Origin of the sequence: Bradyrhizobium sp. cf659, assembly GCF_900113725.1 — a bacterium.
Classification (GTDB): Bacteria; Pseudomonadota; Alphaproteobacteria; order Rhizobiales; family Xanthobacteraceae; genus Bradyrhizobium.
On record NZ_FOQJ01000010.1, the window covers coordinates 1 to 55066 of the forward strand.

Below are 55066 nucleotides of genomic sequence, written 5' to 3' on the forward strand. Positions count from 1 at the left end.
ACCCGTGTCGCGCCAAGCGTAAAAATAGCCCTGAACCGTCGAGTATGGCGGGAACTCCTTCGGCAAGGCTCGCCACTGGCAGCCGCTCGACAGAATATAGAAGATCGCCTGCACGATCTCGCGCAGATTAACCTCCCGCGGCCGGCCCAATCGCCGTCGCGGCGGCATCTTCCGGGAGATCAACGCCCACTCTGCATCGGTCAGATCACTTGTGTAACGCAGTCCACTGCGCTGATACTTGATACGAGCGGCTTTGGTCCACGGCATGGTGTCCTCCCTCGAATCTTTGCAAATCCGAAGGAATCACAGGCCAGCTAAAGCCGCTCACCTTTTTCGGTCAGGCTCTCAGGATGAGGGTCTGGCAGTCGTTCGAGTCGACTACGCGCCGACCGCGATATCCGCAGACTGAATCCGCTTCACGCCGGCTTTGGCCATGTCGGCCCAGGCTTTTGCCAGCGAGCCCTGCGTGTCGATGCCGCGGCAGGCGTCTTCCACGACATAGACCTCAAAGCCCGCCTTGCGCGCGTCGAGCGCGGTCCAGGCGACGCAGAAATCCGTCGCGAGGCCAGCGACGAAGACGCGCTTGATCTTGCGGCCCTTCAAATAGCCGGCGAGGCCGGTCGACGTCTTGCCGTCGGCTTCGAGGAAGGCCGAATAGCTGTCGACGTCCTTGTGAAAACCCTTGCGGATGATGAGCTCGGCATGCGGGATCGAAAGGTCCTTCGACAGCGAGGCGCCGTCGGTGCCCTGCACGCAATGGTCGGGCCACAGCACCTGCTTGCCGTAAGGCAGATCGATGGTCTCGAACGGCTTCTTGCCGGAATGCACCGAGGCGAACGAGACATGGCCGGGCGTGTGCCAGTCCTGCGTCATCACCACGTTCGAAAACGCTTTCGAGATCTTGTTGATGACGGGCACCACCTGCTCGCCTTCCTTCACCGCGAGGCTGCCGCCCGGCAGGAAGCAGTTCTGCACGTCGATCACGAGCAGCGCGGATGCGTCGTCCGGCTTGATCGACGCGGCTGCCAGAAGTGCGGTTGGCGCAAGGGTCGCCAGCGCCGTCGTTCCCAGCGCCGCCAACAAGATATGTCGCCGATCCAGCATCGTTCGCCTCCCTCCAGGATGATCCAATGGAGGGAAGCCTAGTTCCGTTCGTATACGAACAGAAGCCCGAAAATGCAGCCGGTTCTGTCCAGCGCTTGGGCGTGCTATCTCCTCGTCGTCCCGGCGAAGGCCGGGACCCATACGCCGCAGCAATAGTTTTGCGAGGACTCGGAGTTACCAGCGCGCCCCGTAACCACTCCCTGTGGTTATGGGTCCCGGCCCCCCGCGCGCAATTGCGTGCTAGGCCGGGACGACACCGAGGTTGTTGGACGAGCGTTCTTACCCCTTCGGCTGGATGCCGTCCCGCACGGCGCGGAAGCGGGTGAAGGCGGCGGGCCACTGGTCGCGCGGGGCACTGGCGATGATGCGCAGCGAGGCGCCGCCGCTTGAGAAGCGGATCCACTGCACCACGGTCACGGGGGTCTTGTCCTTGCCGCTGACGCCGTCGATCCGGGTTTCGAAACCCTGCTGGCCGTTGATGCGGATCGGCTCGGACATGGTGACGCGCGACTCGCGCACGCCGGGGATCTGGAGCGCCGCCTCCTGGGCAAAGCGGGCGCGGTCGTCGGGCTGCTGCGGGGTGGCGCCGATCAGGCCGAGGATCATGAACGGCTTCGATTCATAGCCCGTGCTCTCGTCGCCGTCGGCCAGGATGATGCTGGAGCCCGGCGCCAGCGTGCGGATGTCCTTGAAATTGGCGAGATCGGTGATCTTGAACGGCATCAGCGCGATCTGCTCTTCGGCCGAGACCTGCTTGCGGGTGACGGCGCTCGCAAACATCTGCCGCACCGCCTCGTCGGTGTAGATCTTGGTCGCGTTCTCCGGGATCTGCACCGCGACATAGCCGGAGAAGCCGGCGCCTGGCACGATCATCGAATAGCGCTTCACCGGGGTCTCGCCGGCCTTGCCGCTTTCGGTGGTGAAATAGGCAAGGCCCGCGGGGGTCTCGATCTTGTCCTGCTTGACGCCGCTGGCGCCGGCCGGATTGGAATTGAAGGCGCTCGCGACCTCGCCATAGGCGGCCGGCGGCAGCTCGGTGATCAGCACCTTGACGGTGCCGTCCTCGCTCTCGAAGCCCGGAAAGGTCTTGGCCGTGCTGAGGCCGATCAGCGGCACCATGCCGAGGCGCAAGCCAGGGGGGAAAACGACGTCGGCCGCAAAGGCCGGAAGCGCGGAGGCAATGAGCAGGGCGAGCGCGGCGAGGGGGCGGGTCAGCTTCATGGGCACTCTGATTGGTTCATATTGAGGCCGTTCGATGGTCGGACACCGGGCCGCTTTGTCGCGCGAAGCAGCCTGGGTGCGCCGCTCCGGCCGGTCCGCCTTTTAGCGGGTTTGGCCTTGCCGCAACAGGGCAGGGCGGATTGCGGTAACCGGGGCTTGCCGAAGCCCGAACCTGTTAATAATTCCTCACCCGCAAGGGCGGTTGGGCCCGGATATGATCCTCCAAAACCCAATGTTTTCACGGCCGAAACGTTGCTTCGGTCCTTGCGGGCCCCTCCCCCCCTCCTATATGAGCCTCAACCATCGCAATATCGCGAATGTTTGATCTTAGGGGGTTTCGGTTCGGGTGCCTTCTGGGCCCAACCAACCTGCCGCAAAAAGAAGGATATCAGGACCATGGGAAAGGTCATTGGGATCGACCTCGGCACCACGAATTCGTGCGTCGCCGTAATGGATGGCAAGAACGCCAAAGTCATCGAGAATTCCGAGGGCATGCGCACGACGCCTTCGATCGTCGCCGTCACTGATGACGGTGAGCGCCTCGTCGGCCAGCCGGCCAAGCGCCAGGCCGTCACCAATCCCGAGCGCACCTTCTTCGCAGTGAAGCGCCTCATCGGCCGCCGCTACGACGACCCGATGGTCGAGAAGGACAAGAAGCTCGTTCCGTACAAGATCGTGAAGGCTTCCAACGGCGACGCTTGGGTCGAGGCCGACGGCCAGACCTACTCGCCCTCGCAGGTCTCGGCGTTCATCTTGCAGAAGATGAAGGAGACCGCGGAAGCCCATCTCGGCCAGAAGGTCGACCAGGCCGTCATCACCGTTCCCGCCTACTTCAACGACGCCCAGCGCCAGGCGACCAAGGACGCCGGCAAGATCGCGGGCCTTGAAGTGCTGCGCATCATCAACGAGCCGACCGCGGCCGCGCTCGCCTATGGTCTGGACAAGACCAAGACCGGCACGATCGCCGTGTACGATCTCGGCGGCGGCACGTTCGATATCTCCATTCTCGAAATCGGCGACGGCGTGTTCGAGGTGAAGTCGACCAACGGCGACACCTTCCTCGGCGGCGAAGACTTCGACATGCGCCTGGTCGGCTATCTCGCCGACGAGTTCCAGAAGGAGCAGGGCATCAACCTGCGCAACGACAAGCTCGCGTTGCAGCGCCTGAAGGAAGCCGCTGAAAAGGCCAAGATCGAGCTGTCGTCGACGACGCAGACCGAGATCAACCTGCCCTTCATCACCGCGGACCAGACCGGCCCGAAGCATCTGACGATGAAGCTCACCCGCGCCAAGTTCGAGGCGCTGGTCGACGACCTCATCCAGAAGACCGTCGAGCCCTGCCGCAAGGCGCTGAAGGACGCCGGCGTCACCGCCGGTGAGATCGGCGAAGTCGTTCTGGTCGGCGGCATGTCGCGCATGCCGAAGGTCCAGGAAGTCGTGAAGCAGCTGTTCGGCAAGGAGCCGCACAAGGGCGTCAACCCGGACGAAGTCGTGGCGATCGGTGCCGCGATCCAGGCCGGCGTGCTCCAGGGCGACGTCAAGGACGTGCTGCTGCTCGACGTGACCCCGCTGTCGCTGGGCATCGAGACGCTGGGCGGCGTGTTCACCCGCATCATCGACCGCAACACCACGATCCCGACCAAGAAGAGCCAGGTGTTCTCGACCGCCGAGGACAATCAGAACGCGGTCACCATCCGCGTCTTCCAGGGCGAGCGTGAAATGGCGGCCGACAACAAGATGCTCGGCCAGTTCGACCTGATGGGCATTCCGCCGGCCCCGCGCGGCATGCCGCAGATCGAGGTGACCTTCGACATCGACGCCAACGGCATCGTCAACGTCTCGGCCAAGGACAAGGCCACCGGCAAGGAGCAGCAGATTCGCATCCAGGCCTCCGGCGGTCTGTCGGAAGCCGACATCGAGAAGATGGTCAAGGACGCCGAGGCCAATGCCGAAGCGGACAAGAAGCGCCGCGAGGCCGTGATGGCCAAGAACGAGGCGGACGGACTGGTGCATTCGACCGAGAAGGCGCTGGCCGAGCACGGTTCGAAGGTCGCCGAGACCGAGCGCCGCGCCATCGAGGATGCCGTCAGCGACCTCAAGGAAGCGCTGAAGGGCGACGATGCCGAGGCGATCAAGGCCAAGACCCAGACGCTGGCCCAGGCTTCGATGAAGCTCGGCGAGGCCATGTACAAGCAGCAGGCCGAGGCCGACGCCAAGAAGGACGCGGCCAAGGACGACGTCGTCGACGCGGAATTCACCGAAGTCGACGACGACAAGAACAACAAGAAGTCCGCCTGAACCCCAAGAGGGTGATGATGCGGACGGCTTGGACCCCATACACCTCTCCAGCCTCCCCCTTCGCGGGGGAGGCTTCCGTGTCGAGGTCGACGGGCGCCGCTCCCGTTACGATCGATCAATTTCCAGCCGTTATTCTCAACGCTGCCATGCTGCCCTCTGCCGCGAAGCGGAGGGGCGCCTATATCGTTGCGTGGCAACGTTGTTTCGCCCCGGTTTGAATCGCGATTGGATAGACCGAGTTCAACATGTCCACGTCCACCAAGCGCTGCTACTACGAGACCCTCGAAGTCGAACGTGACGCCGACGAATCCAAGTTGAAGTCGTCGTTCCGCAAGCTCGCGATGAAGTTCCACCCCGACCGCAATCCCGGGGACGACACCAGCGAGGTCAAGTTCAAGGAAATCAACGAGGCCTACGAGGTCCTGAAGGACAAGGACAAGCGCGCGGCCTATGACCGTTTCGGCCATGCGGCCTTCGAGCAGGGCGGTCCCGGCGGCGGTGCCGGTTTCGGCGCGGGCTTCGCCTCCTCCTTCTCCGATATTTTCGAGGACCTGTTCGGCATGGCCGGACAGCGCGGCCGTGGCGGCCGCGAGCGCGGCGCCGACCTGCGCTACAACATGGAAATCACGCTCGAGGAAGCCTTCGGCGGCAAGACCGCGCAGATCGAGATCCCGGTCTCGGTCACCTGCGAGGCCTGCTCGGGCATCGGCGCCAAGGCCGGCACCAAGCCGAAGACCTGCTCGAGCTGCGGCGGCGCCGGCCGCGTGCGGCAGTCGCAGGGCTTCTTCACGTTGGAGCGGACCTGTCCGGGCTGCCAGGGCCGCGGCCAGATGATCGAGGACGCCTGCCCGTCCTGCTCGGGTCAGGGCCGTGTGACCCGCGAGCGGACGCTGTCAGTCAACATTCCCCAGGGCGTCGAGGACGGCACGCGGATCAGGCTCGCCGGCGAAGGCGAGGCCGGTGTCCGGGGCGGTCCGCCCGGCGACCTCTACATCTTCCTGTCGCTGGCCCAGCACCAGTTCTTCCAGCGCGACGGCGCCGATCTGCATTGCCGGGTGCCGATCTCGATGGTGACGGCCGCCCTTGGCGGCGAATTCGAGGTGCCGACCATCGAGAAGGGCAAGGCCAAGGTGAAAGTGCCCGCCGGGACCCAGTCCAACCGTCGATTCCGCATTGCATCAAAAGGCATGCCGATACTGCGCTCGCGCCAGACGGGCGACATGTACGTTCAGGTCGTGGTCGAAACCCCGCAGAATCTCACCAAAAAGCAGCAGGAATTGCTGGCCGAGTTCGAAAAGCTCTCCTCCGGCAACACCCAGCCGGAATCCGAGGGCTTCTTCGCCAAGGTCAAGGATTTCTTCGGTAATCGGGCGAATTGACTCGTCTTGACCGTACCGCCTTCGGCCTATACGTCTTTATGACCATTTTCTGACACGCCGCGGTCGCGCGGTCCCGTCCGGTCCAGACATGCCATTGCCATCGTCCGCGCGTGCGTTGAAGAAGCCCCGTCTTGATGACGAGGTGCGCTTTCTCAGATCGTGGATCGAAAAGCCCCTCCACATGGGCGCAGTGATGCCGTCGGGCAAGCTGCTGGCCCGGACCATGGCGCATTACGTCGACGTCAACTCGGACGCACCTGTGGTCGAGCTCGGCCCCGGTACTGGCGCGATCACCTCGGCCCTGGTCGAACGTGGCGTCGACCAGAAGCGTCTCGTCCTCGTCGAGTACAATCCCGGCTTCTGCGCACTGCTGCGCGACCGCTATCCGCAGGCCAAGGTCGTGCAGGGTGATGCCTATCGCCTGCGCGACACGCTCTGGAACGTGCTGAGCGCGCCGGCATCCGCGGTCGTCTCCGGCCTGCCGCTCGTCACCAAACCGATGCTGACGCGGCTGCGGCTCGTTCGCGACGCTTTTACGGCGCTCGCGCCCGGCGCGCCCTTCGTCCAGTTCACCTATGCGGTGGTGCCGCCGATTCCGAAATCGCTGCCCGGCGTATCCACAGAGGCCTCGGAACGGATCTGGATGAACCTTCCGCCGGCCCGCGTCTGGGTGTATCGCAAGGATTAATTCCGTCGGCATTCGTCTTTGCGCGGCGGGCTCGTTTCGCCGAAGCATTGGATCGGATGTCCGCACCGAAAATCCTGATCATTCCCGGCTCGCTGCGCACCGGCTCGCACAATGCGAAGCTGGCCGCGGTCGCCGCCTATGAATTCGCCCAGGCCGGCGTCGACGTCACCCGCATCTCGCTCGCCGATTTTCCGCTGCCGATCTACGACGGCGATCTCCAGGCCAAGTCAGGCGTGCCCAAGCACGCGATCAACCTCAAGCGCATGATCGGCGCGCATCATGGCGTGCTGATCGTTTCGCCCGAATACAATGCCTCGGTGCCGCCGCTGCTGAAGAACGCGATCGACTGGGTCAGCCGCGTGCATGAGCTGCACGAGGCGCGCGGCGAGGTGTTCCGCAACCGCCCCTTCGCGCTCGCCGGCGCCTCGCAGAGCCGGCTCGGCACGGCCCGCGCGCTCCAGGCGTTGCGGCTGATCCTGACCTCCTGCCACGCCAATGTGATTGCCAGCCAGCTCACGCTCGCCTTTGCGGGAGAGGCCTATGACGATATGGACAGGCTCAAGAACGAGGGCGATATCGCCGCGTTGAAGGAGCTGGTAGCGCAGTTGATCGACATTTCCCAACGCATGATGTGAGGTGACATGACGCCAGCCGAGATCGCCCCGAAAGACCGCCTGATCGTTGCGCTCGATCTGCCGAGCGTTGATGTCGCGGAGGCGATGATCGCAAGGCTCGGCGACAGCGTCACGTTCTACAAGATCGGCTATCGCCTCGCTTATGCCGGCGGCTTGCCGCTCGTTGCCAGGCTCGCCGACAAGGGCAAGAAGGTCTTTCTCGATCTCAAGCTGCACGACATCGGCAACACCGTGGCGCAAGGCGTCGAGAGCATCACCAGGCTGGGCGCGACCTTCCTCACCGTGCACGCTTATCCGCAGACCATGAAGGGCGCCGTCGAAGGCCGCGGCAGCTCGAACCTGAAGATCCTCGCCGTCACTGTGCTGACCTCCTACAACGACGACGATCTGCACGCGGCAGGTTTCCGGCTCGGCGTCTCCGAGCTCGTCGAAGCGCGCGCGCAGCAGGCGCAGGTGCTTGGCATCGACGGGCTGGTGTCGTCGCCCGAGGAAGTGGGCGCTTTGCGCAAGATTGTCGGCCACCAGATGAGCCTCGTCACGCCCGGCATCCGGCCGGCGGGCTCGGCAAGTGGCGATCAGAAACGCATCATGACGCCGGGCCGTGCGATCACCGCGGGCGCCGATTATCTCGTCGTCGGGCGCCCGGTGGTGGAAGCCACCGATCCCAAGGCGATCGCAGATGTCATCCAGGCCGAGATTGCGCAGGCGCTGGGAGCATGATCCGGAGCCGGAAGGCCGCGTTAGCGCAAAGTGTGCAGCGGTTTTCCGATCAAATCATGCTCAAATAGAGACAACAACACAGGGAGAAGAACAATGGCAAAAGGCTACTGGATCGGGCGCGTCGATGTGAACAATGACGAGGGCTACAAGCCTTATGTCGTCGCCAACGGTACGATCTTCAAGAAATGGGGTGGCCGCTTCGTCGTCCGCGGCGGCAAGTTCACCACCGTCGAAGGCGCCAGCCGCACCCGCAACGTCGTGATCGAATTCCCGGACTACGAGACCGCGATCGCCTGCTACAACTCGCCGGAATACCAGGCCAACATCAAGGTGCGCCAGCCGCACTCGGTCGCCGACCTCATCATCATCGAGGGCTATGACGGCCCGCAGCCGTCGGACGGCTGAGCCGCACCGTCATTCCGGGGCGCCGAAGGCGAACCCGGAATCTCGAGATTCCGGGTTCGGCTCTGCGAGCCGCCCCGGAATGACGGTGAACGTGGCGTCACCGCCGCCTGCTCCCCCTCGGTTGCCGGAACTGCATCCCCCCGCTACAACGGCCCCGAAGAGGATCACACCATGTCCGACATGCGCTTGATTGTTGCTGGAGCCGGCGGCCGGATGGGCCGGGCGCTGACGCGGGCGATTGCGGAGAGCAAAGGCGCGGTGCTGGCCGGCGCGCTGGAGGCGCCGGGTTCCGAGCTGCTCGGCAAGGATGCCGGCGTGCTCGCGGGCCTGCCGGCCAATGGCATCAAGGTCTCGGCCGATCTCTGGGCGATGTCGAAGGAGGCCGACGGCATCCTCGATTTCACCGTGCCGGCCGCGACCATCGCCAACGTCGCGATCGCCGCCGAACGCGGCATCGTGCATGTCGTCGGCACCACCGGGCTTTCGAGTTCCGACAACGCCGTGATCAAGAGCGTCACCAATCGCGCGGTCGTGGTGCAATCAGGCAATATGAGCCTCGGCGTCAACCTGCTCGCCGCGGTGGTCAAGCGCGTCGCCATGGCGCTCGACGAGAGCTTCGATATCGAGATCGTCGAAACCCACCACCGCATGAAGATTGACGCGCCCTCGGGCACCGCGCTGATGCTGGGGCAGGCGGCGGCGGCCGGCCGCGGCATCTCGCTCGACGATCACGCGGCGCGCGGCCGCGACGGCATCACCGGCGCGCGCCGGCCGGGCGACATCGGCTTCGCCTCCTTGCGCGGCGGCACCGCGGCCGGCGACCACAGCGTCAGCTTCCTCGGCCCGTTCGAGCGCCTGACGCTGTCGCATCAGGCCGAGGACCGCATGCTGTTCGCGCACGGCGCGCTGAAGGCGGCGCTGTGGGCGCATGGCAAGAAGCCGGGGCACTACTCCATGGCCGACGTGCTCGGCCTCGCCGATATCTGAACGAAAATAACGGAAAGTCATCAATGAGCGAACGTCTTCTCGTGCTCGTCCGCCACGGCCAGAGCGAATGGAATCTGAAGAACCTGTTCACGGGGTGGAAGGATCCTGATCTCACCGAGCTCGGCGTCACCGAGGCCAGGGAAGCCGGCCGCAAGCTGAAGGCGCAGGGGCTGGTGTTCGACGTCGCCTACACCTCGGTGCTGACGCGCGCGCAGCACACGCTCGACCTCATCCTCGGCGAGCTCGGCCAGGAGGGGCTGCCCACGGAGAAGAACCTCGCGCTGAACGAGCGCGACTATGGCGATCTCTCCGGCCTCAACAAGGACGACGCCCGCAAGAAATGGGGCGAGGACCAGGTGCTGATCTGGCGCCGCTCCTACGACGTGCCGCCGCCCGGCGGCGAAAGCCTGAAGGACACGCTGGCGCGCGCGCTGCCCTATTACGTGCAGGAGATCTTGCCCGCCGTGCTCAACGGCAAGCGCACGCTGGTCGCCGCCCACGGCAACTCGCTGCGCGCCCTGATCATGGTGCTGGAGAAGCTGTCGCCGGAGGGCATCCTGAAGCGCGAGCTCGCCACGGGTGTGCCGATCATCTACCGGCTCAACGCGGATTCGACGGTGGCCTCGAAGCTGGATCTGGCGGGGTAAAGACGATTCGCTTGAGACGCGACGGAGCCGGCCAAACAATCAGTGTCGTCCTGGCGAAAGCCAGGACCCATAGCCACCGTCATCAGTTTTGCGATGACTGGTGGTCGGCAGTCGATGCCGCAACATCTCCCTGGGGTAATGGGTCCTGGCTTTCGCCAGGACGACCATGCGGGGGCGGCATGGCGAATGCCTACTGCACCCCAAGCTTTCCCGCCTCCCAGCCCAGCATCGCCTGCTTGCGGGTGATGCCCCAGTGATAGCCGGTGAGCGTGCCGCTCTTGCCGAGCGCGCGGTGGCAGGGCACGACGAAGGAAACCGGGTTCTTGCCGACGGCCGCGCCGACGGCGCGCGAGGCCTTCGGGCTGTTGATGTTGCAGGCGATGTCGGAATAGGACACCGCGCGTCCCATTGGGATCTTCAGCAGCGTTTCCCAGACCCGCACCTCGAAATCGGTGCCGATCATCACCACGCGCAGCGGCTGGTCCGGCCGCCACAGCTTCGTGTCGAAGATGCGCTGGGCGAGCGGGGCGGTGCCTTCGTGATCCTCGACGTAAGTTGCATTCCGCCAGCGCCGCATCATGTCGGCAAGCGCTGCGTTTTCCTCGCCGGGATCGGCGAAGGCAAGTCCCGACAATCCACGATCGGTCGCGATCACGATGGCGGTGCCGAACGGCGAGGGATGAAAGCCGTAGCGCAGGATGAGGCCCGCGCCGCCGTTCTTCCATTCACCCGGCGACATCGCCTCATGGGTGACGAAGAGATCGTGCAGCCGGCCCGGCCCCGACAGGCCGGAGTCGAGCGCGGCGTCGAGCACGCTCGCGGAATCCCGCAGCAGGCCCTTGGCGTGGTCGAGCGTCAGCGCCTGCATGAAAGCCTTCGGCGTGATCGAGGCCCAGCGGCGGAACAGATGGTGCAGCTCATCGGGTGTGACGCCGGCCGCATCCGCCATCGCCTCGATGGTCGGCTGCGTGCGCCAGTTCTCCGAGATGAAGGCGATCGCCCGGCGCACCGAGTCATAGTCGCGCAGCGCGGCGTTCTGGGAGCCCGGCTTGGTCAGGCGCTGATCATGTATCGCGAGTGTCATCATGACCGGAAATGTAGGAGAGGGGGCAGCTCGAAACCACCCGATTTCCGACGTGACGTCAGCGAATGGGGTTGAAGGTCGGTCCCCGCTTGGCGGCGTTCAGCGCCTCAACCAAGCCATTGTAAAAGCTCGTTTTTTCTTCAGGCCCCAAAAATCCGGCGAGCTGGAGCCGGCGGCCGCGCGAGATCAGGTAGAGGTGTTCGAGGCCAAAATCCTCGTCGACCTCCAGGTCGAGCCGGACCCAAAGCGGATTGAACGTCCATTCGGCGACCTGGCCGCGATGGCTGATGCGCCGCACCCGCAGTTCCGAGGGCGTGACCACGATCTCCTCGCTGGCCCGCGCCGCGCGGAAATTAACCTTGAAGGCCCACCAGATCACCAGCACGTCGAGGCCGAAAAAGCCGAGCACCGGCCACGCGCCCATCATCAGGAAGACGAGGCCGGTGACGAAGCTGACGGCGCTCAGGAACAGCATCACGGCGAGGAAGCCGGTGCGGTTCAGCGAGCGGTGCGGCGTCAGCAGCGCCGAGAAGATTTGAGCTTCGCTCTGATCTTCACAGTCCCTGCGCTCAATTTCGTTGCCTGTGCTCATCGTCCCTCAGTATATCCCGATCATGGCGAAAATCACCCGCAAGCCGGTCCCGCGCAAAGCAGCCGTGCCGAAGAAAAAAGCAAAGGCGGCTGTGGCGAAGCCGAGGGCCCCTGCGAAGAAATCGCTCAAGGCCGTCAAACCCTGGACGCCGGCCGAGATCCACGAGGTCTTCAGCCGTTTCCGCAAGGCCAATCCGGAGCCGAAGGGGGAGCTCGAGCACGTCAATCCGTTCACGCTGCTGGTCGCCGTGGTGCTGTCGGCGCAGGCCACCGACGCCGGCGTCAACAAGGCGACGCGCGCGTTGTTCGAGGTCGCCGACACGCCGCAGAAGATGCTCGACCTCGGCGAGGAGCGCCTGCGCGACTACATCAAGACCATCGGCCTCTATCGCACCAAGGCCAGGAACGTGATCGCGCTGTCAGCCAAGGTGCTCAGCGAATTCGGCGGCGAGGTGCCGCGCACGCGGGCCGAGATCGAGTCGCTGCCCGGCGCCGGGCGCAAGACCGCCAACGTCGTGCTCAACATGGCCTTTGGCGAGCACACCATGGCGGTGGACACGCATGTCTTCCGTGTCGGCAACCGCACCGGGCTCGCGCCCGGCAAGACGCCGCTGGAAGTCGAGCTTGGTCTCGAAAAGGTGATCCCGGCCGAGTTCATGCTGCATGCCCATCATTGGCTGATCCTGCACGGCCGCTATACGTGCCTCGCACGCAAGCCGCGCTGCGAGGTGTGCCTGATCAACGATCTTTGCCGGTGGCCGGAGAAGACGGTCTGAGGCAAATGCGGAGTGCCGGTGACGTCGTCGCCGTCACCGCATCTGCCGCGCCGGCTCGATCAGCTCGGGGCGCGGGCCGGACAGCCGCTTGTGCATGTGGACCATGAAGGCCATGCCGAAGATCGGCGTCGCCAAATTCACGATCGGGATCGAGACGAAGGCCGCGATGATCAGGCCGGCGGCGAAGATGGTCGCGGCATTGTCGCGCCGCATCGCCTTGGCTTCCTCCGGCGAGCGGAAGCGCATCGCAGCGAGCTCGAAATATTCGCGTCCCAGCAGCCAGGCCGTGGCGAGGAAGAAGATCAGGAAACCGGCGCCGGCCAGCAACACGAAGGGCAGCGCGATCAGATAGACCAGGATGGTCAGCGACGCGGTCTTGACGCCCTCGTAGATCGCCTGGCTGAAAGGCAGCGCCACGCCCGGCCGTTCGGCGGGATAGTGTTCGCGCTCGACATGGTCGGCGACGTCGTCGACGAACAGGCTCGCCACCAGCGAAGTGATCGCCGGCATCAGGAACACCGCCCCGAACACGACGCCCAGGCCCGCCGCGATCGAGACGATCCAGGCCAGGACCTCGAGCGAAGTATGCCAGCCGGGACCGAGCAGGCCCTCGAGCCAGACTTCGCCATAGGTCGCAAACCAGCTGAGCAGCCGCTGCAACCCGATCGCCAGCACGGTGATCAGCACGAGCGCAAGCCCGATCGATCGCCACAGGATCGAGCGCATCGGCGGCGAGATCATTTGCGACAGCGCCTTCACGGCGGCATCCAGCATGGGGGGACCCTCTCACGAAACCACCCGCGAGAGGTAGACATGCCGGGTCGCTTCGGCAAGTCCGTCCGCCTCTCCCCGCCCTTCGCGGGGGGGGGGCGCGACGAGCTTCGCTCGCGCTGGGAGGGTTGGGGTGAGGGCCATCTCCGCGATCACGGTGAGAGCCATATTCGCCGAAATCGCCTCCCCTCCGTCATTGCTTCGTCGCAAGGGCTCCTCGCAATGACGACCGAGCTACATCGCATCCAGCGGCTTGCCGCGCACGTTCGGACCAAACAGCGCCATCGCGATCACCACGATCAGCATGGCCGCGGTGATCAGGCCGAACACGCCGGTGGCGCCGGCCTCCCTCAGCATGTAGGCGACGATGAAGCCCGAGAACGTCGCGCTCAGCCGGCTCATCGAATAGACGAGGCCGGAAGCCCGCGCCCGGATCTGGGTCGGAAACACTTCGGTCTGATAGGCGTGGTAGGCGTAGGACATCGTGGTGTTGGAGGCCGTCAGCAGCACGCCGCAGGCGATCAGCAGCGCGGGCTCGGTCAATTGCGCGAACCCCATGCCGAAGATGATGATGGCGACGCAGGCGCCGGCGATGATCCAGCGCCGCTCGAATTTGTCGGCGAAGCTCGAGGCGAGCAGCGGCGCGATCGGATAGGCAACAGCGACGATGAAGGAATATTGCAGGCTCTTGGTGACGTTGATGCCCTTCTCGACCAGCAGCGTCGGCACCCAATTGGCAAAGCCGTAGAAGCCGAAGGCCTGGCAGAGGTTGAAAACCATGAACAGGACCACGAGCGAGAGATAGGGCGGCCGGAACAAATCGGCGAAGCCGACATTCGTGGTCGATCGCACCGCCTGGCGCGCAGGCGACGTAGGGGGCCGTGAGCCGACGCCGCCGCTGGCGGCCTCCAGCATCGTCAGGATGCGCAGCGCCTCTTCGTTACGGCCGTGCCGCGCCAGCCAGAGCGGGCTTTCGGGCAGGAACAGCCTGAGCACCCAGATGATCATGCTGGCGGCGGCGCCGACCAGCACCACCCAGCGCCAGCCCTCGACGCCGTAAGGCGCGAGCGGCACCAGCCACCAGGCGAGGAAGGCGACGACGGGAACGGCGACGAACATGATGGACTGGTTCACCGCGAAGGCGCGCCCGCGCATCCGGCTCGGCACTAGCTCGGTGATGTAGGCGTCGATGGTGATGACCTCGACGCCGATGCCGATGCCGGCGAGGAAACGCCAGAGCAGAAGACCTTCCGGAGAGGTCTGGCAGGCCATGATCACGGAGGCCGCGGTGTAGCCGAGCAGCGCATAGGTGAAGATCGCGCGCCGGCCGAAGCGGTCGGCGAGGAAGCCGAGGAAGAAGGTGCCGACGAACAGGCCGGCAAAGGTCGCGGCGACGAAGGCGCCGATGCCCGCGAAGCCGAAGAACGCCTGCGTCGTCGTGCTCAGGAGTCCGCTGCGGCTCAGGCCCGGCGCGATATAGCCGGTGAGGAACAGATCGTATATCTCGAAGCAGCCGCCGAGCGAGAGCAGGATGACGAGGCGCCAGACATAGGACGTCCCCGGCATGGCCTCGAGCCGCCGCGAGATCTCGTCGGGCACGGATGGCGCGGTGCCGAGCTCAAAGCCTGTGTCGATGCCGACAACGCTCATGATGTCCTCCCCGTGGCGCGCAGGTCGCGCGCGTTTCCCGGCGGTTCATCTGTGTTGCGTGTCGTGAACTCTGCCGGATCGCGCCATGTTGGCCGGTCGAGGGCGGAAATCCAGAAGAACATATCGATGGAAGCGTTCGAGAATTTCGAACTCGTGTTTTTTGCCTCTCCCCGCGTGCGGGGAGACGCCGGAATTTGCGTCAGCAAATTCCGGGTGAGGGGGAATCTCCGCGAGTCCAATTCTCACCGTTTACGCGGAGGCAGCCCCTCACCCCAACCCTCTCCCCGTAAGAACGGGGCGAGGGAGCGCACCGTCGCCGCGGCGTCTATCTCGTGTCCCTTACCCCACCAGCTCCGCCTGCCAGCCGCCGCTGCGCACCTGCTCGGCGATCAATGCGAGCATCAGGCGGCGCATCTCTTCCATGGCGTAGGTCATCGGGCGGTTGCGCAGGCGACAGAGATAGAGCGTGCGGGTCAGCTTCGGCTCGATCACCTTGCGTGCGACCAGCCGGCCGGCCGCGAGCTCCTCCCGCGCGAACAGCTTTGTCGCGATGGTGCAGCCGAGCCCTTCCACCAGCGCGCCGGTCATGCCGGTGATCGAGTTGGCGTGCAGGATCGCGCCGCCTTCCAGCCGCTTGAGCAGGACCGGATCGTCCAGCAACGCGCGCGAGGACAGGCCGAGACCGTAGCGAAGCAGGATCAGCGGCAAGCGGTTCAGCGCCTCGAAGCGAATCGGCGCCTTGCCCTTGCCGACCAGTTTCGGAATGCCGACCAGGAACATCTCCTCCTCGAGCACGGCCTCCGTGATCAACTCCTTCTCCGACGGCGGATTGTAGACCAGCGCGAGGTCGACGTTGGAGACCATCAGGTGCATCAGCGTCGCGCCGGACAGGCTCTCGGTCAGCGACAATTTGAGCTTGGGGTATTTGGTCAGCACCGTGCGCATCAGCTCGACGCCGATCGCCTTGACGCCGGAATTGGCCATGCCGATCGAGATCTCGCCGGCGATGACGCGGGCGCCCTCGCGCACCTCGGTCTCGGCCTCCGCCATCGCGCGCAGGATGATGCGCGCGTGCTCATAGAGCCGCTCGCCGGCCGCCGTCGGTTCCATGCCGCGCGACTTGCGCTCGAACAGCGGCGTTGCGAACTCGGCCTCCAGGTTCGAGATATGATGGCTGAGCGCGGACTGCGCGACGTTCACCTGGTCGGCCGCGCGCGACAGGTTCCGCTGCTCGTAGACGGCGATGAAATAGCGGAGCTGGCGTGAATCCATGAGCGATCAAGCGTTCTAGAACTGCGAAGGCAATCTTCGACAGATTATATTTTCAGAAGGCTTGTGAAGGCCTAGTCTCTTGGATGGACGAACAGGGAGTGACGCATGACTGAGGCCGGATTGCCGCTCGAAGGCGTGCGGGTCGTCGAGATGACCCACATGGTCATGGGTCCGACCTGCGGCATGATCCTCGCGCAGCTCGGCGCCGAGGTGATCAAGGTGGAGCCGCCCTCAGGCGACAAGACCCGTTCTCTCGGCGGCATGGGGACAGCATTCTTTCCGCTGTTCAACCGCGGCAAGCGCAGCGTCGTGCTGGACTTTGAGAAGCCCGAGGATCGCGACACCATGGACCGTCTGCTCGCGACGGCCGACGTGTTCCTGGAGAATTTTCGCGATGGCCTGCTGGAGAAGCAGGGGTTAGGTGCCGAGGAATTACGCCGCCGGCATCCGCATCTGATCATCGCCGGCCACAAGGGCTTTCTGTCCGGCCCCTATGAGCATCGCCCCGCGCTCGACGAGGTCGTGCAGATGATGTCGGGGCTCGCTGCCATGACCGGCACGAAGGAGAAGCCGCAGCGCGTCGGCTCCTCCGCCAACGACATCATGGGCGGCATGTTCGGCGTGATCGCGATCCTCGCCGCGCTCTACCAGAAGCGGGGGGGAAAACGCGACGGTGCCGACATCCGCATCGGCCTGTTCGAGAACTGCCTGTTCCTGGTCGCCCAGCACATGGTCGAATACGAGATGACCGGCAACAAGCCGCGCTCGATGCCCGAGCGCGAGCACGCTTGGCCGATCTACGATATCTTCGATGCCGCGGACGGCGAGCGCATCTTCATCGGCGTCGTGACCGAGGGGCACTGGCAGAGCTTTTGCCGCGAGTTCGGCCTGGCCGAGCTTCTCGAAGATCCCGCCTTGCGCACCACGACCGACCGTATCCTGGCGCGGCCGCGGATCATTCCGCGCGTCGCCGGGATCATCCGGCAGCAGAAGGTGGCAGAGCTGTCGCAAAAGCTCGACGCGCTCAACATCTGCTTTTCGCCGATCAACCGGCCCGAGGATCTCCTCACCGATCCCCATGTGCTGCGGCCGGGCGGGCTCGTCAGCAATGTCACCGCCGACGGCAAGCCGTTCCATGTGCCGGCTCTGCCGGTCGAGTGGAACGGCAGCCATTTCGGCGAGGGTCTGAAGGTCGCGCCACTCGGCGCCGATACATCCGCCGTTCGCGCCGAGATCGACACCGACATCACATCCAAAGTTCAAGGGAAGCGCGCATGAGCCGGATCGAGACGATTTACCCCTCGGATCGCGTCAGCCTGCGCGAGGTGGGCTTGCGCGACGGGCTCCAGCTCGTGAAGCAATTCCCGTCGACCGAGGCCAAGCAGCGCTGGGTGCGCGAGGAATATGCCGCGGGCGTGCGGCATTTCGAGGTCGGCTCGTTCCTGCCGGCGAAGACCTTCCCGCAATTCGTCGACGTTCGCGATGTCATCGGGGCGGTGGCGAGCCTGCCCGGCGCTCATGGCGTCGCGCTTGCGCTCAACGAGCGCGGCGTCAATGAGGCGCTCGAATCCGGCGTCGGCGAAATCGCGTCGGTGGTCTCGGCCACGGAAGAGCACAGCCAGGCCAACGCCCACCGCTCGCGCGAATCCGCGATCGCCAATGTCAGGCGGCTCTGCGAGATGCGCGACGCCAGCTCGCACAAGCCGCTCGTGAATGCCGCGATCTCGATGGCGCTGGGCTGCTCGATCACCGGGGCGGTCGATCCGACCGAGGTCTTGCGGCTGGTGGACAAATGCCTTGAGGCCGGCGTCGATTTCGTCGCGATCGCCGACACCGTCGGCTATGCCGGCCCGAAGCAGGTCGTCGAATTGTCGCGCGCCGCGGTGAAGCTCGCAGGGCAAAAGCCGATCTGCATCCACCTCCACGACACCCGCGGCATGGGGATCGCCAACGCCGCGGCGGCACTGGACGAAGGCGTCCGCATCCTCGACGGATCGCTCGGCGGCCTCGGCGGCTGTCCCTTCGCGCCCGGCGCGACCGGCAATGTCGTGTTCGAGGATCTCGTATTCCTGTGCGAGAGCAAGGGTTTTGCCACGGGCATCGACCTGGAGAAGCTGATCGGAGTGCGCAGGATCTTGCGCGAGGAGATGCCGAACGAGGCGCTGTATGGCGGCGTCGCGCGCGCGGGCCTGCCGTGCGGGAGTGCGGCGAAGGCGGCGTAGAGCCACGCGTGCGCTGCTCTTCCCTTCTCCCCTTGTGGGAGAAGGTGGCGCGAAGCGCCGGATGAGGGGTTTCTCTCCGTGAACTCAAATCGAGAGAGACGGTCTCACGGAGAGAAACTCCTCACCCGTCTCGCCGCTGCGCGGCGAGCCACCCTCTCTCACAAGGGGAGAGGGTTACGCACCTCGCGTGCGATGATAATTCACCTACTCGTGCCGGTGCGCATGCTTCCGCACCTTCCCCTGCTTCCCTTCCCCCGTCGGGATCATCACCACACGCCCGTAGCGCACGCCGCGTTCGGCGATGATGTGGTCGGCGAAATGCTTGACCTCATCCGCCGCGCCGCGCAGCGCCGTCATCTCCATGCAATTGTTGTCGTCGAGATGGACGTGCAGCGTCGCCAGCGCGAGGTCGTGATGGCCGTGGAATTCCTGCACCAGGCGTTTTGAAAGATCGCGGGCGGCGTGGTCGTAGACATAGACGAGGCCGGCGACGCAGGGGCCGGTCTGCGCCGTATCCTCTGACGTCTGTTGCAGCCCGGCGCGCGCGAGGTCGCGGATGATCTCGGAGCGGTTCTGGTAGCCGCGCGCCTCCGCCGCGGCGTCGATCTCCGCCAGCAGATCGTCCTCGATCGTGATCGTAATTCGCTGCATCAGGCCCTCTCCGCGGGTATCGCTCTTCTTACCTCGCCCCGCTTGCGGGGAGAGATCGGAATTCAAGCCTAGCTTGAATTCCGGGTGAGGGGGACTCTCCGCGAGTCCTTCTCTTACCGGTTACGTGGCGGCAGCCCCTCACCCCAACCCTCTCCCCGAAGGGGGAGAGGGAGTACGCCCTCACAGCCGGGTCGCACGCAGCCGCAGCGCATTGCCGACCACGCTCACCGAGGACAGCGCCATCGCCGCCGCGGCGATGATCGGCGACAGCAGGACGCCGAAGGTCGGATAGAGGATGCCGGCCGCGATCGGAATGCCGGCGGCGTTGTAGATGAAGGCGAAGAACAGGTTCTGGCGGATGTTGCTCATCGTCGCCTGCGACAGCTTTCGCGCGCGCACGATGCCGGTGAGATCACCCTTCAACAGGGTGACGCCGGCGCTCTCCATCGCCACGTCAGTGCCGGTGCCCATGGCGATGCCGACCTCGGCGGCGGCCAGTGCCGGGGCGTCGTTGACGCCGTCGCCGGCCATCGCGACGCTGCGGCCGGCCTTTTGCAGCTTCGTCACCACCGCGCTCTTCTGGTCCGGCAGCACCTCGGCCTCGACCTCGGCGATGCCGAGCCGGCGCGCCACCGCTTGCGCCGTGGTGCGGTTGTCGCCGGTCAGCATGATCACCTTGATGCCCTCGGCGGCGAGGGCCTTTAGCGCCTCGGGCGTCGAGGCCTTGACCGGATCGGCGATCGCGAACAGGCCGGCGAGCCGGCCATCGACGGCCATGTTGATGACCGTTGCGCCATCGCCACGCAGGCGTTCGGCCTCGGTGTCGAGCGTCCCGGTGTCGATCCCGATCGACGACAGATATCGCGCGTTGCCGAGCACGATGGTCTTGCCGTCGACCTTGCCGGTCGCGCCCTTGCCCGTCGGTGAATCGAACTGCTCGACCTGGCCGAGTGTGAGTTGCTTCTCCTTGGCCGCGCGCATGATGGCGTCGGCCAGCGGATGTTCGCTGGCGCGCTCGACGCTGGCCGCCAAGCGGAGAATGTCGTCGTCCGCAAAGCCCGAAGCCGGCACGATCGCGACCACCTTGGGCTTCCCCTCGGTCAGCGTGCCGGTCTTGTCGACCACGAGCGTGTCGATCTTCTCCATCCGCTCCAGCGATTCCGCGTTCTTGATCAGGACGCCCGCCTGCGCGCCGCGGCCGACGCCGACCATGATCGACATCGGGGTCGCGAGCCCGAGCGCACAGGGGCAGGCGATGATCAGCACGCTGACGGCGGCGACCAGGCCGAAGGCCAGCCGCGGCTCCGGCCCGAACCAGGCCCAGGCCGCGAAGGCGGCGAGGGCGACGACGATGACGGCGGGAACGAACCAGCCGGCGACCTGATCGGCCAGGCGCTGGATCGGCGCGCGCGAGCGCTGCGCATCGGCGACCATCTGCACGATCTGCGACAGCAGCGTCTCCCGCCCGACCTTGTCGGCACGCATGATGAAGCTGCCGGACTGGTTGAGCGTGCCGGCGATGACCTTGGCGCCGGTTTCCTTGGTGACCGGCATGGATTCGCCCGTCACGAGCGACTCGTCGAGCGAGGAGCGCCCCTCCAGGATGACGCCGTCGACCGGCACCTTCTCGCCGGGGCGAACACGAAGACGATCGCCGGCATGGAGCGTATCGATCTCGACCTCATGCTCGCTGCCATCAGGCGCTATGCGGCGCGCGGTCTTTGGCGCGAGCTGCAACAGCGCCTTGATCGCGCCCGACGTCGCATCGCGGGCGCGGAGCTCCAGCACTTGGCCGAGCAGCACCAGCACGGTGATGACCGCGGCTGCCTCGAAATAGACGGCAACCGCGCCCTCATGGCCGCGGAAGGTGGCGGGGAAGATCTGCGGCGCGACGGTGCCGGCGATACTGTAGACGTAAGCGACTCCGACGCCCATCGCGATCAGCGTGAACATGTTGAGGTTGCGCGTCAGCAGCGACTGCCAGCCGCGGACGAAGAACGGCCAGCCGGCCCACAGCACCACGGGGGTGGCGAAAACGAGCTGGATCCAGTTCGACAGCGTCGCATCGATCCAGTTGTGCGGGCCCGCGAGGTGGCCGCCCATCTCCAGCACCACCGGCGGCAGCGTCAGCGCGCCGCCGATCCAGAACCGCCGTGTCATGTCGGCGAGCTCGGGATTGGGGCCGGTCTCCAGGCTCGCCACTTCCGGCTCCAGCGCCATGCCGCAGATCGGGCAGCTGCCGGGTCCGACCTGGCGGATCTGCGGGTGCATCGGGCAGGTGTAGATCGTGCCCGCGGGCATCTCCGGCTCGCTCGCCTTCTCCCTGGCGAGGTATTTTGCGGGATCGGCGACGAACTTGGTGCGGCAGCCGGCCGAGCAGAAATGGAAGGTCTCGCCGTGATGCTCGAACCGGTGCTTGGACGTCGCGGGATCGACCGTCATGCCGCAGACGGGGTCGCGGACCGTCGTTGCCGCTGTGCCATGGTCATGGGTGTGATGATGGGCGTCGCCTGCATGTTCGCCATGTCCGCCGCAGCATGAGGCTGCCGCGGGCTTGTCGTTCGGCGGTGGTGCGGCCTTGCTCGAACAGCCGCATCCGGTGTGTCCGTCCGCGTCGTGATGATGCCTGTGTTCCGCGTCGCTCATTCCCATGCTCCGGCCTTGTGCTCGGTCTTGCAACCCATACCCGGTAGGGGTATATAGACGGCATGCGCAAGGACATCAAGGCATCTGTCGGAAAACGTCTCGGCCGGATCGAGGGCCAGGTTCGCGGCCTGTCGAAAATGGTAGAGGAAGACCGCTACTGCATCGACATCGTGACGCAGATCTCGGCGGTGCGCGCCGCGCTGCGCCGGGTCGAGGAGGAGGTCCTGAAGGACCACGTCGCCCATTGCGTCGAGCACGCCATCACGAGCGGCGACAAGGCCGACCAGCGCGCCAAGATCGTGGAGCTGATGGCAGTGATCGGGCGGGCGGAAAGGTAGTTTCGTATTCTTCGGTCATGGGGGGAAGCGCACGATATCTCCCCAACGTCGTCCTGGCGAAAGCCAGGACCCATACCGCGGAATCTATCGATTGCGTTCGGTAGCGGTACCGAACGACGAGTCCTCGCCAAACGTCTCTCAGGGGTAATGGGTCCTGGCTTTCGCCAGGACGACGGCGGAGTTAAGCCGCGATCTCGCGCGCCCGTCCGCGGCGCCGCGGGCGGTACATCGCCAGCTTCTTCAGCAGCGAGACATGCTCAGCGGCGGCGCGTTCGACCATTTCCGCGGGCTGCGCGTCTACTTGCTCAGCCGGAATCTTATCCGGCGCCTCTTCGTCAGCCGCTTCAGGAACGAGCGGCGGCGCACTGATCGTTTCTGGAAACACACTGAATGTGCCCGCTACCTCCTCGAGCGGCTTTTGCTTGTCGGCCCAGTGCAGGGCCGTGTAGTCGAATCCGTGCACGATGGTGGGTTTGACGACTTCGAAATAGGGCGAGATGTCGAAGTCGCGGGGCATGTAGAGCGAGGAATCGCGGATGTGCAGGATCTCGCGGCGCGCGGCGCGGCTGCCGGCCTTGGTGATCTTGGGCAGGATCGGATAGCGCACGGCGTCGAACGCCTGCGCGATCAGCGCCGAGCAGATGATCTTGGTCGGATCGCCCGAGCCGATCGCGATCATGCGGCGCCGCCAGCGCTGCGGTATCGGCAGCGGAAACAGGAAGCGCATCAGGTCGACGATGTTCTTGGTGTCGTAACCGAAGCCGATACGGTTGATCGCATAGCGGCAGACCGTGGTGCGGTCCTCATGGGACAGCCCGACCGGGCGGCAGACGCGGGTGTGATAGGGGAAGTATTTCGACAGGGGCGCCGAGGTGACGCCTTCGCCGATATTGGCCTCGATCAGCACATGCGGCTCGCCATTGGGCTCTTCCGCACCCTCGATCGGGCCGACATAGAGCGCGGCATGCGACCAGGTCGACTGCGTCAGGTATTTGATGATGCCGGAGATGCGATTGTTGCCCTCGACCAGCAGCACGTCGCCGGGCTCGATGATGCCGCGCAGGTGCTCCGGGTCGCTCGGCGTGAACGGCTCATAGCCCGGCACCTCCTTCGAGAGGTACGCGGCAATCAGCTTGCCGACTGAATCTAGGACCGTCCCCATGTCGAGCTCCCCCGCGGCCTTTTGCGGCCGCCTTTTTTCCCTTCTCTATCATGGTCGAAACGTGTTGCAATTCGGTTCATCACTCTGTGAGATCAAGCACGATTGATTCACCATGATGGTTGCCGTGCAACATGAGATACGGCAAGGTTCGCGAGCTGTTCCCGTTCGCCGCAAGTCTCCGGAAACCATGCCATGACAATCACGCGCCGCGATTTCCTTTCGGCGTCGGCGGCCTTTGCGGCGATGCCAGTCCTGCGCGCAACCGCCGCACCCCTGCCGCGCGAGGCTGACATCGTCGTGATCGGCGCGGGGGCAGCCGGAATTGCCGCAGCGCGGCGCATCATGGCGGCCAATCGCAAGGTCGTGGTGGTCGAGGCGGCATCGCAAGTCGGTGGCCGCTGCATCACGGATACGACGACCTTCGACGTGCCGTTCGACCGCGGCGCGCGCTGGATGCACAATCCCGAGACCAATCCGATGATCCGGCTGGCGCGCAGCGCCGGGCTCGACGTTCTGCCCGCGCCGTCGGGCCAGAAGATGCGCATCGGCCGCCGCAACGCGCGTGCCGGCGAGACCGAGGAATTTCTGGCGGCGCTGGTGCGCGCCAACCGCGCCATCGACGAGGCCGCGCGCGGCAAGCTCGATACCTCATGCGCCTCCGTGCTGCCGAAGGATCTCGGCGACTGGGCGGGCGCGGCCGAGTTCATGCTGGGCGCGAGCTTTGCCGGCAAGGACCTGAAGGAGCTGTCGGCGATCGACAAGGCGCGCGCACAGGACCGCAATGCCGCGATCGCCTGCCGCCAGGGTCTGGGTACGCTCATCACCAAGCTCGGCGAGCAGGCGCCGGTCGCGCTGTCGACGCCGGCGAGCCGCATCACCTGGAGCAATCGCGACGTCAGCGTCGAGACGCAAGGCGGCAAGATCGCCGCCCGCGCCGCCATCATCACGGTCTCGACCAACGTGCTGATCGCAGGCGCGATCAAGTTCGCGCCCGATATTCCCAAGCGCACGTTGGATGCGGCGTCAAAGCTCAGCCTCGGCAGCTACGACCACATCGTGCTGCAACTGCCGGGCAATCCGCTCGGGCTCGCGCGCGACGACATCCTCATCGAGCAGAGCAATTCGACGCGCACCGCGCTGATGTTCGCCAACATCGGCGGCTCCTCGCTGTGCTCGATCGATGTCGGCGGCTCGTTCGGCCGCGATCTGTCGGAGCAGGGCGAGAAGGCGATGGCGGCCTTCGCGAAGGAATGGATCGCAAAACTGTTCGGCAGCGAGGCCGCGGCCACCGTGCAGAAGATCAGCGCGACGCGCTGGAATGCCTCGCCCTTCGTGATGGGCGCGATGTCGGCGTCCTCGCCCGGCGGCCAGCTCTCGCGAAAAATCCTGACCGAGCCGATCGGCAATTTATTCCTCGCCGGCGAGGCCACCCACGAGACGCTGTGGGGCACGGTCGACGGCGCCTGGGACAGCGGCGAGCGCGCCGCTGACGCAGCGCTGCGCAAGATCGGCGCGCTGAAGGACGAGCCGGCCGATGTGCCGACGCAGTCGACCAAGCGGCGGCGGACAAGGCCGCAGGGGAATTGATTCAGCCGTCGTCCCGACGCGCGCCTCAAACTCAACTCGTCGTCCCGGCCTAGTGCGCAATTGCGCACGGGGGGCCGGGACCCATAACCACAGGGAGTGGTTTGGCGAAGACTCGGAGTTACCTGTTTCGCGCTACAAAAGCTGACCGGGGTAATGGGTCCCGGCCTTCGCCGGGACGACCCGTGGAGGGAGTTTATCGCAAAACCCCATCCAACGCCGGCAGACCAAAGACGACCGCCATCGCAATCAGCGCATAGCAGATGCCGCGAAACACCTTTTCGCTGGCGCGGCCGAACAGCGAGGCGCCGAATGCGACGCCGATGGCATAGACCGGACCGACGATGAGCGAGAGCACCAGCGATTCGCGGCTGATCAGGCCTGTCGTCGCGTAACTGACCATCGAGAAGAAGTCCGACGCGCCGAAGAACAGCAAGATATTGGCGCGCGCGACGATCGGCGCGATCGGGCGGCCGAGCCAGTAGCCGACGATCGGCGGCCCGCCGGTCTGCGCCAGCCCGCTGCAGAAGCCGGAGAGGCCGCCGATGCCGACCGAGAGCCAGGCGTGGTCCTTGCCGCGATAGCGCCAGCCCGACAGCAGCAGGAGCAACAGCGCGGCGACGAAGCAGGAGATGATCCAGCGCGTGGTGACGGGCTCGAGCACGTTGAGCAAATAGGTGCCGATGGGCACGCCGATCAGCGCGCCCAGCACGATCACGGCGGTGGCCTTGCGATCAGCCTTGCGCCACGCGTCGGGCAGAAGCGGCGCCGCCGCGACGAAGTCGATCACGAGCAGCAGGGCGGCAACCAGACGCGGCGCCGCGATGCTGCTCGCCAGCGGCATGAAGATCAGCGCCGAGCCGAAGCCGGAAAAGCCGCGCGCGGTACCCGAGACAAAGGCGACGGCGCAGAGCGCCATCGCAATGGTGAGGCTGACGTCCTTCGGGAGGAAGTCGGCGAGACTCATGCTCAGTGATTCTGGAGCATGATGTCGTCCGAAAACCGCTTCACACTTTTCGGCATCATGCTCTCAGCGTGCCGCCGGTCTTCTTCGTCACCTCCGCTACGACCTTCGCGGCGACGGCCTCGATCTCCTGGTCGGTCAAGGTCTTCTCGCGCGGCTGGATCGTCACCGCGATCGCGATCGACTTCTTGCCGTCATCGATGCCCTTGCCCTCGTAGACGTCGAACACGTTGACGCCGGTGATCAGCTTCTTGTCGACGCCTAGCGCGGCGCGCACGATGTCGCCAGCCTTCACAGTGCGGTCGACGATGAAGGCGAAGTCGCGCGACACTGGCTGGAAGGCCGACAGCTCGATCACGGGCTTGGCGCGGGTCGGCTTCTTCTTGGCCTCGGGGATGCGGTCGAGGATCACCTCGAACACCATCAGCGGACCGTCGGCGCCGAGCGCTTCCAGCGCGCGCGGATGCATCTCGCCGAAATAGCCGAGCACGTTCTGCGGGCCGATCTGGATCGTGCCGGAACGGCCCGGATGCAGCCAGCCGGGACCGCCGGCCACGATCTGAAGCGCCTGCATCGGCGCGCCGCTCGCGGCCAGCACCGCCAGCGCATCGGCCTTGGCGTCGAACAAATCAGCCTGCACCGAGCCCGACCAGTGCCGTCCCAGGCCTTCCGAGGAGGCAAAGCCGCGGCGCACGCCGCTTGCCGCCATGAACTGATCCTGCGGACGATCGCCCTTGAACACCTGGCCGACCTCGAACAGCGCGACATCGCCAAAGCCGCGATCGGCATTGGCCTGCGCCGCCGCGATCAGGCCGGCCAACAGGGTCGGGCGCATGTCGGACAGGTCCGAGGCGATCGGGTTGGCCACTTCCAGCTCGCGCTGGCCGCCGCCGAACAGTTTTGCCGCCGACTTCGTGATGAACGACCACGTCACCGCTTCGATGATGCCGCGGCTTGCGAGCGCGCGCCGCGCCCGGCGGGTGCGGAGCTGGAGCGGCGTCAGCACCGGTTTGCGTGCGTCCTCGCCGCGCTCGAACGGCGTCATCGGCACCTTGTCGACGCCGAAGATGCGGACGATCTCCTCGACGATGTCGGCCTTGCCGTGCACGTCGGAGCGCCAGGACGGCACCGCGATCTTCACCACCGGGCCCGGGCCCGCCATCATGAAGCCGAGATGGGTCAGGATGCGCTTCATCTCCGCTTGCGGCACCTCGATGCCGGAGAGACGCTTCACTTCCGTAACAGGGAAATCAATCACGTGGTCGTCGCCGAAGGCCTTGCCGACCACGACGTTCTCGGATGGCGTGCCGCCGCACATCTCCATCACCAGCCTGGTCGCGAGCTCCAGCCCCGGCACCATGAAGGCCGGATCGACGCCGCGCTCGAAGCGATAGCGCGCATCCGAGTTGATGCCGAGCTTGCGGCCGGTCTGGGCGATGTTGATCTCGTTCCACAGCGCCGATTCGATCAGCACGTCGGTGGTGGTCTCGTCGCAGCCGGAGGCCTCGCCGCCCATGATGCCGGCGAGCGATTCGACGCCGTGCTCATCGGCGATCACGCAGGTCGCGGAATCGAGATCGTAGGTGCGGCCGTCGAGCGCGAGCAGCGTCTCGCCGTCGCGGGCGCGGCGCACCACGAGATTGCCCTTCACCTTCCTGGCGTCGAACACGTGCAGCGGCCGCGCGCGGTCGTAAGTCATGAAGTTGGTGATGTCGACCAGCGCGTTGATCGGTCGCAGCCCGATCGCGGTCAGCCGTTTCTGCAGCCATTCCGGCGACGGGCCGTTCTTGACGCCGCGCACGAGGCGGAGCGCGAAGCCCGGACACAGGGTCGCGTCCTCGACCGTGACCTTCACGGGACAAGGGAATTCGCCCTTGATCGGCTTGATGGTCGGGTCCTTGAACTTGCCCATGTCGGCGGCGGCGAGATCGCGCGCGATGCCGTGCACGCCGGTGCAGTCCTGCCGGTTCGGCGTCAGATTGATCTCGACCACGGGATCGCCGAGCGCGGCCCATTCGGCGTAAGCCGCACCGATCGGCGCGTCCGCCGGCAATTCCATGATGCCGTCATGGTCGTTGGAGATCTGCAGCTCGGCCGCCGAGCACAGCATGCCGCGGCTCTCGACACCGCGGATGGTGCCGACGCCGAGCGTGATGTCCTTGCCGGGAATGTAGGTGCCGGGGGCCGAGAACACGCTGACGAGGCCCGCGCGCGCGTTCGGCGCGCCGCACACGACCTGCACCGGCGCGCCACCGTCGCCGGTGTCGACCATGCAGACGCGCAGGCGATCCGCATTCGGATGCTGCTCGGCCGAGATCACTTTCGCAATGGTGAACGGCTTCAGCGCCTTCGCCTTGTCCTCGATGTTCTCGACCTCGAGCCCGATCATGGTGAGCTTCTCGGCGAGCCGCTCCAGCGGCTCGTCGGTGTCGAGATGGTCCTTTAGCCAGGAGAGCGTGAATTTCACGAGCTCAGCCCTCCCGCGAGAGTCGGCACTTCGAGCGGCTTGAAGCCGTAATGGGACAGCCAGCGGACGTCGCTGTCGAACAGCTGGCGCAGGTCGGCGATGCCGTATTTCAGCATGGCGATGCGGTCGATGCCCATGCCCCAGGCGAAGCCCTGGTACTCGTCGGGATCGATGCCGCAAGCGCGCAGCACGTTCGGATGCACCATGCCGCAGCCGAGAATCTCGAGCCAATCCTCACCCTCGCCGAAGCGGATCTCGCCCTTGTCACGGCGGCACTGGATGTCGACTTCCAGCGACGGCTCGGTGAACGGGAAGAACGACGGGCGGAAGCGCATGTTGATGTGGTCGACCTCGAAGAACGCCTTGCAGAACTCGTGCAGGATCCATTTGAGGTGGCCGAGATGCGAGTGCTTGTCGATGACGAGGCCTTCGACCTGGTGGAATTGCGGCGTGTGGGTCGCGTCCGAATCGATGCGATAGGTGCGGCCCGGGCAGATCACGCGGATCGGCGGCTTCTGGCTCAGCATGGTGCGCACCTGCACCGGCGAGGTGTGGGTCCGCAGCAGCATGCGCGAGCCGTCTTCCTTCGGATGGAAGAAGAAGGTGTCGTGCATCTCGCGCGCGGGATGGCCTTCCGGGAAGTTCAGCTTGGTGAAGTTGTAGTCGTCGGTCTCGATATCGGGGCCTTCGGCGACCGAGAAGCCCATGTCGGCGAAGATCGTGGTCAGCTCGTCCCAGACCTGGCTCAGCGGATGGATGCGGCCGGCCTCGGCCGGTGCGTCACGCAGCGGCAGCGTCACGTCGATGGTTTCGGACGCGAGCCGCGCATCGAGCGCCGCCGACTTCAAGACGTCGCGCCGCGTGGCGAGCGCCTCGGTGACCTTGTCCTTGGCCTGGTTGATCGCGGCGCCCTGCGTCTTGCGCTCGTCCGGCGACATCTTGCCGAGCGTGGCAAGCAGCGCGGAGATCGAGCCCTTCTTGCCGAGGGCTGCGACGCGCACCGCTTCGAGGGCGGCTTCGTCGCCGGCGGCGGCGATCAGATCGAGGATGGACGTTTCGAGCGTTGCGAGGTCGGACACAGTCAAATCCTTGCTGCTAAATTCGGCTGGGTTGTCGCCGCCAGAAGGCCGTAACGTCAAGCGAAAAGCCGGTCATTCCGGGCTTGGGAACGGCTGGGTTGAACTTTGCGCGGGGGCCCGGCACCAAGGGGGATACGAGGAGGCTTCGTGATGCTCTCAAGGTCCTGCCTGGCCATTCTGGCCGTCGTTCTATCGGCCGCCGGCACCCCGGCACGCGCCATGGTCTGCATGGAGAAATCCATGACGCTGGAGGAGGTCGTCGACACCATCAACGCCCAGAAGGGCTGCGAAAGCGCGATGAAGGTGTTTCAGGATTGCCAACTGACCGCGAGCGGCGATGTCCAGCTCGGCGCCGCCGTCGAGAAGAAATGCGAGGCGGACTTCATGCCCGGCCTCAACGCTGCGCAGAAACAGGCCTACCAACGCGAGATGCGCGTCTGCGATCGAAAGTACCGGAATAAATCCGGCACCATGTATCTATCGTTCACGGCGTTCTGCCGGGCGGAGGTCGCCCAGCGTTACTCGCAACGCGCGCTGAAGGCTGCGGGCCCCAAGAGTCGTTAGTTCAGAACCGTGAGTGAAGGCCCGCTAGCCGAGAGACCTCAGGCTGCGAGAGCGGCCTTGGCCTTCTCGGCGATCGCCTGGAACGACGCGGGCTCGTTGATCGCGAGATCCGACAGCACCTTGCGGTCCACGGTGATACCCGACTTGGCGAGACCGTCGATAAATCGGCTGTAGGTCAGGCCGAACGGACGCACAGCGGCGTTGAGGCGCTGGATCCAGAGCGCGCGGAACGTCCGCTTCTTGCGCTTGCGGTCGCGGAAGGCGTACTGCTGGGCCTTCTCGACGGCCGGCTTGGCGGCGCGGATGGTGTTCTTGCGGCGGCCGTAGAAACCCTTGGCGGCCTTGTAGACTTTCTTGTGCTTGGCGTGGGCGGTCACACCGCGTTTGACGCGAGACATGACAAAAATCCTTCAGAGATGACTTGGTTTTCGGATCGCCGCGCGAGGCGCGGCTGAGGTGGCAGTGATCGTGGACGCGATCAGGCGTTCGGCAAGAAGTACTTCTTGACGTTGTCGCCGTCGGTCTTGAACAGCACGCGGGTGCCGCGAAGCTGACGGATCTGCTTCTTCGTCCGCTTGATCATGCCGTGACGCTTGCCGCGCTGGGCGTGCATCACTTTGCCGGTGGCAGTCACCTTGAAGCGCTTTTTAGCGCCCGATTTGGTCTTCAGCTTGGGCATTTGGCTCTCCTAATGGCCACAGAAATCCGCCCGCGAAGGCGGCTGGCCGTCAAAAATGCTCGTTAGAGCGTTGATTGTGCTCAGGTTTCTACGAACAAGCGCAAAACCCGCACGGACACCGCCACGGCAGCCCTTAATCAGCCGGGCGATGAAGGCTGGGCTTATGCCAGAGCGGAAGCCAATTGGCAACGATGAACCGCCGAAACCCGCCCGCCGACTATCCGGAGTTGCCACCCTCATGTCCAAGCCGTGTCGCCTGGAGACAGGACCAAAATGGCCCATTTCCCGCAATTTGTCCCGCAATTCACTCACCCGCGCCGCCTGGCGCTGCTTGCCGTGCTCGCTGCCGCCGCGCTGCCGTCCACCGCCGATGCCCGCGTCGGCCGCTATGACGGCATCTGGAACGTCACCTTCGCCACCACCCGCGGCAATTGCAGCTCGGGCTACAGCGTCCCCTTCACCGTGACCGGCAGCCGCGTCTCCTCCGCCGGCGGCGGCCGGGTCTCGGGCAGGGTCAATCGCTCCGGCACTGTGGCGGTCAATGTCTCGGTCGGCGCGTCCCATGCCAGCGGCGGCGGCCGGCTTGCCGGCGTGAACGGCGCCGGCTCGTGGCGCGGCATCATTTCCGGCGACCGCTGTAGCGGCACCTGGCAGGCGACGCGGACGTAGCTGTCGCGAAGACAACGGTCTGCTCCCTCTCCCGCTTGCGGGGGAGATGAAAAACAAAACGGCCCGCCGGACAATCCGGACGGGCCGTTGAACTCTCTCGTCCTGAACAGCTGGCGTCAGCGCGGCGCCAGCACCATGACCACCTGACGGCCTTCGAACCGCGCGTCCTGCTCGACCTTGGCGAGCTCGGCGACGTCGGTTTTGATCTTGTCCAGAAGCTTGGTGCCGATCTCCTGGTGCGCCATTTCGCGGCCGCGATAGCGCAACGTGATCTTGACCTTGTCGCCCTCTTCGAAGAACCGCTGCATCGCGCGCATCTTCACGTCGTAATCATGATCGTCGATCATCGGGCGGAGCTTGATCTCCTTGATCTCGACGGTCTTCTGCCGCTTGCGGGCTTCGGCGGCTTTCTTCTGAGCGGAATACTTGTACTTCCCGTAGTCCATGATCTTGCAGACGGGAGGGCTGGTATTCGGCGAAATCTCGACCAGATCCATGCCAGCTTCCTGGGCCATCTTGATGGCGACGACGGTCTCGACCGTGCCTTTATTGTCACCGGTCTGATCGATCAGCTGGATCTGCGCATTGCGGATATCATCATTGATGCGCGGCCCGTCTTTGCTGGCAGCGGGCGGAGCTTTATTAGGACGGCGAATGGGTGGTTCTCCAAAGTTGTGAAAGAAGCGGCTATTTTGAAGGAAGATGCGTTTGCCGGCAAGCAAGTCGCGTACGCGAAGCGAAAAACCGTTAAATGCGAGGCATTTTGGTCACGCCTGGCGGCACGCTGACGGACATAGACACCTTGCCTCTGTTCCGCAAGCGTCCCAAAGGGCCAATACCGATGTCCGGCGGTGCCACGGAACGCGCCCAGACAGCTCAAACCGCACAGCCAGAGTAAACGTTCCATGACCAATGCAATTCCCGATACCGTGCTCGATTTCATCGATGTGGGCGAAGGCGCGTCCGCGCGCAGGATCGCGGTGCGTCGCCGTGCCGGAAAGGGCCCCGGCCTCGTTTGGCTCGGCGGGTTCAAATCGGACATGCAGGGCAGCAAGGCGCTGGCACTGGACGCCTGGGCCAGCGACCACGGCCGCGCCGCGGTCCGGTTCGACTATTCCGGCCACGGCGAATCGGGCGGCGATTTCGCCGACGGAACCATCGGGCGCTGGCTGGAGGAGAGCGTCGCGGTGTTCGAGCGGTTCTGCGACGGCCCGCAGATCCTGATCGGCTCGTCCATGGGCGGCTGGATGGCGCTGCTGCTCGCGCGCGAGATCAGGAAGCGCCAAGAAAACCAGCAAGAGAACCAGCAAGCCAGGGCGTCGCTCGCCGGCCTCGTGCTGATCGCGCCGGCGCCCGACTTCACCGAGGAATTGATGTGGAAGAATTTTCCGGCTGCGGTGAAGAAGGAGATCGAGACCAAGGGCGTGTGGCTGCGGCCATCCGAGTATGGCGACGGCTCGCCCTATCCGATCACGCGGAATCTGATCGAGGAGGGCCGCAACCATCTCGTGCTCGGCAGCGCCATCGATCTCGGCTGCCCCGTCCGCATCCTGCAAGGCGCGCAGGACCCGGATGTGCCCTGGCAGCACGCCTTCGCGCTGACGCACCGCCTGCCGGCCGACGACGTCGTGCTGACCCTGATCCAGGACGGCGACCACCGCCTGTCGCGCCCGCAGGACATCGCGCGCATTCTTGCCGCAGTGGCTGAGATCGGGTGAGGTGTTGCCAAGCATTAGGTGTCATCGTCCGCGAAGGCGGACGATCCAGTATTCCAGAGACGGTCGTGTCTAATCGAGAGGCTGCGGCGTACTGGATGCCCCGCCTGCGCGGGGCATGACAAGAAGAGGGAGAAACGCCCGATGACCACCACCGCCATGCTGCGCGCCTTCTGCGATGCCGTCGAGCAGCACAACGGCCGCGCGTTTGCCGACCTCTTCACCGAGGACGGCGTCTATCACGACGTCTTCTACGGCGCGTTCGAAGGCCGCGAGAAGATCGCCGCGATGATCGACGACTGGTTCTATCGCACGGCGACCGATTTCCGCTGGGACATGCATGACCCCGTCACCGACGGCATCACGCTCTATGCGCGCTACACCTTCAGCTATCGTTCGACCTTGCCGGAAGCGAACGGCGCGCGGGCCATGTTCGAGGGCGTTGCGATCATGACGCTGAGGGACGGCAAGATCGCTGGCTATCACGAGGTCGCCAACACCGCGCCGGCGTTTGTCGATTTGAAGTTTGCAGCCGAACGGATTGCCAAGATCGTCGCCAAGCAGGGCGCGGAGCTCAAGGCGCGGCCGGAGATGAAGCGCCATCTGGCGTAGCTGTCATTCCGGGGCGCGCCTCTTGGCGCGAGCCCGGAATCCATTCCACCTCCCGGCTTGCGGCCCGATGGATTCCGGGTCTGCGCCTGACGGCGCATCCCGGAATGACAAAGCGGACAGACCCCGCGACTTCGGCGCGCCCCGGAATGACGATGGAGAGCTACCGCTTCGACGGATTCGCCATCGGCTTGCGCTGCGCCAGCGCGGCGACTGTGGCCGTGCCGATCGGGCCCTGTTCGTCGTAGAGCCAGCATTCGCCGATCGCGACACCGTCGGTGGCCTGGTGGTTCACCACGTCGAAGCCGATCCAGTTCGTCACCGGCAGACGGTGCAGATAGATCGTCACGTCGCTGTTGATGTAGCCGAGCCCCTTGTCGCCGGCATTCGCAAACGGGCTCGCGAAATCGGCGCCGGTGGCGACATGGACGAACGGCGTCATCGGCACGCCGGCAACGAGCTCGCGCACCTCGCTCATCCAGAGACGGCGCGGACCGAGCGAGCCCATATGGCCGACGATCGGCCGCGTCGTCCATTTGCCGTTCATGCCGAGCCTGGGATCGGTTGGCTTGGGAATATCGGCCGGCTTCGGCACGTCCCAGTTCGGCGGCGACCAGACATTGCCGTCGGGATTCTGCGTTTTGCGCAGCAACTGACAGGAGGCGCGCGCCATGCCGACGCCGCCGGAGACAAACTCCGCCTCGACCACGCGGATGCGCAGTCCGTCGCGGACGAGCCGCGTCGTCACTTCGATCGGCTTGTCGATGGTCGGCAGCCGAAACATGTCGACGGTGAGCCGCGCCGGCACGAATTCCGGGCCCGAATGGCGCTCCTCGATGGCGAAGCCGAGCAGCCCGACGATGACCCGTCCGTGCAGCGATTTCGGATCCCACGGGCCATTGGCAACTTCCGTCGGATGGAATGTATCGCCGTCGCGGGTGAAGAAAGGCATGTTTATCATGACGCGCGAGATTGAAGAAACGCGCGGGGAAATCAAGTGTGCAGGAAAGGGGAGTGACCCGCTTACTCCATTCTCGGTGTCATCGTCCGCGAAGGCGGACGATCCAGTATTCCAGAGACGGTGACGAATACGGAAAAGCCGCGGCGTACTGGATGCCCCGCCTTCGCGGGGCATGACACCGAGGATTAGGAGACGAGGTCCCACTCCTGACGCACACTTTCGTCGCGCTCTGTGCTCATCGCGGCAGACTTCATCGCCGCAAACTCCTGCCGCGGCAGCAACTGCGCCAGCGCCCACACCGCGGCCCCCCGCACCAGCGGGCTCGCATCATCCAGCAATCGCCGCGCCTCCTCCGCGAGCGTCGCCTCGCCCGAGTTGCCGATCGCGATCAGCACGTTGCGCAAGAAGCGGTCACGGCCGATGCGCTTCACCGGCGACTTGGTGAACAGTGCACGAAACGCCGCATCATCGAGCCGCGCCAATTCGGCGAGGCCCGGCGCGCGCAGCTCGTCGCGCGCGGCGAGCTTGGCCTCGCGTCCCGCTTGCGCAAACTTGTTCCAGGGGCAGGCGGCAAGGCAATCGTCGCAGCCATAGATGCGGTTGCCGATCGCCTTGCGAAATTCGCGCGGGATCGGTCCCTTGTTCTCGATGGTGAGATACGAGATGCAGCGGCGCGCATCGAGCTTGTAGGGCGCCGGGAATGCCGCGGTCGGGCAGATGTCGAGACACGCCCGGCACGAGCCGCAATGATCGATCTCGGCAGCGTCGCGCGGCAGGTCGAGCGTGGTGTAGATCGCGCCGAGAAACAGCCATGAGCCGAACTCGCGCGAGACGAGATTGGTGTGCTTGCCCTGCCAGCCCAGATGCGCGGCCTGCGCCAGCGGCTTCTCCATCACCGCGGCGGTGTCGACGAACACCTTCACTTCCGACGGCGTGGTCGCGACCAGCCAGCGCGCCAGCGCCTTCAGGCGCTTCTTGATCAAATCGTGATAGTCGTCGCCCTGCGCATAGACCGAGATCGCCGCGCGCGTGCGCTGCTCGAGGATCGCGAGTGGATCGGCGTCGGGACCGTAGTTGACGCCGAGCATGATCACGCTGCGCACGTCCTGCCACAGCCCGCGCGGATCGACGCGGCGTTCCGGCTGCGCTGCGAGCCAGTCCATGTCGCCATGGCCGCCCGAGGCGATGAATTCGAGGAAGTATTTGCCGGCGTTCTCGATCGTGCCTGGCGCGGTGATGCCGATACAGTCGAAGCCGAGCGCGCGCGCCTGTTCCTCGAATGCGGCACGCAGCCGATCCATGTCGGTGGCAGATTTGATCGCTATTGTATCCACGCTCGTCATGGCCGGGCCTGTTCCGGCCATCCACGTCTTTGCGTTGCGCTCATAAGAAAAGAAGGAACGTGGATGCCCGGGACAGGCCCGGGCATGACGATCCTCATCAGAAATCGAGGTCCACATAGGTCCGCGACGCCGGCACGCCCGCGAGCCATTCGCTCAGCAGCGGGCGGAACGACGGGCGGGATTTCACCCGCGCGTACCACGCCTTTGCTGCGTCGTCCTCGCTCCATGGCACGTCGCCCAGATAGTCGATCGCCGAGAGGTGCGCCGCGGCGGCGAGATCCGCGTAGGTGAGCCGGTCGCCGGCGAGGAAGTTACGCGTCTGCGCCAGCCAGCCGATATAGGCCAGATGATAGCGCACATTCGCCTTGGCCGCGCGCATCACGTCGGCCGAAGGCGCACCGCCGCCGTTCTCCTCGCTCATGAAGCGCTTGTAGATCCGCTCGGTGACGAGAGGGTGCGAGACCTCCTCGAAGAACTTCTCGTTGAACCAGGCCATCAGCCGGCGCACCTCGACGCGCTCGCCAAGCGTCTCCGGCATCAGGCGCTTGGCTCCCATCCCGGCGCCATAGGCCTCGTCGACATATTCGGCGATGATCGCCGCGCCCGGTATCGGCGGCTGTTCCTCGTCCACCAGGACCGGCGTGGTGCCGGCGGCATTGAGCAACAGGAATGCCTCGCGCCGTTCCCAGCTGCGCTCTTCGACCAGCTTCAGGTCGAGCCCGTATTCGCCCACGATCAGACGGATGAAGCGCGAATGCGGACAGAACGGATGATGAAACAGCGTAAACATGAAGCCTTTGACTATTTGATGGTGCTTAAGAATCCATCAATGTTTGTGCGGCGCCACACTAGTCCTTCAAAACCGCGAAGCAAGAGCGTGATGTCGTATTTTGCGATTGCAGCATGGGGACGAATAGGCGAGAAGAACCCCGCTTTTCCAGCGGAAATGGACCGTAAATATGTCAGATGTAATACGGGCAGTGATCCTCGGCATCATCGAGGGTGTGACCGAGTTCCTTCCCGTTTCCTCGACCGGCCACCTGCTGCTTGCGGAGCGTTTCTTCCATCTCGGCGAAGGCGCCTTCTGGGATTCGTTTACGGTTCTGATCCAGTTAGGTGCGATCCTCGCGATCGTCGGGCTCTACTTCAAGAAGCTCTGGGATGTCGTGATCGGCTTCTTCACGGGCGACACCTATTCGCGTCGTTTCGTGATCGGCGTGCTGGTGGCGTTCCTGCCGGCTGTCGTGGTCGGCCTCGTCGCCGGCAAGTACATCAAGAGCGTGCTGTTCAATCCGTGGGTCGTCTGCTTCACGCTGATCGTCGGCGGCGCCGTTCTGCTCTGGGTCGACAAGCTCGACCTCAAGCCGCGCGAGCATGACGCCACCCGGTTTCCGCTGCTGATGTATCTCTACATCGGCATCGCGCAGTGCGTGGCGATGATCCCGGGCGTGTCGCGGTCCGGCGCCAGCATCGTCGCCGCCATGCTGTTGGGTGCGGACAAGCGCGCGGCGGCGGAGTTCTCGTTCTTCCTCGCGATCCCCACCATGATCGGCGCGTTCGCCTACGACTTCTACAAGAACCGCTCCGAGATGACGATGGACCACATGGGCATCGTCGCGATCGGCTTCGTGGTGTCGTTCATCACCGCGGTCATCGTGGTGAAGACGTTTTTGACCTACGTCACCCGCCACGGCTTCGTGGTGTTCGCCTGGTGGCGCGTCATCGTCGGCACGCTCGGACTGATCGCGCTGGCATTGGGGCGCTGACGTCCGAAGACGTCGACGCGCCAAGACCCGGAAATTCTGGCGATTGTGGGATTCGCACTGCGGCCACGGCGGCGGTGCACTCCCTCGCCCCGTTCTTGCGGGAGAGGTTAACCGAGCCCGCGGTCTAAGCGGGGCTCAAATGCTCATGCGCTGGAACTGCCCGGCGGCGCGGTAGCGCCAGAGATATTGCGGAGCGATCGCCTCCAGCGAATCCGCCGTGATGCCGAGGCCTTCCAGCGTCAGCCCGGCCGCCTTCGCCGCATCCGACACGACATTGTCGCGCTCGAGCAGCGTGACCTGGTCGGGCGTCAGCTTGAACGCACCCGGCGCGAATTGCAGGAAGTTGGCCTGGAAGCGGGCAAGTCCGAACGGCAGCGGCACCAGCATCGGCTTGCGAGCGGTGATCTCGAGGATGGCCTTGATGATCTCGCGCATGGTCAGCACTTCCGGCCCGCCGAGCTCGTAGGTCGCGCCAGCCTTGGCCTTGCCGTCGACTGCATCCGCGATCGCGGTGGCGACATCGCCGACATAGACCGGCTGCATCCGGGTCCTCTCGCCGATCAGCGGCAGCACCGGCGACATCCGGGCCAGCGCCGCAAAGCGGTTGGTGAACTGGTCCTCGGGGCCGAATATCACGGAGGGACGGAAGATCGTGGCCGACGGCACCGCGGCCAGGACCGCCGCCTCGCCGGCCGCCTTGGCCTTGGCGTAGCGCGAGGGCGATTCCGCGTCGGCGCCGATCGCCGAGACATGCACCAGGCGGGCCCCTGCGGCGGCCGCCGCCTTGGCGACGGTCTCGGCGCCCTTGGCCTGGACCGCGTCGAAGCTCTGTTTGCCACCCTCGGTGAGGATGCCGACGAGGTTAATCACGACATCCGAATCACGCAGCGCCGCCTCGACCGAGGCCGGGTAGCGTAAGTTGGCCTGCACCACATGGACCTGCCCGACCTTGCCCGAGGGCTGGAGGTATCCAGCCAGTTCCGGCCGCCGCACCGCGACCCGGACCCGGTAGTCGCGCTTGCACAGCGCCCGGACGACATTCCGGCCCAAAAACCCCGATCCGCCGAAAACCGTGACGAGAGTTTCCAGATTCGATGCCATGGGGATCTATTCCTGAGGGAGAGTGCGCCTGACGAGGCTTGTATCGGGCCGGTTTGCGATGCGCAATCCGCATCCCTACTCATGATTTGACAAGCGCGTCACCGAACCTTAGTAACCGCCTCCGTGCCCCAAACCGGCATGCCCAGGTGGTGGAATTGGTAGACGCGCTGGCTTCAGGTGCCAGTGGCTTAACGGCCGTGAAGGTTCGAGTCCTTTCCTGGGCACCATACAGTTCTGGATTTCAAACAAATCCAGATAGATAAGCCCAATCAGAGTGTTGCGTTGGCCCCGACTGTGTAACAATGGGGTGTAACATTGCTGTTCAGGGTTGTTCGGCCGATGCGCCGGGTTGGGTCTCGCTTTCCTCGTTTCGTGCAGCGCATTCCGGCTGATGTCCGGCGCAAGGCGGTCGGATTCGAACTGGCGATTCCGCTCGGTGACAGCTTCGTTTTCGTGACGCCTCGCGAGGACGCGTAGGCTGTCCGGTTCTCCCTCCGCACCACAGAGCCCAGCGAGATCAAAACGCGTCAGGCGCTGGCAGCGTAGACGTACTTTGGCTCCTCCCGCCGAAAATCTCGGAGCCCCTTCGATATCTAGGCTCGCTGCAGAACACCCGCTCGCCAGCAAGGTTTCCGTCAATCGACCCAACAGCGGAAAGTCGCCAGTCCGCTCATTCAATCGCCTGGTCGACACAAGTCGACATGTTGATGCAAATCAATGGTCATCCCGACGCTTCGGGGTCAGTTGCCGCGGATGCCACTTCATCCTCACGGGAGGCGAGCATGCGGATGTTGGCTGTCGCTGCTGTCCTGAGCCTGACGCCGGTTACGGCCTTCGCCGCCTCCGAGTGCCGGGTCACCGGTCATCCGTCCGTGTTTGGCGTCGACATGACGGCCTACTTCGCGGTCAGGTCGGGCGAAACGTGCAATTTCCCGATGCGAATTCCGGGAGCGATGCACAGCTCGGGCGTTTCGCAGAAGCCTGCGCACGGGACGCTCAGACAGATCAACGTAACGACGTTCAGGTACACCGCGGCATCCGGTTACAAGGGCAACGATACGTTCGCGATCTATGGTGAAGGAAAGGGGCCATACGGGTCAGGCAGATCGGTCATGACGGTGAATGCAACGATAGAGTAGGAGCGGCAAACGAACCGTCCGACCCCGTTGGGCAAGCCCCGATGACCACTCTGGGTCACACGCGGCCTCGCCAAATCCGCAGGCCCCCGTCAGACCATCCTTTTGCCGGCCCGCTCCGCCACCGCCTTCTGCACGAAGTACATCGCGACCAGCGACACGATCGCTGACGCGACGACGACGTAGCCGATCCGGTCGAAATGGATCAGCGATCCGTCCGGCGCTTGCGCGATGATCGCGCCGGCGAGCGCCGAACCGAGCCCGCCGGAGAGCTGCTGGAGCGAGGCGCTGATCGCGCTGAACGAGCCGCGCTGGCTGGGGTCGGGGATCGCCGACATCAGCGCCTGCGACGGGATCATGCGCGAGAAGATGCCGACGAACATCAGGACGTTGACGAGAATCGCGGTCGCGAGCGAGACGTGGCCGAGATGGGTGTAGATCAGCACCATGATCACCGACACCACGCTGCCGAAGACAAAGGTCGGGTATTTGCCGAGCGCGTCGCTCGCCCGGCCGACCAACGGCCCCGTGACGATGCTGAACAGGCCGGAGACGAGATAGATCGTCGGCAGATGCAGCATGTCGATGCCGAGATTGTTCACGGTGTAGGCGCTGGAGAACGGCATCAGCATGTATCCGCCCGTCGCCAGCAATGTCGTCACCGCGAAGGCCAGCGTGTAGCGCGGCTGCCCGACGGTCGCGATCAGATGGTGGAATGGGTTCTTGTCCTGCTTCAGCCGCAGATGCGCGTCGACCGGCTCCATGGCGAAGGCGATGATGGCGATCGCTGCGATCGACAGGCCGACGATCGCAGCGAAGCAGACATGCCAGTTCCAGTGATTGGCGAGAAACAGCCCGGCCGGAATGCCGAGCACCTGGCTCGCGGCGAACGCCGTCTGGACGAATCCCATCACGCGGCCGCGCAAGTGCAACGGGAACAGGTCGGTGATGATGGCAAGCACGACCGAGCCGATCACGCCGCCGAACAATCCGGTCACGATCCTGCCGAGCAGCAGCACGTGGTAAGTCTGCGCCATTGCGCAGAGCAGGGTCCCGAGCGTGAAGCCGACATAGAAGAACAGCAACAGGCGCTTGCGATCGAAGCGATCGGCAAAGCCGGCGGCCAGGATGCCCGATAGTCCCGCGCTGAACGCGTAGGCCGACACCGCGACGCCGAATTGGGTGGCCGTGATGTCGAGCGCGGGCATCAGGATGGCGCCGAGCGGCGACATGATGATGAAGTCGAGGATGATCGTGAACTGCGTGAACGCGAGCAGCGCGATGAGGAGGGACTGGTAGCGCGAAAAGCCGCGCGGGCGGTCCTGTTGATCGTCGATAGGCGCAGCGAACGTCTGTTCGGTCATGACATCTCGGTCGTGGTGAGCGGGGCAAGGGCGCGGGGGACCGGCAACAGATGGGGTGGGCCGGGACGATTTTCACGGGGCGCATGACGCAAGTTCTGCCGGGCCATCAAGCTCGCGCCGGGTTGTGGGATCCATGCAACAGCCCGGGGGGCTAGAAACCGTCCATCCTTGATCGGGCGCCGCGCACCTGCCGCGAGATGCACGGCGGCGATCCGCCTCGGCCTGGGAGGGCATGACTGCGGTTGCGCGGACGGCCCGCAATAGCTACATCGCGGGCCATCTGAATTAGCCTATTGTGTCGCGACAGACCGATTCGACCCGAGGTTTTGAAACGCCATGACCGTACGCCTGCACCGCGGCGACCTGCCCGACCTGTCCCGCTACACCGGAGCGGTGGCGATCGACACCGAGACCATGGGACTGAACCCGCACCGCGACCGGCTCTGCGTGGTGCAGCTCTCGCCCGGCGACGGCAGCGCCGACGTCGTGCAGATCCCCAAGGGCCATACCGACGCGCCGAACCTGAAGGCGCTGCTGGCCAATCCCGCCATCACGAAGATCTTCCACTTCGCGCGGTTCGACGTCGCCGTGCTGTACCAGAGCTTCGGCGTCATGACCGGGCCGATCTACTGCACCAAGATCGCCTCCCGCCTGACCCGCACCTATACCGACCGGCACGGCCTCAAGGACCTCGTGCGCGAGGTGCTCAATGTCGACCTCTCCAAGCAGCAACAATCCAGCGACTGGGGCTCCGACAGCCTGACCGAGCCGCAGCTCGCCTATGCCGCCTCCGACGTGCTGCACCTCCATGCCCTGCGCGAGCGGCTCGACGCCATGCTGGTGCGGGAGGGACGCACGGCGCTGGCCAAGGCCTGTTTCGACTTCCTGCCGACCCGCGCCTTGCTCGACCTCCAGGGCTGGCAGGAAGAGGACATTTTCGCGCATTCCTGACACCTCAACCGGCGGCTAGGTTGGGCCAATCGCCCCGTTTCGGACACTTTCGTATCGGTCTGTCCGAGGCTGCATATTCAGGCGGCGCCGGGTACAATGGCGTGCACTTGACCGGACAAGGCGAGCGACACCTCAGGAGCCCAGGTGAATTCGGCCCACAATCCCACCTACGACGCCGCGCTTGCGGCGAAGTTTGCCAGCGCGGCGCGCCATAGCCGCCTGGTGCGGATTCTGCGCGTCGCGGTCCCGGGTGCGGTGCTGTTGTCCCTCGCCGCCATCGTCGGCGTCTCGGTCTTCAATCCATTTCGCATGCTGCTGCCGAAGCTGCCGCTCGATTCCGGAAACATGGTGGTGTCGGGCACCAAGATCACGATGGAATCGCCGCATATGTCCGGCTTCACGCCGGACCAGCGGCCCTACGAGCTCTGGGCCAAGACGGCAACGCAGGACATCACCGACCCCGACCATGTCGACCTCAAGGATCTGCGTGCGAAAGTGCTGATGGAGGATCAGTCGACGCTGTTCCTCGATGCCCGCACCGGCCGCTTCGACAACAAGCAGCAGCAGCTCGACCTGCGCAAGGACATCTTTCTGCGCACCTCGACCGGCTATGAGGCGCGGCTGAACTCCGCCTTCGTCGACATGAACAAGGGCACGGTCTCATCGGACGAACGCGTCGACGTCAAGCTGACCAACGGCACGCTGACGGCGGATCGGCTGCGCATCACGGAAGGCGGCGATCTCATCCGCTTCGAGGGCAATGTGGTGATGCATCTGGACAAGCTGGATGACCCCGCCGTCGCCCAGCCTGCGCCGGCCGAGCAGCCCGCGCCGCCTGTGAAGACACGCACGCCGCAGAACAAGTCGGCCAATTCAAAGTGATTTTCATGATCAGGTTTTTTTCGCGCAGCGACAGCAAATGGTGCGCCGTCATCGGTGCGGCCGCGTTGGCCGTCGGCGTCGCGCTGATTGCAGCAGGCGCGGCCATCGCACAGAGCACGATGCAAGGCGTGCCGAACGCGATGCAGGGCTTCTCGCAGAACCGCGATCAGCCGATCCAGATCGAGGCCGCTTCGCTCGAGATGCGCGACAAGAAGAAGGAGGCGACCTTCGCCGGCAACGTGAAGGTCGTGCAGGGCGACACCACAATGACTTCGAAGACGCTGGTGGTGTTCTACGAATCCGGCGGCGACAAGCCCGCCACGCCGCAGCCTGCGGCCAAGGGCGCCAAGGCGGCGCCGATGCAGTCGGCGACGCCGGGCCCGGGCGGCAGCTCGTCGATCAAGCGGCTGGAGGCGCGCGGCAATGTCGTGGTCACCCAGAAGGACCAGGTGGTCACCGGCGACACGGCCGTGTTCGACACCAAGACCAACCTCATCACCATGCTCGGCGGCACGGGCCAGGTGGTCCTGACGCAGTGCAAGAACGTGCTGCGCGGCGACCGTCTGATGGTCGACATGACGACGGGCGTGTCGCGTGTGGAATCCGACAATGGCAGGGTGCAGGCCCTGCTGCCGCAGGGCGGCGGCAATGATTGTGGCCCGGGCGGGCAGGGCGGCAAGCCCGGTGCGGCGTCGCCCCTGCAATTGCCCGGCGCAACTAAACCGAAGCAAACTCAATAGCTTGTGTCGAACGCTCCCGATCCGAGGTTGAAGCTTGCCCGGCGAGACTGTATTTAGCGCGCAGGGCTTTCGAAGCGGGGTCCGCCGCTTATCGGGCGTGTTTCACTGGGCATGAGACATCCCTTCACTCATGTTGCGCCGGTCAATCGCAAGGCCGGTGCGGCAGCTCGCGCATAGACCGCGAAAGGCTAGAAGGCGGGGATGGTCGATCTTTTCAGCATGTTCCGTCGGCGCCCCGCCAAGCGCGGCCGGCCAGGATTTGCACGCGGGGACATCACCGCGCTCGGTGACAGCGTCGGCGGGCTGGTGGCCAGCCCGGTGCGGGATGCGCCGCCGATCGCCCGTGACCAGCCGATGCATGCGCCCGACCAGTTCCAAGGCGACTACCAAGCCGACTTCCCGGCCGACTATCAAGCCGAGCCGCCGCGGGCGCAGGCGGTTCACCCGGTCAGGGCCGCCGGCAGGCCGAACGGCGCCGGCGGGCCGCAGCTTCTGAAGCGGCCGGGCTTCCTGGCTGTGCATAGCGTGGAAAAGGCCTTCGGCAGCCGCCAGGTGGTGCGCGGCGTCAGCATCTATGTGCGCCGGGGCGAAGCGGTCGGCCTGCTCGGCCCGAACGGCGCCGGCAAGACCACCGTGTTCTACATGATCACCGGCCTGATCAAGGCCGATCGCGGCGCGATCGAGCTCGACGGCCACGACGTCACCAAGCTGCCGATGTATCAGCGCGCGCGGCTCGGCATCGGCTATCTGCCGCAGGAAGCCTCGATCTTCCGCGGCCTCACCGTCGAGCAGAACATCCGCGCCGTGCTCGAAGTGGTCGAGCCCTCGCGCAAGAAGCGCGAGCAGCAGCTCGACTCGCTGCTCGACGAATTCAACATCACGCGCCTGCGCAAATCGCCGTCGATCGCGCTGTCCGGCGGCGAGCGGCGCCGCGTCGAGATCGCGCGCGCGCTGGCGACGCGTCCGAACTACATGCTGCTCGACGAGCCCTTCGCCGGCATCGATCCGATCGCGGTCGGCGACATTCAGGATCTCGTCCGCCATCTCACCAATCGCGGCATCGGCGTGCTCATCACCGACCACAATGTGCGCGAGACGCTCGGCCTTACCGATCGTGCCTACATCGTCTATGCCGGGGAAATCTTGACCGAGGGCAGCCCGGATGAGATCGTCGCCGATCCGGACGTTCGCCGCCTTTACCTTGGCGAGGAATTCCGCCTCTAGCCTTTTTTTGCGTTACGTCAAGACGTGTACATCAGGCTCAGACTAGGATAAGCAAAAATCGGACCAACTTTTTGGATCGGTTCTTGCTTCATGGCGCTCACGCAGAGATTAGAGTTCCGGCAATCGCAGTCGCTGGTCATGACGCCGCAGCTGATGCAGGCGATCAAGCTGCTGCAATTGTCCAATCTCGATCTCACGACCTTCGTGGAAGAGGAACTCGAGCGTAATCCGCTGCTGGAGCGGGCCAATGACGAGGCCCCCGGCGGGGAAGCCCCGGCCGAGGCCGGCCAGTTCAGCGATTCCGACGGCGGCCACAATGACGAGCCCGGCGGCGGTCCGGGCGAGGCGTTCGAGCCGGGCCAGGAAGAATGGATGAGCAAGGATCTCGGCACCCGCGCCGAGATCGAGCAGACCCTGGACACGGGTCTCGACAACGTCTTCTCCGAGGAGCCGGCCGAGGCCGCGGCGCGCAACGCCCAGGACGCGGCGCCGACCACCTATACGGAATGGGGTGGCGGCGCCTCCAGCGACGAGGACTACAATCTCGAGGCGTTCGTCGCCGCCGAGGTCACGCTCGGCGACCATCTCGCCGAACAGCTCTCGGTTGCATTCACCGCACCCGCGCAGCGCATGATCGGCCAGTACCTGATCGATCTCGTCGACGAGGCCGGCTATCTGCCGCCGGATCTCGGCCAGGCCGCCGAGCGGCTTGGCGCCCCGCAGCAGGACGTCGAGGACGTCCTGGCCGTGCTGCAAAAATTCGATCCGCCCGGCGTCTGCGCGCGCAATTTGAGCGAATGCCTGGCGATCCAGCTCCGCGAGCTCGACCGCTACGATCCCGCCATGCAGGCGCTGGTCGAGCATCTCGATCTCCTCGCCAAGCGCGACATCGCGGGCTTGCGCAGGGTTTGCGGCGTCGACGACGAGGACATCGCCGACATGATCGGCGAGATCCGCCGTCTCAACCCCAAGCCCGGCATGAAGTTCGGCTCGGCGCGTTTGCAGACGATGGTGCCTGATGTCTATGTCCGCCCGGGTCCTGATGGCGGCTGGCATGTCGAGCTCAACAGCGACACCCTGCCGCGTGTGCTGGTCAACCAGACCTACTATTCCGAGCTGTCGAAGAAGATCGGCAAGGACGGCGACAAGTCCTATTTCACCGACGCGCTCCAGAACGCCACCTGGCTCGTGCGTGCGCTCGACCAGCGCGCCCGCACCATCCTGAAAGTTGCAACCGAGATCGTGCGCCAGCAGGACGGCTTCTTCACCCACGGCGTCGCGCATCTGCGGCCGCTGAATCTGAAGGCCGTCGCCGACGCGATCCAGATGCATGAATCCACGGTGTCGCGCGTCACCGCCAACAAATACATGGCGACCAATCGCGGCACGTTCGAGCTGAAATATTTCTTCACGGCCTCGATCGCCTCGGCCGACGGCGGCGAGGCGCATTCGGCCGAAGCCGTGCGCCACCACATCAAGCAGCTGATCGATTCGGAAGAGCCGGCCGCGATCCTGTCGGATGATACCATCGTGGAACGGTTACGCGCCTCGGGCATTGATATTGCCCGCCGCACGGTCGCGAAGTACCGCGAAGCCATGCGCATTCCTTCCTCGGTGCAACGCCGCCGCGACAAGCAGAGCGCTCTTGGTAACGTCCTCTCCACCGCAATGTCCGATCGCTCCCGCAACCCCGAGCCGGCCTGATTGCGCTGGCGCCAAATCGCGCTACTCTCGACCTCCCATCGAGACCGATCCATGCGTGCGCATGATCCGGACCCGGAGGGCCGCGCTGGCGCAGAATGTGCAGCGGTTATCCGTATGGATCACGCGCAGACAAGAACCTAACCAGGTGAGGTTCACATGACTCTCCGCATCTCGGGAAAGAGCGTCAGTGTCGGCGAGGCCCTGCGCGGCCGCGTCTCCGACCGGACCGAAGAGGTCTTGCGCAAATATTTCGACGGCAATTATTCCGGCCACATCACGCTGAGCAAGGATGGCTTCGGCTTCCGGACCGATTGCGCGCTGCATCTCGATTCGGGAATTACGCTGGAGGCCGATTCGAACGCGCCGGACGCCTATGCCAGCGCCGACCAGGCCCTGGTGATGATCGAGAAGCGGCTCAAGCGCTACAAGAGCCGGCTCAAGGACCGCTCGGCCCGCAAGGCCCATGTCGCCTCCGCCGCGCTCGCCGCCATGGATGCCACCAGCTACGTGCTGGAGGCGCCGGGCGAGGGTGAGGACGAGGACGAGGTCACCGGCTACAGCCCGGTGATCATCGCCGAGGCAACCACCTCGCTGAAGCAGCTCTCGGTCAGCGAAGCCGTCATGGAACTCGACCTCAGCGGGGCACCCTGCCTGGTATTCCAGCATGGCTCCAGCGGCCGGGTGAACATCATTTACCGCCGGGCCGACGGCAATGTGGGCTGGATCGACCCGCCCGGAGGCAAGGCAGATGGCAAAGTGGGCGGTTAGGGCCGGATTCGGGCCCCGTACGATCCGCAGGCCTTCACAATGACCGGGGCAAAGCCGCACGCAGGAGTTGGCACCGGGATTGCGTTGGAGTAGAAGCGCCCCACATCAGGACCGGGGCTAAGTCCCCCTCCTGCTTCACCTTCTTGACGCCGGCCCGGCGTGGTTTCTCTCCAAGCTGGCCAATTCGGAACCTGACGGTTTAATTCACCTCGGAAACCCTCCATGCCGATTACCGATCTGGTCGCACCCGAGGCGATTCTCCCGGCATTGAAGGTCAACAGCAAGAAGCAGGCCTTGCAGGAGCTCGCGGCCAAGGCTGCAGAGCTGACCGGGCAGAACGAGCGCTCCGTGTTCGAGGTGCTGCTGCAACGGGAAAAGCTCGGCACCACCGCGGTCGGCTACGGCGTCGCCATTCCCCACGGCAAGCTGCCCAAGCTGGAAAAGATCTTCGGCCTGTTCGCGCGCCTCGATCGCCCGATCGATTTCGAGTCGATGGACGGCCAGCCGGTCGATCTCGTCTTCCTGCTGCTCGCCCCCGAAGGCGCCGGCGCCGATCATCTCAAGGCGCTCGCCCGCATCGCCCGCCTGCTGCGCGACCAGGACATCGCCAAGAAGCTCCGCGCCTCGCGCGACGCCCAGGCGATCTACTCGGTGCTGGCCCTGCCGCCGGCGACGGCGGCGTAACGCCTCGCATTCACCGCGGCCATTCCCGGACAGAAATTTTTGGCCACGCCTTCGTTGGCGCCGCTCGTTTGCTTCAGCAGACCGTCGGCAGCAGGCGCCGGACTTCGTCGAGCAGTTCGGGAATCGCCGTCTTGTCACCCGCGAGGTGCTTGAGCAGCGCACTCTGGAATAGGCCGTCGAACAGCGCATAGAGCGCGGCCGGCGACGACACCGGCCGCTTGCCGCCGAGCTCGGCATAGCGGGAGGCGATGCGCCAGATCATCGCTTCCAAACTCTTGTCGATCTCGAGTACATCCTTGCGAAACGCCGCCTCGAACATCGCCTGCGAGCGCAGGTCGTACCAAAGACGGTGCATACGGGCTTCGTTCTGCAGCGTTGCTGCGAGCTTGGCGAGGAAGCCCTCCGTCAGTTCGTCGCGGCTCGTTGCTGTCGCGACGACCTCGTCATATCGCGTCACGCACTTCGCCTTGTAGTGGCGGACGCAGCAGCAGATTAGGTCGAGCTTGTCGCTGAAATAATAGTGGAACACGCCGTGCGTGAACGCCGAGTTCTGCGCGATTTCGCGCAGGCTGGTGCGTGCGAAGCCGAGCTCTCCAAGCGTTTCGAGCGCGGCCTCGGCAAGCTCGATGCGCCGCGCGTTGAACTTCTCGTCGCGCAGCACCTCGGCCGCATCAGCCACACGCCGGGCCGCCCCCGTCACCTGCCGCGCCATCTCGTCCCTTCCTCAGTCCCGTTCTTTCAAGGACTTATACCGCGTCGACCGCGGAATGCTCCATCCCCTCACAACCACTTCCTTTGACAACTGTCAAATTCGTTCTTGACAAGTGTCAAGATTCTGGCGGAGCTTCGCATCAAGAATTTGGACAGTCGTCAAGACGTCCGATCATGGAGGAACGCTTCGCTGGGTGCCGCCGAAAGGCCTGCGCCCATCGACCTGGTGCGCGCCGATTGGCGCAGCCCGAATCGATCGATCACCAGCAACGGAGGAGTGCGTCATGAGTGGGAAGAGCCTTGCAGGCAGGAAAGCCCTGGTCACCGGCGGTGCCCGAGGGATCGGCGCGGCCATCGCGCAGGCGCTGGCGCGAGCCGGCGCCTCGATCATGATCGCCGACATCCTGGAGGAGGCCGGCCGCGCCAGCGCAGCCGCGATCGCGAAGGAAGATGTCGCGACGGGCTTCGTCCAGCTCGACGTCACCGACGACGCGCAATGGGAGAGGGCGGTGGCCAAGACCATCGCCACCCTCGGCGGCTACGACATCCTCATCAACAATGCCGGCATCGAGATCACGTCGCTGATCTCCGAGGTCAAGGCCGAGGACGCGCGGCGGATGTGCGACGTCAACATCGTCGGCACCGTGCTCGGCATGAAGCACGCATTCCGCGCGATGCGGCCGGGCGGACCGGCCGGCAAGGGCGGCGCCGTCGTCAACATCGCCTCCGTCGCGGCGACGATCGCCTTCCCGAGCATCGCGGTCTATTCCGGCACCAAATCCGCGGTCGACCGCATGACGCGGGTTGGAGCGATGGAAGCGGGCAAGCTCGGTTTCGGCGTGCGCGTCAACTGCATCTATCCCGGCCTGATCCCGACCGAGATGGGCATGCAGCTGGCCAACGACATCGTCAAGATCGGTCTCGCGCCTGACGTCAACGCCGCAGTCGGCTCGGTGGTGGAGCAAACCCCGCTCGGCCGTCTCGCCGAGGTCACGGACATTGGGGACGCCGCGGTGTTCCTGTGCTCGAACGAGGCGCGCTTCATCACCGGCATCGGACTGCCGGTCGATGGCGGCATGGGCATGTAGCAAAGAACCTGACAACGAACATTTCGGAGGAACGCAATGAGCGCGAAGAAGCCCGTCATCGTCTATGGCGCGTCCGGCTACACCGGCCGGCTGGTCTGCGAATACTTACGCGAGTACAACATCCCCTTCATCGCCGCCGGCCGCAGCGCCGAGAAGCTCAACGCCGCGATGAAGGCGAACGTGGCCGGCATCGAGACCGCCGACTACGAGGTGGTTAAGGTGCCGCACACAGTGAGCGCACTGACCGAGTTGTTCAACGGCGCCTCGGTGGTGCTCAACACCGTGGGCCCCTTCGCCAAGTTCGGCGGCGAAGTGGTGCAGGCTTGCCTCGCTTCCAGGTGTCACTACACCGACACGACCGGCGAGCAGGACTGGCTGATCATGCTCGAGCAGGAGTGGGGCACGAAGTTTGCCAATGCCGGCCTGCTGTTGGCACCAGGCATCGCACAGATGTACACCACCGGCGAGATCGCCGCGCAGCTGTGCCTGGAGACGCCCGGCCTCGACACGCTTGATATCGCCGTGTTCTGGGGTGGCAGCCCGACCATCGCATCGACGCAGACCATTTTGGTCAACGCCGCGATGGCCAAGGCCTACTATCTGGAGCAGAACAAGTACGTCGAGCACCAGCCCGATGCCGGCCTCTACAACCTCGCCATCCCCGGCCAGCACGAGCTGGCGCTGGCGCTGCCCTGGGGCGGCACCTCGCACCCGGTGTGGTTCAAGCGCGATCCGCGCGTGGCCAACGTGAAGGTGCTGGGCGGCGTGTTCAACCGCGCGCTGATGCTGGGCGTGCCGCAGATCGTCGCCGCTGCGCTGCAGGCGACCAAGGACATGAACCCCGACGACCGCTACGCCGCATTGGCGCAGACCGCCGCCGGTGTGATGAACACCATGCCGCCGCGCGAGAACCCGCGCGTCAACAAGTCGCTGGATTCGGTGTATGCCTCCGGCCCGTTGGGGCGCGCGCACTGCATCATCTACGGCAACAGCAACTACAAGCAGACCGGCTTGCTGCAGGCTTATGCCGCGGCGCATCTGCTGCAGCAGCCGCCGAAGCGCGTGGGCTTCGCCTCCGGCTGCCAGGCGTTCGGCCATCACGAGCTGCTCGGGCAATTGCGCAGCTTCGGGCTCGTCAGCAAGCCTGTTCTGACCGTGCACGATTAAGTAAATCATGGGTGGCGCGGTCCTCCGCGTCACCCGCTGCCACTTCGGGTGTTGATCATGCGCTTCATCGACTATCTCGACAAAGGTGCCTCGCTCGGCCCCGACGCGCCGTGCCTTACCATGGATGGACGCGACCTCAGCTATGGCGAGGTGCAGCGGCTGAGCTACCGGTTTGCGCGCGGGCTCGCGCGATCGGGAATTGCTGCTGGCGAGAAGGTCGCAATCCTCTCCGGCAACGATCCGGTCGCGTTTGCCTGCGTGTTCGGCATTTCCCGCGCCGGCTCGGTCTGGTGCCCGATCAATCCGCGCAACGAGGCGGCCGAAAACCGGCTCATCCTCGACCAATTCGACTGCAGCCTGCTGCTGTTTCATTCGAGCTTCGCGCCCATGGTCGAGGCGGTGCGTGCGGAGCTGCCAAAGCTGCGCGCCCTCGTCTGCCTCGATGCCGAGTTACCCTTCGCGCCCTCGTTCGACGGCTGGCTCGCCGGCCTCGCCGACGACCACTATCAACGCGAGACGGTCGACGATCTCGCGATGATTCCCGGCACCGGCGGCACCACCGGCAAGCCGAAGGGGGTCATGCTGTCGGGCCGCAACATCGAGGCCATGACGGCACTGACGCTGATGGGCTATCCCTTCAAGGGCCGCCCGGTCTATCTCGCGCTCGCGCCGCTGACCCACGCGGCCGGCGTGCTGTGTTTCCCGATCATGGCGCTCGGCGGCCGCATCGTGATCATGCATCACCCCGACATCGCCGAATTCCTCGATCTGATCGAGCGCTACCATGTCACGCACACCTTCCTGCCGCCGACCGTGATCTACATGCTGCTCGATCATCCGAAGCTCGACTCCGCGAAGCTCGGGTCGCTGCAATGCTTCTGGTACGGCGCGGCGCCGATTTCGGCCGCGCGGCTTGCGGAGGCGCTCCAGCGTATCGGGCCGATGGCGCAGTTGTTCGGTCAGACTGAAGCGCCGATGATGATCTCGATGATGGCACCTAGCGAGCATTACAATGCCGACGGCACAATCGCGATGGAGCGCCTCGCTTCGGCCGGGCGGATCAGCCCGCTGGTGCAGGCCGGCATCATGGATGGCGACGGCAATTTGCTGCCGAGCGGCGCGCGCGGCGAGATCGTGGTCCGCGGCTCGCTGGTGATGGAGGGCTATTACAAAAATCCCGAGGCCACGGCGGAGGCCTCCGCGCATGGCTGGCACCACACCGGAGACATCGGCTACATCGACGGCGACGGCTACCTCTATATCGTCGATCGCGCCAAGGACATGATCATCACCGGCGGCTTCAACGTCTACTCGATCGAGGTCGAGAACGCGCTACGGGCGCATGAGGCGGTGCAGGATTGCGCCGTGATCGGGCTGGCGGACGAGAAATGGGGTGAGCGGATCGTCGCCGTGGTGCAGCCCCGCGCCGGCCAGAGCGTCGATGCGACGGCGCTGGCGGCCTTCGTCAAGCAGCGGATCGGCAGCGTCAAGACACCGAAGCAGATCGAAGTCTGGGACGATCTGCCCCGCTCCAAGGTCGGCAAGGTGCTGAAGCCGGACATCCGCGCGCGGCTGGCAGGTCGTTCAGGCGACTGAGTCTTGTACTCATAGACACAACGTCTGCCTTCAACCAGTCGACGTAACGCTGGCGTTAAATCTCTCTGCTGGGTTTCAAATCCTGGCCCTGGGGACGCCATGCCCGCTACTAGAGGCGAACCGGACGTGGGTCGCTAGTTCGGGAATGTCTGCAAATGGACCCTTTGCGGACATATCGGAATCAAAAGGACCAAAAGAGAGGCGGAGACGAGAAGCACCGCGACTCAACTACGGGAGTCCTTTTGTCACCGTAAAGGGATTGAACCCACGTTCCGCGAGGGCAGCCCACGAAGCTGCGCCAAGATGTGACAATCGGAAATAGAGTCGCGGCTTGGTCGGATCAGTGTCCAACACGAACCCGGTCGGTAACTCGCGGACAGTTGTGGCATAGAACCCACCATCCGGCGACCTCTGGGATTCGATTACAGCGATCAACGAGTTTGCCCTCCCAGTCCTGCCGAGCAATTTCATCAAGAGAGCCATTTGGCACGTCCCTTCGGTCCACACACCGTCTCGGTCTTCACCGTAAGAAAAGCCCTCGTCGACACTCATTCGCTGTTCGGCGGTCGTAATTGCCGATGCAAATTTCTCGACCGCTCCGTGGAGCGCTATTAAAGGCCAGACCTGAGCATCGAGAGCCAAAATCGGATTGTGGGTGACGCCGTCTTCAGCGGTCCCTGCAGCGAAACAGGCGCATGCCGGATTCCACATCGTATTTACGAAGTACTCAGCAGCCGTTGCCTTATCACGCCAGCGCGAATCCCCTGTACGGATCGCGAGAAGGCCAAACGCGGCGGCGAGGTCAGTATTATGTTCAGTCGATTTCCACGCCCGCACTTCCGGCGTCGGTTCGTGCCCAAACGTACCGCCCGTGAAACCGCCAGTACCGCGCGTATCGGCCCATTGCGCGACCCAGGCGCCAAGCCGTGCAGCACCATCGCGGAACCGAGAGCCGGCGTTCACATCGTCAAGCGACAGCAACGCCAACATGGCCCATGCCATGTTACCATTGTCGCTGCCCACCTGATATCGATCCTCTAACCATTTGTTCTGGGCATTGTCCCACCACCCCGGAAGTTTGACGGGGCCATTCGCCACCACACCTGCGGCGTAAGCGTTCCGGAGCCGTCCATCATGCCAGGTGCGGTCGTTATCGATGGCCCAGAGAAGCGCCGAGCCAATCCGATACGCTTTGTCTTGCTCACCGCAACCGACCAACGCGATGGCGGCTACCGCATTGTCATAGAGGTAGGCGGCGCCATGCAGAGGCCCCGATTCGACGGTCGGATAGCTGGGTAGGAACAAGGGCCCTGATGGCGGTCCCTTATCAATCAGACCAGCGAGGTATCCGCACGCTGACGCGTTTGGTGCTGCTGAAGCCTGTAGCGGAGCGGCGGCCACAATGATTGTGAAAGTCGTGACGATCCATGTGTGAAGGCAGAGCCCGCGATAACGGTAGAAGCAATAAGCAATTGGTTCCGGTAGCATTTCGCTGCCTCTCGCGCCTTTTCAACCAAGATAGGCTTTGGGACATCGGGAAGAAAGCCGGTCAGGATCGAGTAAAAACATCGTGCCTTCATCTTCAATGGCAGTTTATGGCCCTTAGCGGACGTGCCGCGACGGAGTTTTCTTGTCCGTTTTGGGGATGAAGCGGGACTGCATGTCAGGAGCTGAAGCGACGGCTTCGAGAGTCCACGCCCTAGCACGCGCCCTCACCGTGAGGGGTCTCGTCATCTGCCAGGCGCCAAAAAAATACGCGGGCCGCCTCGAGGCTTGCCCGCGTATTTGAATTCGTCAACCGCGCACGACTGCGCGCGCGTGCGTCAGTGCACGCTCACCGCTTGCAACTCGTTGCTCCAGGCGTTGGCGACTGCGGCTTCGCGGCTGTCGGTCAGCATGATCGGCGTGCCGTCGGCGGCGTGGAGCGCGAAGAGCTTCAGGCCGGGCGCAATCTTCGGAGCCTCGGGGAATAGCCCAGGCACGTCCTCGGAGCGGATCTGCTTCACATAGGCGATATGGCCTTCGCCGAGTGTTGCCAGCGTCTCCGGAGAGACATTCTTGGCTTCGTATTCGAACGCAACGTGACCTTCACTCATGGTCTCGACTCCTTCACAGAAACTAAGCGGTCGAGTCCGCTACTCGTTCCATTATTCGTGCTCATTGATAGCGATTGTCTTAACGATCCTCTCCGGTTCAGGCCGGGCAAGATCGATCGACAGCAGCCCGTTCTTCAGATCCGCACCTAGCACCAGCATCCCCTCCGCCAGCACGAAGGTGCGCTGGAAGTGGCGCGCGGCGATGCC

General features: G+C 64.8%; 55 protein-coding genes and 1 tRNA gene (1 of these 56 cut by a window edge). 30 read left to right on the top strand and 26 right to left on the bottom strand.

What is annotated here, in order from left to right:
• The 3 genes from BM118_RS30425 to BM118_RS30435 form a co-directional block, all read right to left on the bottom strand.
• The coding region (locus BM118_RS30425; RefSeq protein ID WP_143099512.1) for a transposase at nt 1-267 on the bottom strand (267 nt) is incomplete at its 3' end.
• A gap of 111 nt (nt 268-378) precedes the next feature.
• Nucleotides 379-1104 (bottom strand): bifunctional nicotinamidase/pyrazinamidase, encoded by a 726-nt coding sequence (pncA, locus tag BM118_RS30430; RefSeq protein WP_092190249.1) that lies wholly within the window; start codon nt 1102-1104, stop codon nt 379-381.
• A gap of 279 nt (nt 1105-1383) precedes the next feature.
• Nucleotides 1384-2325 carry a hypothetical protein gene (locus BM118_RS30435; RefSeq protein ID WP_177234849.1) on the bottom strand — a complete coding sequence of 314 codons (942 nt, stop codon included), beginning with the start codon at nt 2323-2325 and terminating at the stop codon, nt 1384-1386.
• A 396-nt stretch (nt 2326-2721) separates the two neighbouring features.
• Here BM118_RS30435 and dnaK point away from each other — a divergent pair, with 396 nt between their 5' ends.
• The 8 genes from dnaK to BM118_RS30480 all read left to right on the top strand — a co-directional run bounded on the left by dnaK (nt 2722) and on the right by BM118_RS30480 (nt 10084).
• A complete protein-coding gene (gene dnaK, locus BM118_RS30440) occupies nt 2722-4623 on the top strand; it encodes a molecular chaperone DnaK (protein ID WP_092190252.1) in 1902 nt (633 codons plus the stop codon).
• A gap of 245 nt (nt 4624-4868) precedes the next feature.
• Nucleotides 4869-6002 carry a molecular chaperone DnaJ gene (gene dnaJ, locus BM118_RS30450; RefSeq protein ID WP_092190253.1) on the top strand — a complete coding sequence of 378 codons (1134 nt, stop codon included), beginning with the start codon at nt 4869-4871 and terminating at the stop codon, nt 6000-6002.
• Between the two features lie 88 nt (nt 6003-6090).
• Nucleotides 6091-6690, top strand: a complete 600-nt coding sequence (locus BM118_RS30455) for a class I SAM-dependent methyltransferase (protein ID WP_092190255.1) — start codon at nt 6091-6093, stop codon at nt 6688-6690.
• Nucleotides 6691-6746: 56 nt separating this feature from the next.
• Nucleotides 6747-7325 carry an NADPH-dependent FMN reductase gene (locus BM118_RS30460; protein ID WP_092190257.1) on the top strand — a complete coding sequence of 193 codons (579 nt, stop codon included), beginning with the start codon at nt 6747-6749 and terminating at the stop codon, nt 7323-7325.
• A gap of 6 nt (nt 7326-7331) precedes the next feature.
• Nucleotides 7332-8045, top strand: a complete 714-nt coding sequence (pyrF, locus tag BM118_RS30465; protein ID WP_092190259.1) for an orotidine-5'-phosphate decarboxylase — start codon at nt 7332-7334, stop codon at nt 8043-8045.
• 93 nt (nt 8046-8138) lie between these two features.
• Nucleotides 8139-8450 carry a DUF1330 domain-containing protein gene (locus BM118_RS30470; protein ID WP_092190261.1) on the top strand — a complete coding sequence of 104 codons (312 nt, stop codon included), beginning with the start codon at nt 8139-8141 and terminating at the stop codon, nt 8448-8450.
• Nucleotides 8451-8621: 171 nt separating this feature from the next.
• A complete protein-coding gene (dapB, locus tag BM118_RS30475; RefSeq protein ID WP_092190262.1) occupies nt 8622-9437 on the top strand; it encodes a 4-hydroxy-tetrahydrodipicolinate reductase in 816 nt (271 codons plus the stop codon).
• Nucleotides 9438-9460: 23 nt separating this feature from the next.
• Nucleotides 9461-10084 (top strand): 2,3-bisphosphoglycerate-dependent phosphoglycerate mutase, encoded by a 624-nt coding sequence (locus BM118_RS30480; protein ID WP_092190264.1) that lies wholly within the window; start codon nt 9461-9463, stop codon nt 10082-10084.
• 190 nt (nt 10085-10274) lie between these two features.
• On the opposite strand, the gene BM118_RS30485 is transcribed toward BM118_RS30480, so the two are convergent.
• Nucleotides 10275-11171 carry a methylated-DNA--[protein]-cysteine S-methyltransferase gene (locus BM118_RS30485; protein WP_092190266.1) on the bottom strand — a complete coding sequence of 299 codons (897 nt, stop codon included), beginning with the start codon at nt 11169-11171 and terminating at the stop codon, nt 10275-10277.
• Nucleotides 11172-11226: 55 nt separating this feature from the next.
• Entirely contained in the window at nt 11227-11760 is a 534-nt protein-coding gene (locus tag BM118_RS30490; protein WP_092190268.1) for a DUF2244 domain-containing protein, read from the bottom strand.
• Nucleotides 11761-11782: 22 nt separating this feature from the next.
• Between BM118_RS30490 and nth the strand changes: the two genes are divergently transcribed.
• Nucleotides 11783-12535, top strand: coding sequence for an endonuclease III (gene nth / locus BM118_RS30495; RefSeq protein ID WP_177234850.1), 753 nt, complete (start codon nt 11783-11785; stop codon nt 12533-12535).
• Between the two features lie 33 nt (nt 12536-12568).
• On the opposite strand, the gene BM118_RS30500 is transcribed toward nth, so the two are convergent.
• From BM118_RS30500 to BM118_RS30510, 3 genes are all read right to left on the bottom strand, one after another.
• On the bottom strand, nt 12569-13309 hold the full coding sequence (locus BM118_RS30500; protein ID WP_092190272.1) for a sulfate transporter family protein: 741 nt from the start codon (nt 13307-13309) through the stop codon (nt 12569-12571).
• A 231-nt stretch (nt 13310-13540) separates the two neighbouring features.
• The gene (locus BM118_RS30505) at nt 13541-14956 is read right to left on the bottom strand and encodes an MFS transporter (RefSeq protein ID WP_092190274.1); all 1416 of its coding nucleotides are present in this window, start codon (nt 14954-14956) and stop codon (nt 13541-13543) included.
• 339 nt (nt 14957-15295) lie between these two features.
• The gene (locus BM118_RS30510; protein WP_092190276.1) at nt 15296-16228 is read right to left on the bottom strand and encodes a LysR family transcriptional regulator; all 933 of its coding nucleotides are present in this window, start codon (nt 16226-16228) and stop codon (nt 15296-15298) included.
• 105 nt (nt 16229-16333) lie between these two features.
• Between BM118_RS30510 and BM118_RS30515 the strand changes: the two genes are divergently transcribed.
• Together BM118_RS30515 and BM118_RS30520 are read left to right on the top strand one after the other, a co-directional pair.
• On the top strand, nt 16334-17506 hold the full coding sequence (locus BM118_RS30515; protein ID WP_092190278.1) for a CoA transferase: 1173 nt from the start codon (nt 16334-16336) through the stop codon (nt 17504-17506).
• A complete protein-coding gene (locus BM118_RS30520; RefSeq protein WP_092190280.1) occupies nt 17503-18450 on the top strand; it encodes a hydroxymethylglutaryl-CoA lyase in 948 nt (315 codons plus the stop codon). Before BM118_RS30515 ends, BM118_RS30520 begins: the two co-directional genes overlap by 4 nt.
• A 204-nt stretch (nt 18451-18654) precedes the next feature.
• Here the strand turns inward: BM118_RS30520 and nikR are convergent, their stop codons facing one another.
• Together nikR and BM118_RS30530 are read right to left on the bottom strand one after the other, a co-directional pair.
• Complete coding sequence (gene nikR / locus BM118_RS30525) at nt 18655-19101, bottom strand: nickel-responsive transcriptional regulator NikR (protein WP_092190282.1); 447 nt, start codon at nt 19099-19101, stop codon at nt 18655-18657.
• Between the two features lie 180 nt (nt 19102-19281).
• Nucleotides 19282-21747 carry a heavy metal translocating P-type ATPase gene (locus BM118_RS30530; protein WP_177234851.1) on the bottom strand — a complete coding sequence of 822 codons (2466 nt, stop codon included), beginning with the start codon at nt 21745-21747 and terminating at the stop codon, nt 19282-19284.
• A 62-nt stretch (nt 21748-21809) separates the two neighbouring features.
• Here BM118_RS30530 and BM118_RS30535 point away from each other — a divergent pair, with 62 nt between their 5' ends.
• Nucleotides 21810-22085 (top strand): metal-sensitive transcriptional regulator, encoded by a 276-nt coding sequence (locus BM118_RS30535; protein WP_092190286.1) that lies wholly within the window; start codon nt 21810-21812, stop codon nt 22083-22085.
• 181 nt (nt 22086-22266) lie between these two features.
• Here BM118_RS30535 and BM118_RS30540 read toward each other — a convergent pair whose 3' ends face one another.
• Nucleotides 22267-23247: a YiiX/YebB-like N1pC/P60 family cysteine hydrolase gene (locus tag BM118_RS30540; protein ID WP_092190288.1), complete on the bottom strand. Its 981-nt coding sequence runs from the start codon at nt 23245-23247 to the stop codon at nt 22267-22269.
• A gap of 192 nt (nt 23248-23439) precedes the next feature.
• Between BM118_RS30540 and BM118_RS30545 the strand changes: the two genes are divergently transcribed.
• Entirely contained in the window at nt 23440-24834 is a 1395-nt protein-coding gene (locus BM118_RS30545; protein ID WP_092190290.1) for a flavin monoamine oxidase family protein, read from the top strand.
• A 193-nt stretch (nt 24835-25027) separates the two neighbouring features.
• Here BM118_RS30545 and BM118_RS30550 read toward each other — a convergent pair whose 3' ends face one another.
• The 3 genes from BM118_RS30550 to pheS are packed head-to-tail and all read right to left on the bottom strand — an operon-like array spanning nt 25028 to nt 29341.
• The gene (locus BM118_RS30550) at nt 25028-25798 is read right to left on the bottom strand and encodes a sulfite exporter TauE/SafE family protein (RefSeq protein WP_092190292.1); all 771 of its coding nucleotides are present in this window, start codon (nt 25796-25798) and stop codon (nt 25028-25030) included.
• A 55-nt stretch (nt 25799-25853) separates the two neighbouring features.
• Nucleotides 25854-28262 carry a phenylalanine--tRNA ligase subunit beta gene (gene pheT / locus BM118_RS30555; RefSeq protein ID WP_092190294.1) on the bottom strand — a complete coding sequence of 803 codons (2409 nt, stop codon included), beginning with the start codon at nt 28260-28262 and terminating at the stop codon, nt 25854-25856.
• On the bottom strand, nt 28259-29341 hold the full coding sequence (gene pheS / locus BM118_RS30560; RefSeq protein ID WP_092190296.1) for a phenylalanine--tRNA ligase subunit alpha: 1083 nt from the start codon (nt 29339-29341) through the stop codon (nt 28259-28261). Before pheS ends, pheT begins: the two co-directional genes overlap by 4 nt.
• A 150-nt stretch (nt 29342-29491) precedes the next feature.
• Between pheS and BM118_RS30565 the strand changes: the two genes are divergently transcribed.
• Entirely contained in the window at nt 29492-29905 is a 414-nt protein-coding gene (locus tag BM118_RS30565; RefSeq protein ID WP_092190298.1) for a hypothetical protein, read from the top strand.
• A gap of 38 nt (nt 29906-29943) precedes the next feature.
• Here the strand turns inward: BM118_RS30565 and rplT are convergent, their stop codons facing one another.
• A complete protein-coding gene (rplT, locus tag BM118_RS30570) occupies nt 29944-30303 on the bottom strand; it encodes a 50S ribosomal protein L20 (RefSeq protein ID WP_011083533.1) in 360 nt (119 codons plus the stop codon).
• 80 nt (nt 30304-30383) lie between these two features.
• A complete protein-coding gene (gene rpmI / locus BM118_RS30575) occupies nt 30384-30584 on the bottom strand; it encodes a 50S ribosomal protein L35 (protein WP_008539890.1) in 201 nt (66 codons plus the stop codon).
• A 273-nt stretch (nt 30585-30857) separates the two neighbouring features.
• Here rpmI and BM118_RS30580 point away from each other — a divergent pair, with 273 nt between their 5' ends.
• Nucleotides 30858-31253, top strand: a complete 396-nt coding sequence (locus BM118_RS30580) for a hypothetical protein (RefSeq protein ID WP_092190300.1) — start codon at nt 30858-30860, stop codon at nt 31251-31253.
• Nucleotides 31254-31369: 116 nt separating this feature from the next.
• On the opposite strand, the gene infC is transcribed toward BM118_RS30580, so the two are convergent.
• A complete protein-coding gene (gene infC / locus BM118_RS30585; RefSeq protein ID WP_011083535.1) occupies nt 31370-31909 on the bottom strand; it encodes a translation initiation factor IF-3 in 540 nt (179 codons plus the stop codon).
• Nucleotides 31910-32158: 249 nt separating this feature from the next.
• On the opposite strand from infC, the gene BM118_RS30590 reads away from it, so the two are divergent.
• Both BM118_RS30590 and BM118_RS30595 read left to right on the top strand, forming a co-directional pair.
• Nucleotides 32159-32971: an alpha/beta hydrolase gene (locus tag BM118_RS30590; RefSeq protein WP_092190302.1), complete on the top strand. Its 813-nt coding sequence runs from the start codon at nt 32159-32161 to the stop codon at nt 32969-32971.
• A gap of 141 nt (nt 32972-33112) precedes the next feature.
• A complete protein-coding gene (locus BM118_RS30595) occupies nt 33113-33580 on the top strand; it encodes a nuclear transport factor 2 family protein (protein WP_092190304.1) in 468 nt (155 codons plus the stop codon).
• 160 nt (nt 33581-33740) lie between these two features.
• Here the strand turns inward: BM118_RS30595 and BM118_RS30600 are convergent, their stop codons facing one another.
• The 3 genes from BM118_RS30600 to BM118_RS30610 form a co-directional block, all read right to left on the bottom strand.
• On the bottom strand, nt 33741-34538 hold the full coding sequence (locus tag BM118_RS30600) for an acyl-CoA thioesterase domain-containing protein (protein WP_092190306.1): 798 nt from the start codon (nt 34536-34538) through the stop codon (nt 33741-33743).
• Between the two features lie 185 nt (nt 34539-34723).
• Nucleotides 34724-35839 carry a tRNA epoxyqueuosine(34) reductase QueG gene (gene queG / locus BM118_RS30605; protein WP_244550282.1) on the bottom strand — a complete coding sequence of 372 codons (1116 nt, stop codon included), beginning with the start codon at nt 35837-35839 and terminating at the stop codon, nt 34724-34726.
• Nucleotides 35840-35978: 139 nt separating this feature from the next.
• Nucleotides 35979-36671 (bottom strand): glutathione S-transferase family protein, encoded by a 693-nt coding sequence (locus BM118_RS30610; protein WP_092190310.1) that lies wholly within the window; start codon nt 36669-36671, stop codon nt 35979-35981.
• A gap of 169 nt (nt 36672-36840) precedes the next feature.
• Between BM118_RS30610 and BM118_RS30615 the strand changes: the two genes are divergently transcribed.
• Nucleotides 36841-37647: an undecaprenyl-diphosphate phosphatase gene (locus BM118_RS30615; RefSeq protein WP_092190312.1), complete on the top strand. Its 807-nt coding sequence runs from the start codon at nt 36841-36843 to the stop codon at nt 37645-37647.
• Nucleotides 37648-37782: 135 nt separating this feature from the next.
• Here BM118_RS30615 and BM118_RS30620 read toward each other — a convergent pair whose 3' ends face one another.
• Entirely contained in the window at nt 37783-38748 is a 966-nt protein-coding gene (locus tag BM118_RS30620) for a complex I NDUFA9 subunit family protein (protein ID WP_092190314.1), read from the bottom strand.
• 140 nt (nt 38749-38888) lie between these two features.
• Here BM118_RS30620 and BM118_RS30625 point away from each other — a divergent pair.
• Nucleotides 38889-38975: transfer RNA gene (locus BM118_RS30625), tRNA-Leu, on the top strand.
• Between the two features lie 555 nt (nt 38976-39530).
• Nucleotides 39531-39887, top strand: a complete 357-nt coding sequence (locus tag BM118_RS30635) for a hypothetical protein (RefSeq protein WP_244550276.1) — start codon at nt 39531-39533, stop codon at nt 39885-39887.
• An 89-nt stretch (nt 39888-39976) separates the two neighbouring features.
• Here the strand turns inward: BM118_RS30635 and BM118_RS30640 are convergent, their stop codons facing one another.
• Entirely contained in the window at nt 39977-41248 is a 1272-nt protein-coding gene (locus BM118_RS30640) for an MFS transporter (RefSeq protein ID WP_092190316.1), read from the bottom strand.
• Nucleotides 41249-41584: 336 nt separating this feature from the next.
• On the opposite strand from BM118_RS30640, the gene BM118_RS30645 reads away from it, so the two are divergent.
• From BM118_RS30645 to ptsN, 7 genes are all read left to right on the top strand, one after another.
• Entirely contained in the window at nt 41585-42199 is a 615-nt protein-coding gene (locus tag BM118_RS30645; RefSeq protein WP_027543721.1) for a ribonuclease D, read from the top strand.
• Nucleotides 42200-42343: 144 nt separating this feature from the next.
• On the top strand, nt 42344-43081 hold the full coding sequence (gene lptC / locus BM118_RS30650) for an LPS export ABC transporter periplasmic protein LptC (RefSeq protein WP_092190318.1): 738 nt from the start codon (nt 42344-42346) through the stop codon (nt 43079-43081).
• 5 nt (nt 43082-43086) lie between these two features.
• The gene (locus tag BM118_RS30655; protein WP_177234852.1) at nt 43087-43821 is read left to right on the top strand and encodes an LptA/OstA family protein; all 735 of its coding nucleotides are present in this window, start codon (nt 43087-43089) and stop codon (nt 43819-43821) included.
• Between the two features lie 201 nt (nt 43822-44022).
• Nucleotides 44023-45045, top strand: a complete 1023-nt coding sequence (gene lptB, locus BM118_RS30660) for an LPS export ABC transporter ATP-binding protein (protein ID WP_092190322.1) — start codon at nt 44023-44025, stop codon at nt 45043-45045.
• 90 nt (nt 45046-45135) lie between these two features.
• Nucleotides 45136-46749, top strand: coding sequence for an RNA polymerase factor sigma-54 (gene rpoN / locus BM118_RS30665; RefSeq protein ID WP_092190324.1), 1614 nt, complete (start codon nt 45136-45138; stop codon nt 46747-46749).
• Nucleotides 46750-46905: 156 nt separating this feature from the next.
• On the top strand, nt 46906-47517 hold the full coding sequence (gene hpf / locus BM118_RS30670; protein WP_092190326.1) for a ribosome hibernation-promoting factor, HPF/YfiA family: 612 nt from the start codon (nt 46906-46908) through the stop codon (nt 47515-47517).
• Between the two features lie 222 nt (nt 47518-47739).
• Nucleotides 47740-48201, top strand: coding sequence for a PTS IIA-like nitrogen regulatory protein PtsN (gene ptsN, locus BM118_RS30675; RefSeq protein WP_027514736.1), 462 nt, complete (start codon nt 47740-47742; stop codon nt 48199-48201).
• Nucleotides 48202-48274: 73 nt separating this feature from the next.
• Here ptsN and BM118_RS30680 read toward each other — a convergent pair whose 3' ends face one another.
• Nucleotides 48275-48913, bottom strand: coding sequence for a TetR/AcrR family transcriptional regulator (locus BM118_RS30680; protein ID WP_092190328.1), 639 nt, complete (start codon nt 48911-48913; stop codon nt 48275-48277).
• 283 nt (nt 48914-49196) lie between these two features.
• Between BM118_RS30680 and BM118_RS30685 the strand changes: the two genes are divergently transcribed.
• From BM118_RS30685 to BM118_RS30695, 3 genes are read left to right on the top strand one after another with little or no spacing between them, the layout of a single operon-like run.
• The gene (locus BM118_RS30685) at nt 49197-50000 is read left to right on the top strand and encodes an SDR family NAD(P)-dependent oxidoreductase (RefSeq protein WP_092190330.1); all 804 of its coding nucleotides are present in this window, start codon (nt 49197-49199) and stop codon (nt 49998-50000) included.
• Between the two features lie 36 nt (nt 50001-50036).
• Nucleotides 50037-51167: a DUF5938 domain-containing protein gene (locus BM118_RS30690; protein WP_092190332.1), complete on the top strand. Its 1131-nt coding sequence runs from the start codon at nt 50037-50039 to the stop codon at nt 51165-51167.
• Nucleotides 51168-51224: 57 nt separating this feature from the next.
• On the top strand, nt 51225-52763 hold the full coding sequence (locus BM118_RS30695; protein WP_092190334.1) for an AMP-binding protein: 1539 nt from the start codon (nt 51225-51227) through the stop codon (nt 52761-52763).
• Between the two features lie 228 nt (nt 52764-52991).
• Here BM118_RS30695 and BM118_RS30700 read toward each other — a convergent pair whose 3' ends face one another.
• The 3 genes from BM118_RS30700 to BM118_RS30710 all read right to left on the bottom strand — a co-directional run.
• On the bottom strand, nt 52992-54251 hold the full coding sequence (locus BM118_RS30700) for a hypothetical protein (protein ID WP_244550277.1): 1260 nt from the start codon (nt 54249-54251) through the stop codon (nt 52992-52994).
• Nucleotides 54252-54586: 335 nt separating this feature from the next.
• On the bottom strand, nt 54587-54859 hold the full coding sequence (locus tag BM118_RS30705) for a BQ00720 family protein (protein ID WP_011083553.1): 273 nt from the start codon (nt 54857-54859) through the stop codon (nt 54587-54589).
• Nucleotides 54860-54910: 51 nt separating this feature from the next.
• Nucleotides 54911-55066: the 3' end of an Hsp20 family protein gene (locus BM118_RS30710; protein WP_011083554.1), read on the bottom strand. 270 nt of this gene lie beyond the right edge of the window; only the last 156 of its 426 coding nucleotides appear in the window; its start codon lies beyond the right edge, outside the window; its stop codon occupies nt 54911-54913.

Bases quoted from the DNA above. Each gene is read 5' to 3' on its own strand.
- pncA (WP_092190249.1), bottom strand. From the start codon at position 1,104: ATGCTGGATCGGCGACATATCTTGTTGGCGGCGCTGGGAACGACGGCG.
- BM118_RS30435 (WP_177234849.1), bottom strand. From the start codon at position 2,325: ATGAAGCTGACCCGCCCCCTCGCCGCGCTCGCCCTGCTCATTGCCTCC.
- dnaK (WP_092190252.1), top strand. From the start codon at position 2,722: ATGGGAAAGGTCATTGGGATCGACCTCGGCACCACGAATTCGTGCGTC.
- dnaJ (WP_092190253.1), top strand. From the start codon at position 4,869: ATGTCCACGTCCACCAAGCGCTGCTACTACGAGACCCTCGAAGTCGAA.
- BM118_RS30455 (WP_092190255.1), top strand. From the start codon at position 6,091: ATGCCATTGCCATCGTCCGCGCGTGCGTTGAAGAAGCCCCGTCTTGAT.
- BM118_RS30460 (WP_092190257.1), top strand. From the start codon at position 6,747: ATGTCCGCACCGAAAATCCTGATCATTCCCGGCTCGCTGCGCACCGGC.
- pyrF (WP_092190259.1), top strand. From the start codon at position 7,332: ATGACGCCAGCCGAGATCGCCCCGAAAGACCGCCTGATCGTTGCGCTC.
- BM118_RS30470 (WP_092190261.1), top strand. From the start codon at position 8,139: ATGGCAAAAGGCTACTGGATCGGGCGCGTCGATGTGAACAATGACGAG.
- dapB (WP_092190262.1), top strand. From the start codon at position 8,622: ATGTCCGACATGCGCTTGATTGTTGCTGGAGCCGGCGGCCGGATGGGC.
- BM118_RS30480 (WP_092190264.1), top strand. From the start codon at position 9,461: ATGAGCGAACGTCTTCTCGTGCTCGTCCGCCACGGCCAGAGCGAATGG.
- BM118_RS30485 (WP_092190266.1), bottom strand. From the start codon at position 11,171: ATGATGACACTCGCGATACATGATCAGCGCCTGACCAAGCCGGGCTCC.
- BM118_RS30490 (WP_092190268.1), bottom strand. From the start codon at position 11,760: ATGAGCACAGGCAACGAAATTGAGCGCAGGGACTGTGAAGATCAGAGC.
- nth (WP_177234850.1), top strand. From the start codon at position 11,783: ATGGCGAAAATCACCCGCAAGCCGGTCCCGCGCAAAGCAGCCGTGCCG.
- BM118_RS30500 (WP_092190272.1), bottom strand. From the start codon at position 13,309: ATGCTGGATGCCGCCGTGAAGGCGCTGTCGCAAATGATCTCGCCGCCG.
- BM118_RS30505 (WP_092190274.1), bottom strand. From the start codon at position 14,956: ATGAGCGTTGTCGGCATCGACACAGGCTTTGAGCTCGGCACCGCGCCA.
- BM118_RS30510 (WP_092190276.1), bottom strand. From the start codon at position 16,228: ATGGATTCACGCCAGCTCCGCTATTTCATCGCCGTCTACGAGCAGCGG.
- BM118_RS30515 (WP_092190278.1), top strand. From the start codon at position 16,334: ATGACTGAGGCCGGATTGCCGCTCGAAGGCGTGCGGGTCGTCGAGATG.
- BM118_RS30520 (WP_092190280.1), top strand. From the start codon at position 17,503: ATGAGCCGGATCGAGACGATTTACCCCTCGGATCGCGTCAGCCTGCGC.
- nikR (WP_092190282.1), bottom strand. From the start codon at position 19,101: ATGCAGCGAATTACGATCACGATCGAGGACGATCTGCTGGCGGAGATC.
- BM118_RS30530 (WP_177234851.1), bottom strand. From the start codon at position 21,747: ATGAGCGACGCGGAACACAGGCATCATCACGACGCGGACGGACACACC.
- BM118_RS30535 (WP_092190286.1), top strand. From the start codon at position 21,810: ATGCGCAAGGACATCAAGGCATCTGTCGGAAAACGTCTCGGCCGGATC.
- BM118_RS30540 (WP_092190288.1), bottom strand. From the start codon at position 23,247: ATGGGGACGGTCCTAGATTCAGTCGGCAAGCTGATTGCCGCGTACCTC.
- BM118_RS30545 (WP_092190290.1), top strand. From the start codon at position 23,440: ATGACAATCACGCGCCGCGATTTCCTTTCGGCGTCGGCGGCCTTTGCG.
- BM118_RS30550 (WP_092190292.1), bottom strand. From the start codon at position 25,798: ATGAGTCTCGCCGACTTCCTCCCGAAGGACGTCAGCCTCACCATTGCG.
- BM118_RS30565 (WP_092190298.1), top strand. From the start codon at position 29,492: ATGCTCTCAAGGTCCTGCCTGGCCATTCTGGCCGTCGTTCTATCGGCC.
- rplT (WP_011083533.1), bottom strand. From the start codon at position 30,303: ATGTCTCGCGTCAAACGCGGTGTGACCGCCCACGCCAAGCACAAGAAA.
- rpmI (WP_008539890.1), bottom strand. From the start codon at position 30,584: ATGCCCAAGCTGAAGACCAAATCGGGCGCTAAAAAGCGCTTCAAGGTG.
- BM118_RS30580 (WP_092190300.1), top strand. From the start codon at position 30,858: ATGGCCCATTTCCCGCAATTTGTCCCGCAATTCACTCACCCGCGCCGC.
- BM118_RS30590 (WP_092190302.1), top strand. From the start codon at position 32,159: ATGACCAATGCAATTCCCGATACCGTGCTCGATTTCATCGATGTGGGC.
- BM118_RS30595 (WP_092190304.1), top strand. From the start codon at position 33,113: ATGACCACCACCGCCATGCTGCGCGCCTTCTGCGATGCCGTCGAGCAG.
- BM118_RS30600 (WP_092190306.1), bottom strand. From the start codon at position 34,538: ATGATAAACATGCCTTTCTTCACCCGCGACGGCGATACATTCCATCCG.
- queG (WP_244550282.1), bottom strand. From the start codon at position 35,839: ATGGATCGGCTGCGTGCCGCATTCGAGGAACAGGCGCGCGCGCTCGGC.
- BM118_RS30610 (WP_092190310.1), bottom strand. From the start codon at position 36,671: ATGTTTACGCTGTTTCATCATCCGTTCTGTCCGCATTCGCGCTTCATC.
- BM118_RS30615 (WP_092190312.1), top strand. From the start codon at position 36,841: ATGTCAGATGTAATACGGGCAGTGATCCTCGGCATCATCGAGGGTGTG.
- BM118_RS30620 (WP_092190314.1), bottom strand. From the start codon at position 38,748: ATGGCATCGAATCTGGAAACTCTCGTCACGGTTTTCGGCGGATCGGGG.
- BM118_RS30635 (WP_244550276.1), top strand. From the start codon at position 39,531: ATGCGGATGTTGGCTGTCGCTGCTGTCCTGAGCCTGACGCCGGTTACG.
- BM118_RS30640 (WP_092190316.1), bottom strand. From the start codon at position 41,248: ATGACCGAACAGACGTTCGCTGCGCCTATCGACGATCAACAGGACCGC.
- BM118_RS30645 (WP_027543721.1), top strand. From the start codon at position 41,585: ATGACCGTACGCCTGCACCGCGGCGACCTGCCCGACCTGTCCCGCTAC.
- BM118_RS30655 (WP_177234852.1), top strand. From the start codon at position 43,087: ATGATCAGGTTTTTTTCGCGCAGCGACAGCAAATGGTGCGCCGTCATC.
- lptB (WP_092190322.1), top strand. From the start codon at position 44,023: ATGGTCGATCTTTTCAGCATGTTCCGTCGGCGCCCCGCCAAGCGCGGC.
- rpoN (WP_092190324.1), top strand. From the start codon at position 45,136: ATGGCGCTCACGCAGAGATTAGAGTTCCGGCAATCGCAGTCGCTGGTC.
- hpf (WP_092190326.1), top strand. From the start codon at position 46,906: ATGACTCTCCGCATCTCGGGAAAGAGCGTCAGTGTCGGCGAGGCCCTG.
- ptsN (WP_027514736.1), top strand. From the start codon at position 47,740: ATGCCGATTACCGATCTGGTCGCACCCGAGGCGATTCTCCCGGCATTG.
- BM118_RS30680 (WP_092190328.1), bottom strand. From the start codon at position 48,913: ATGGCGCGGCAGGTGACGGGGGCGGCCCGGCGTGTGGCTGATGCGGCC.
- BM118_RS30685 (WP_092190330.1), top strand. From the start codon at position 49,197: ATGAGTGGGAAGAGCCTTGCAGGCAGGAAAGCCCTGGTCACCGGCGGT.
- BM118_RS30690 (WP_092190332.1), top strand. From the start codon at position 50,037: ATGAGCGCGAAGAAGCCCGTCATCGTCTATGGCGCGTCCGGCTACACC.
- BM118_RS30695 (WP_092190334.1), top strand. From the start codon at position 51,225: ATGCGCTTCATCGACTATCTCGACAAAGGTGCCTCGCTCGGCCCCGAC.
- BM118_RS30700 (WP_244550277.1), bottom strand. From the start codon at position 54,251: ATGCTACCGGAACCAATTGCTTATTGCTTCTACCGTTATCGCGGGCTC.
- BM118_RS30705 (WP_011083553.1), bottom strand. From the start codon at position 54,859: ATGAGTGAAGGTCACGTTGCGTTCGAATACGAAGCCAAGAATGTCTCT.